General features: G+C 54.2%; 66 protein-coding genes and 2 tRNA genes (2 of these 68 running past the window's edge). 12 read left to right on the forward strand and 56 right to left on the reverse strand.

Annotation, left to right across the window (positions count from 1 at the left end):
• A protein-coding gene (surE, locus tag BN1936_RS09995; RefSeq protein WP_022442715.1) for a 5'/3'-nucleotidase SurE crosses the window boundary here: on the reverse strand, nt 1-215 show its 5' end (the start). 556 nt of this gene lie to the left of the window's left edge; only the first 215 of its 771 coding nucleotides appear in the window; its start codon is at nt 213-215; its stop codon lies off the left edge, out of view.
• Between the two features lie 204 nt (nt 216-419).
• On the opposite strand from surE, the gene BN1936_RS10000 reads away from it, so the two are divergent.
• The 3 genes from BN1936_RS10000 (at nt 420) to BN1936_RS10015 (ending at nt 5858) form a co-directional block, all read left to right on the forward strand.
• Nucleotides 420-1082 carry an IS607 family transposase gene (locus BN1936_RS10000; RefSeq protein WP_082164570.1) on the forward strand — a complete coding sequence of 221 codons (663 nt, stop codon included), beginning with the start codon at nt 420-422 and terminating at the stop codon, nt 1080-1082.
• A 321-nt stretch (nt 1083-1403) separates the two neighbouring features.
• Nucleotides 1404-4910 (forward strand): YadA-like family protein, encoded by a 3507-nt coding sequence (locus BN1936_RS10010; RefSeq protein ID WP_082164571.1) that lies wholly within the window; start codon nt 1404-1406, stop codon nt 4908-4910.
• Between the two features lie 561 nt (nt 4911-5471).
• A complete protein-coding gene (locus BN1936_RS10015; protein ID WP_022442711.1) occupies nt 5472-5858 on the forward strand; it encodes a type II toxin-antitoxin system HicB family antitoxin in 387 nt (128 codons plus the stop codon).
• Between the two features lie 67 nt (nt 5859-5925).
• On the opposite strand, the gene BN1936_RS11525 is transcribed toward BN1936_RS10015, so the two are convergent.
• The 37 genes from BN1936_RS11525 to BN1936_RS10195 form a co-directional block, all read right to left on the reverse strand.
• Nucleotides 5926-6171 (reverse strand): hypothetical protein, encoded by a 246-nt coding sequence (locus tag BN1936_RS11525; protein ID WP_148521245.1) that lies wholly within the window; start codon nt 6169-6171, stop codon nt 5926-5928.
• 478 nt (nt 6172-6649) lie between these two features.
• The gene (locus BN1936_RS10025; protein ID WP_022443431.1) at nt 6650-6823 is read right to left on the reverse strand and encodes a hypothetical protein; all 174 of its coding nucleotides are present in this window, start codon (nt 6821-6823) and stop codon (nt 6650-6652) included.
• 91 nt (nt 6824-6914) lie between these two features.
• Entirely contained in the window at nt 6915-7064 is a 150-nt protein-coding gene (locus BN1936_RS10030) for a hypothetical protein (protein ID WP_157274792.1), read from the reverse strand.
• A gap of 111 nt (nt 7065-7175) precedes the next feature.
• On the reverse strand, nt 7176-7640 hold the full coding sequence (locus tag BN1936_RS10035) for a lysozyme (RefSeq protein ID WP_022443430.1): 465 nt from the start codon (nt 7638-7640) through the stop codon (nt 7176-7178).
• Between the two features lie 9 nt (nt 7641-7649).
• Nucleotides 7650-7802 (reverse strand): hypothetical protein, encoded by a 153-nt coding sequence (locus tag BN1936_RS11530; RefSeq protein WP_022443429.1) that lies wholly within the window; start codon nt 7800-7802, stop codon nt 7650-7652.
• 148 nt (nt 7803-7950) lie between these two features.
• Nucleotides 7951-8430: a phage holin family protein gene (locus BN1936_RS10040; RefSeq protein ID WP_148521247.1), complete on the reverse strand. Its 480-nt coding sequence runs from the start codon at nt 8428-8430 to the stop codon at nt 7951-7953.
• 189 nt (nt 8431-8619) lie between these two features.
• Nucleotides 8620-9450 carry a hypothetical protein gene (locus BN1936_RS10045; RefSeq protein WP_049687309.1) on the reverse strand — a complete coding sequence of 277 codons (831 nt, stop codon included), beginning with the start codon at nt 9448-9450 and terminating at the stop codon, nt 8620-8622.
• A 51-nt stretch (nt 9451-9501) separates the two neighbouring features.
• Nucleotides 9502-10284: a hypothetical protein gene (locus BN1936_RS10050; protein WP_049687310.1), complete on the reverse strand. Its 783-nt coding sequence runs from the start codon at nt 10282-10284 to the stop codon at nt 9502-9504.
• A gap of 3 nt (nt 10285-10287) precedes the next feature.
• A complete protein-coding gene (locus BN1936_RS10055; RefSeq protein ID WP_022443425.1) occupies nt 10288-10599 on the reverse strand; it encodes a hypothetical protein in 312 nt (103 codons plus the stop codon).
• Between the two features lie 2 nt (nt 10600-10601).
• Nucleotides 10602-11108: a hypothetical protein gene (locus BN1936_RS10060; protein WP_049687311.1), complete on the reverse strand. Its 507-nt coding sequence runs from the start codon at nt 11106-11108 to the stop codon at nt 10602-10604.
• Between the two features lie 6 nt (nt 11109-11114).
• Nucleotides 11115-11723, reverse strand: coding sequence for a hypothetical protein (locus BN1936_RS10065; RefSeq protein WP_049687312.1), 609 nt, complete (start codon nt 11721-11723; stop codon nt 11115-11117).
• Between the two features lie 4 nt (nt 11724-11727).
• Nucleotides 11728-15339: a host specificity protein J gene (locus tag BN1936_RS10070; protein ID WP_082164572.1), complete on the reverse strand. Its 3612-nt coding sequence runs from the start codon at nt 15337-15339 to the stop codon at nt 11728-11730.
• A complete protein-coding gene (locus BN1936_RS10075) occupies nt 15336-16013 on the reverse strand; it encodes a tail assembly protein (RefSeq protein WP_049687313.1) in 678 nt (225 codons plus the stop codon). Before BN1936_RS10075 ends, BN1936_RS10070 begins: the two co-directional genes overlap by 4 nt.
• Nucleotides 16006-16758: a C40 family peptidase gene (locus tag BN1936_RS10080; RefSeq protein WP_049687314.1), complete on the reverse strand. Its 753-nt coding sequence runs from the start codon at nt 16756-16758 to the stop codon at nt 16006-16008. Before BN1936_RS10080 ends, BN1936_RS10075 begins: the two co-directional genes overlap by 8 nt.
• 2 nt (nt 16759-16760) lie before the next feature.
• On the reverse strand, nt 16761-17510 hold the full coding sequence (locus BN1936_RS10085; protein ID WP_049687315.1) for a phage minor tail protein L: 750 nt from the start codon (nt 17508-17510) through the stop codon (nt 16761-16763).
• Complete coding sequence (locus BN1936_RS10090; RefSeq protein ID WP_049687316.1) at nt 17511-17849, reverse strand: phage tail protein; 339 nt, start codon at nt 17847-17849, stop codon at nt 17511-17513.
• Nucleotides 17850-20705 (reverse strand): phage tail tape measure protein, encoded by a 2856-nt coding sequence (locus BN1936_RS10095; RefSeq protein WP_049687317.1) that lies wholly within the window; start codon nt 20703-20705, stop codon nt 17850-17852.
• A complete protein-coding gene (locus BN1936_RS10100) occupies nt 20705-21007 on the reverse strand; it encodes a DUF1799 domain-containing protein (RefSeq protein ID WP_053101865.1) in 303 nt (100 codons plus the stop codon). The genes BN1936_RS10095 and BN1936_RS10100 overlap by 1 nt, the downstream gene beginning before the upstream one ends.
• Nucleotides 21008-21015: 8 nt before the next feature.
• Nucleotides 21016-21339 carry a phage tail assembly chaperone gene (locus BN1936_RS10105; RefSeq protein WP_049687318.1) on the reverse strand — a complete coding sequence of 108 codons (324 nt, stop codon included), beginning with the start codon at nt 21337-21339 and terminating at the stop codon, nt 21016-21018.
• Nucleotides 21340-21358: 19 nt separating this feature from the next.
• The gene (locus BN1936_RS10110) at nt 21359-22012 is read right to left on the reverse strand and encodes a phage tail protein (RefSeq protein WP_049687319.1); all 654 of its coding nucleotides are present in this window, start codon (nt 22010-22012) and stop codon (nt 21359-21361) included.
• 43 nt (nt 22013-22055) lie between these two features.
• Nucleotides 22056-22403: a tail completion protein gp17 gene (gp17, locus tag BN1936_RS10115; RefSeq protein WP_049687320.1), complete on the reverse strand. Its 348-nt coding sequence runs from the start codon at nt 22401-22403 to the stop codon at nt 22056-22058.
• Nucleotides 22400-22909, reverse strand: coding sequence for an HK97 gp10 family phage protein (locus BN1936_RS10120; RefSeq protein ID WP_082164574.1), 510 nt, complete (start codon nt 22907-22909; stop codon nt 22400-22402). Before BN1936_RS10120 ends, gp17 begins: the two co-directional genes overlap by 4 nt.
• The gene (locus BN1936_RS10125; RefSeq protein ID WP_049687321.1) at nt 22902-23249 is read right to left on the reverse strand and encodes a phage head closure protein; all 348 of its coding nucleotides are present in this window, start codon (nt 23247-23249) and stop codon (nt 22902-22904) included. Before BN1936_RS10125 ends, BN1936_RS10120 begins: the two co-directional genes overlap by 8 nt.
• A 1-nt stretch (nt 23250) precedes the next feature.
• Nucleotides 23251-23568: a head-tail connector protein gene (locus tag BN1936_RS10130; protein ID WP_049687322.1), complete on the reverse strand. Its 318-nt coding sequence runs from the start codon at nt 23566-23568 to the stop codon at nt 23251-23253.
• Nucleotides 23569-23631: 63 nt separating this feature from the next.
• A complete protein-coding gene (locus tag BN1936_RS10135) occupies nt 23632-24762 on the reverse strand; it encodes a phage major capsid protein (RefSeq protein WP_049687323.1) in 1131 nt (376 codons plus the stop codon).
• Nucleotides 24763-24774: 12 nt separating this feature from the next.
• Complete coding sequence (locus BN1936_RS10140; protein ID WP_049687324.1) at nt 24775-25455, reverse strand: HK97 family phage prohead protease; 681 nt, start codon at nt 25453-25455, stop codon at nt 24775-24777.
• Nucleotides 25452-26612: a phage portal protein gene (locus tag BN1936_RS10145; protein ID WP_049687325.1), complete on the reverse strand. Its 1161-nt coding sequence runs from the start codon at nt 26610-26612 to the stop codon at nt 25452-25454. The genes BN1936_RS10140 and BN1936_RS10145 overlap by 4 nt, the downstream gene beginning before the upstream one ends.
• 68 nt (nt 26613-26680) lie before the next feature.
• Nucleotides 26681-28375, reverse strand: a complete 1695-nt coding sequence (locus tag BN1936_RS10150; RefSeq protein ID WP_049687326.1) for a terminase large subunit — start codon at nt 28373-28375, stop codon at nt 26681-26683.
• Nucleotides 28362-28862 (reverse strand): P27 family phage terminase small subunit, encoded by a 501-nt coding sequence (locus BN1936_RS10155; protein ID WP_049687327.1) that lies wholly within the window; start codon nt 28860-28862, stop codon nt 28362-28364. Before BN1936_RS10155 ends, BN1936_RS10150 begins: the two co-directional genes overlap by 14 nt.
• An 88-nt stretch (nt 28863-28950) precedes the next feature.
• On the reverse strand, nt 28951-29376 hold the full coding sequence (locus tag BN1936_RS11965) for an HNH endonuclease (protein ID WP_053101867.1): 426 nt from the start codon (nt 29374-29376) through the stop codon (nt 28951-28953).
• Nucleotides 29377-29538: 162 nt separating this feature from the next.
• Nucleotides 29539-29943, reverse strand: a complete 405-nt coding sequence (locus tag BN1936_RS10165; RefSeq protein ID WP_049687328.1) for a hypothetical protein — start codon at nt 29941-29943, stop codon at nt 29539-29541.
• Complete coding sequence (locus BN1936_RS10170) at nt 29940-30383, reverse strand: RusA family crossover junction endodeoxyribonuclease (protein WP_049687329.1); 444 nt, start codon at nt 30381-30383, stop codon at nt 29940-29942. Before BN1936_RS10170 ends, BN1936_RS10165 begins: the two co-directional genes overlap by 4 nt.
• Entirely contained in the window at nt 30373-31008 is a 636-nt protein-coding gene (locus tag BN1936_RS10175; RefSeq protein ID WP_022442847.1) for a hypothetical protein, read from the reverse strand. The genes BN1936_RS10170 and BN1936_RS10175 overlap by 11 nt, the downstream gene beginning before the upstream one ends.
• Before the next feature lie 183 nt (nt 31009-31191).
• Nucleotides 31192-32100, reverse strand: a complete 909-nt coding sequence (locus BN1936_RS10180) for a DnaB-like helicase C-terminal domain-containing protein (protein WP_157274793.1) — start codon at nt 32098-32100, stop codon at nt 31192-31194.
• An 88-nt stretch (nt 32101-32188) separates the two neighbouring features.
• On the reverse strand, nt 32189-32554 hold the full coding sequence (locus BN1936_RS10185; RefSeq protein ID WP_022442849.1) for a hypothetical protein: 366 nt from the start codon (nt 32552-32554) through the stop codon (nt 32189-32191).
• A gap of 14 nt (nt 32555-32568) precedes the next feature.
• Nucleotides 32569-33333, reverse strand: a complete 765-nt coding sequence (locus BN1936_RS10190) for a helix-turn-helix domain-containing protein (protein WP_325058619.1) — start codon at nt 33331-33333, stop codon at nt 32569-32571.
• 8 nt (nt 33334-33341) lie between these two features.
• Entirely contained in the window at nt 33342-33575 is a 234-nt protein-coding gene (locus BN1936_RS10195) for a helix-turn-helix domain-containing protein (RefSeq protein WP_049687331.1), read from the reverse strand.
• A 131-nt stretch (nt 33576-33706) separates the two neighbouring features.
• Here BN1936_RS10195 and BN1936_RS10200 point away from each other — a divergent pair, with 131 nt between their 5' ends.
• From BN1936_RS10200 to BN1936_RS10240, 9 genes are all read left to right on the forward strand, one after another.
• Nucleotides 33707-34402, forward strand: coding sequence for a S24 family peptidase (locus BN1936_RS10200; protein WP_049687332.1), 696 nt, complete (start codon nt 33707-33709; stop codon nt 34400-34402).
• 249 nt (nt 34403-34651) lie between these two features.
• Nucleotides 34652-34867 (forward strand): hypothetical protein, encoded by a 216-nt coding sequence (locus BN1936_RS10205; RefSeq protein WP_049687333.1) that lies wholly within the window; start codon nt 34652-34654, stop codon nt 34865-34867.
• An 8-nt stretch (nt 34868-34875) separates the two neighbouring features.
• Nucleotides 34876-35343 carry a hypothetical protein gene (locus BN1936_RS10210; protein WP_049687334.1) on the forward strand — a complete coding sequence of 156 codons (468 nt, stop codon included), beginning with the start codon at nt 34876-34878 and terminating at the stop codon, nt 35341-35343.
• Nucleotides 35344-35715: 372 nt separating this feature from the next.
• Nucleotides 35716-36396: a DEAD/DEAH box helicase family protein gene (locus tag BN1936_RS10215; protein ID WP_049687335.1), complete on the forward strand. Its 681-nt coding sequence runs from the start codon at nt 35716-35718 to the stop codon at nt 36394-36396.
• Nucleotides 36365-36871, forward strand: a complete 507-nt coding sequence (locus BN1936_RS10220; RefSeq protein ID WP_022442856.1) for a siphovirus Gp157 family protein — start codon at nt 36365-36367, stop codon at nt 36869-36871. Before BN1936_RS10215 ends, BN1936_RS10220 begins: the two co-directional genes overlap by 32 nt.
• Nucleotides 36872-36895: 24 nt before the next feature.
• On the forward strand, nt 36896-37513 hold the full coding sequence (locus BN1936_RS10225) for a hypothetical protein (RefSeq protein ID WP_022442857.1): 618 nt from the start codon (nt 36896-36898) through the stop codon (nt 37511-37513).
• 14 nt (nt 37514-37527) lie between these two features.
• Nucleotides 37528-37905, forward strand: coding sequence for a DUF3310 domain-containing protein (locus tag BN1936_RS10230; protein ID WP_049687336.1), 378 nt, complete (start codon nt 37528-37530; stop codon nt 37903-37905).
• Nucleotides 37902-38123, forward strand: coding sequence for a helix-turn-helix transcriptional regulator (locus BN1936_RS10235; protein WP_049687337.1), 222 nt, complete (start codon nt 37902-37904; stop codon nt 38121-38123). Before BN1936_RS10230 ends, BN1936_RS10235 begins: the two co-directional genes overlap by 4 nt.
• Before the next feature lie 399 nt (nt 38124-38522).
• Nucleotides 38523-38744 (forward strand): hypothetical protein, encoded by a 222-nt coding sequence (locus BN1936_RS10240; RefSeq protein ID WP_049687338.1) that lies wholly within the window; start codon nt 38523-38525, stop codon nt 38742-38744.
• 37 nt (nt 38745-38781) lie between these two features.
• Here BN1936_RS10240 and BN1936_RS10245 read toward each other — a convergent pair whose 3' ends face one another.
• The 18 genes from BN1936_RS10245 to BN1936_RS10330 form a co-directional block, all read right to left on the reverse strand.
• On the reverse strand, nt 38782-39249 hold the full coding sequence (locus BN1936_RS10245) for a hypothetical protein (protein WP_049687339.1): 468 nt from the start codon (nt 39247-39249) through the stop codon (nt 38782-38784).
• Complete coding sequence (locus tag BN1936_RS10250; RefSeq protein WP_049687340.1) at nt 39246-39707, reverse strand: ImmA/IrrE family metallo-endopeptidase; 462 nt, start codon at nt 39705-39707, stop codon at nt 39246-39248. Before BN1936_RS10250 ends, BN1936_RS10245 begins: the two co-directional genes overlap by 4 nt.
• Before the next feature lie 103 nt (nt 39708-39810).
• The gene (locus BN1936_RS10255) at nt 39811-41151 is read right to left on the reverse strand and encodes a tyrosine-type recombinase/integrase (RefSeq protein WP_232422099.1); all 1341 of its coding nucleotides are present in this window, start codon (nt 41149-41151) and stop codon (nt 39811-39813) included.
• A gap of 288 nt (nt 41152-41439) precedes the next feature.
• Nucleotides 41440-41516: transfer RNA gene (locus BN1936_RS10260), tRNA-Pro, on the reverse strand.
• A gap of 27 nt (nt 41517-41543) precedes the next feature.
• Nucleotides 41544-41909: a MerR family transcriptional regulator gene (locus BN1936_RS10265; protein ID WP_049687342.1), complete on the reverse strand. Its 366-nt coding sequence runs from the start codon at nt 41907-41909 to the stop codon at nt 41544-41546.
• 121 nt (nt 41910-42030) lie between these two features.
• Nucleotides 42031-42375 (reverse strand): integration host factor subunit alpha, encoded by a 345-nt coding sequence (locus BN1936_RS10270; protein WP_022444825.1) that lies wholly within the window; start codon nt 42373-42375, stop codon nt 42031-42033.
• A 16-nt stretch (nt 42376-42391) separates the two neighbouring features.
• Nucleotides 42392-44803 carry a phenylalanine--tRNA ligase subunit beta gene (gene pheT / locus BN1936_RS10275; protein ID WP_049687343.1) on the reverse strand — a complete coding sequence of 804 codons (2412 nt, stop codon included), beginning with the start codon at nt 44801-44803 and terminating at the stop codon, nt 42392-42394.
• Between the two features lie 12 nt (nt 44804-44815).
• Nucleotides 44816-45835: a phenylalanine--tRNA ligase subunit alpha gene (pheS, locus tag BN1936_RS10280; RefSeq protein WP_022444823.1), complete on the reverse strand. Its 1020-nt coding sequence runs from the start codon at nt 45833-45835 to the stop codon at nt 44816-44818.
• Between the two features lie 174 nt (nt 45836-46009).
• On the reverse strand, nt 46010-46366 hold the full coding sequence (rplT, locus tag BN1936_RS10285) for a 50S ribosomal protein L20 (RefSeq protein WP_022444822.1): 357 nt from the start codon (nt 46364-46366) through the stop codon (nt 46010-46012).
• A gap of 21 nt (nt 46367-46387) precedes the next feature.
• A complete protein-coding gene (rpmI, locus tag BN1936_RS10290; RefSeq protein WP_022444821.1) occupies nt 46388-46588 on the reverse strand; it encodes a 50S ribosomal protein L35 in 201 nt (66 codons plus the stop codon).
• A gap of 189 nt (nt 46589-46777) precedes the next feature.
• The gene (gene infC / locus BN1936_RS10295; protein WP_232422100.1) at nt 46778-47323 is read right to left on the reverse strand and encodes a translation initiation factor IF-3; all 546 of its coding nucleotides are present in this window, start codon (nt 47321-47323) and stop codon (nt 46778-46780) included.
• Complete coding sequence (gene thrS / locus BN1936_RS10300; RefSeq protein WP_049687344.1) at nt 47320-49245, reverse strand: threonine--tRNA ligase; 1926 nt, start codon at nt 49243-49245, stop codon at nt 47320-47322. Before thrS ends, infC begins: the two co-directional genes overlap by 4 nt.
• Nucleotides 49246-49556: 311 nt before the next feature.
• A tRNA-Val gene (locus BN1936_RS10305) sits at nt 49557-49633 on the reverse strand.
• A gap of 78 nt (nt 49634-49711) precedes the next feature.
• A complete protein-coding gene (locus BN1936_RS10310; protein WP_022444818.1) occupies nt 49712-51844 on the reverse strand; it encodes a RelA/SpoT family protein in 2133 nt (710 codons plus the stop codon).
• Between the two features lie 188 nt (nt 51845-52032).
• Complete coding sequence (locus BN1936_RS10315) at nt 52033-52656, reverse strand: response regulator transcription factor (protein WP_049687345.1); 624 nt, start codon at nt 52654-52656, stop codon at nt 52033-52035.
• A gap of 186 nt (nt 52657-52842) precedes the next feature.
• The gene (locus BN1936_RS10320) at nt 52843-54222 is read right to left on the reverse strand and encodes a PFL family protein (RefSeq protein ID WP_049687346.1); all 1380 of its coding nucleotides are present in this window, start codon (nt 54220-54222) and stop codon (nt 52843-52845) included.
• 53 nt (nt 54223-54275) lie between these two features.
• Nucleotides 54276-54851 carry a glycine cleavage system protein R gene (locus BN1936_RS10325; protein ID WP_022444815.1) on the reverse strand — a complete coding sequence of 192 codons (576 nt, stop codon included), beginning with the start codon at nt 54849-54851 and terminating at the stop codon, nt 54276-54278.
• 59 nt (nt 54852-54910) lie between these two features.
• Nucleotides 54911-55005, reverse strand: partial view of a TatD family hydrolase gene (locus BN1936_RS10330; RefSeq protein ID WP_049687347.1) — the final stretch only. The gene runs 733 nt beyond the window's last position; only the last 95 of its 828 coding nucleotides appear in the window; its start codon lies off the right edge, out of view; it ends in the stop codon at nt 54911-54913.

The raw sequence follows: 55005 nt of genomic DNA on the forward strand, positions 1-55005 counted from the left end.
TGCACGCAGTCAGACGGCGTGCCGCTCACGGCATAGACGTCCCGCGCCACCTCGGTCACCCGAAGCGGCAGCTGAAGCGTGAGGGAGTTGCTCGCTCCCGACTGGTTGTGTTCGGGCGCGCAGACCGTTACGCGGCCAAACTTCGTCATTGCTTTCGCAAGCGCCTGGATGCCGCGGGCGGAGTAGCCGTCGTCGTTTGAAATCAGAATGTGCATCAAATCCCTCGTGCGGCCCCTGCGTTCAGCGTTCTTATGCAGAAGCCGTTTTCAATCAGTAATTGGTTAATGATAATGGCATAGGAACAGCCGGTCATGCAAAAACACAATTATTCCGGGGATCTTTCTCACGCCGGGAGGCGTCTGAGTCTATACTTTCAGCCATTGACTGATTAGTTGTTCAGATTTTTTCTCTCCCTATCCATGAAGCTATCCGCCTGGGCCCATCAAAGGGGCATTTGCTATCAGACTGCCTGGAGAATGTGGAAGACCGGAAAACTCCCGGTTCCCGCCTGCCAGCTCCCGTCCGGCACCATCGTTGTGGATGATGTGCCGGCAGCCGGCGGCGTGGGGCTCTACGCCCGCGTCTCCTCGGCTGCCGAAAAGGACCGTCTGAAGCGTCAGATGAGACGGCTCGAAGTCTATGCGGCCAGCATGGGCTGGAGCGTCATCGATAAGGCTTCTGAAATCGCGACCGTAACAAACGAAAACCGCCGCGGTCTCCAGAAGCTTCTGAAGAACCGCCAGATCCGTACGATCGTGGTGGAAACTCCGGATCGGATTCTTCCGTCCGGCTTTGATTACCTCGATCTCGCACTGCAGTCTGACGGCCGGCGCATCATCGCTCTCGATGAACAGTTCTCGGGGCACGATGATGAGACAACGCTTGAGGAACTCCTCGACACGTACTGCGCGAAGATCTACGGCCGGAAAGGCGCCGCCGCGAAAGCGAAGGCTCTTATCGCGCTGCTGCACGAGGGCGACCTCGATATGCTGAAGGCGTCCGAACGGGCGTCTGAACGAGCGGCCGAACGGGCTGCCGCAGCCTCAGAAACGAAGGAAGATGAGACAGAAGTGACGTTCTGACTCCCCGCGGTCTCTTTCCCGCAAAAAAATATCCGCGTCATCGCTCACCGGCGACCGCGGATTTTTTATGTGCCTTCGGGAGGCTGATAAAGGAAAAGGGAGGTAACTTCCGTTACCTCCCTTCCTGGATTTGGTCGGTGGTGGGACTCGGATACCCCTATTACCAAAGGGTTTTAAATGGATGTTGTTGCCTGTTTGTGGCTTAGTTTGTGGTAATAAGTCCCTATGTTCCCCAACAATTAGGGGTAAACCCCAGAATTTTGAGGGGGGAGAAATGATTTATCGTATATCCATACATTTCCTTACTATTAGGAGAAAAACATGCGCACACAGAAAAAATGCACAAGGTCTTCACACTTCAGGATAACCACTATAGCTATCGCTGTTGCTTCGTCTTTTGCCATGACGCCGGCTTGGGCGGCCCCTGCTACCAACCCCCCTGGGAACGGTGTAGGAATTGCTATAGGCTCAGGAAGCACAACCGATACTTACGCCAAAAAACAAATAGCTATTGGGGTTAATTCCAAAACGATTTCTGATGGCTCTGCCCCAAATGATAGTGCCATTGCTATTGGCGCAGGGGCTCATACCTATAACGAATTGGGACGACGCGTTGCTGCCGTTTCTTTTGGAAAACAGCATGCAGATTACACTGGGGGAATTGCAATCGGTGCTAATACCTATGCGATTACAACAGGAACCAGCATTGGCCAGCGTGACTACGTAGGAGCCATGGGGGATATAACCGTTTCTAACTCGAATCGCGACATTCTCCAGTACGCTCCTGGTGCAACATCATTGGGAAGTAATGCCTATGCAGGAGGTACCCTTTCAACAGTTCTTGGCGCTTATAACATTGCGACCAGTGGATACAATGGCACAGGGGGGTTTAACTCTCTTTCCTATGCGGCACAAAATTTTGGGTCCACTATTGTCGGTACATTGAATACCAACGAATCCGCCACAGTTCGTGCACCCTTTATGAGTACCAGTTATTCCGGCATTGCAAATAGCACTGTAGGTATCGCTAATCGAACGTACAATGCAAACGGCGCCTTGATTTTCGGTGCAGGCAACGAAATTACCAATTCAGTCGTAAAGATCTCCTCCGTTAGTTCTAGCACTCAAACGGCCTCTGCCTCTGTTAATGAGCTTGCAGGGAACTTGCGCACCGCAATTCACAATGACGAAGGCGGCTCAACTCTTGCTATCGGCGGCGGCAACATTGCCGATTACACCCAGGCCTCTCAGCTGATCGGCGTTAACAATACGCTCAAAGGCTCGTCCAGCTCCGTAAGCCATTACAACGCGCTGAATGGCTACAAGAACACGGCGACCAACGTTCAGCATGTGACTGTTATTGGCTCTTCCAACACTGTTACAGACGGTGAAAGCAATATCGTTGCTGGTGACAATCATAAGCTCACAGGAGCAAGCAAATCAGTCATCATAGGCTCTTCAACCGAGAACAAAGAAGTTACAAAGAGCAATGTCGTTGTAATTGGCCAAGATGCCGATATCTTCCAGGAGGGTGATGTCGCACTTGGTAGCGGCTCTACTGCAGCACAAGTGGAGACAACCACCAATATAACCATTAGAGGCACTTCGTACAATTTCGCTGGCACTTCTCCGACTAGTACAGTTAGCGTTGGTTCTGCAGGCAAAGAACGCACAATTACAAACGTTGCCGCGGGGCGTATTAGTGCCGCTTCAACTGACGCCATCAATGGCAGCCAATTGTTTGCCGTCACTTCTGCGTTGGATACTCTCTCTACATCTGCTGGTGCCCATTACTACTCTGTAAAGAGCTCAAACACTGGAGCAGATTCTAACTATGATAATGATGGCGCCACTGGCACTGATAGTATTGTTCTGGGTATCGCCTCAAAAAATTCCGGTAACAACAGTACCGTTATCGGCAATATGAACTCTCTGACTGGAATAAAAAACGGTGCCAATAACAGCATTGTCGTTGGCCAACGCTTAGAGGTTGACGGCACACACAACGCTGTCTTTGGCACAGATTACGCAAATTATGATAATAAGCTGACCAAGGTCGTGGGCAATCAAAACACCGTTATCGGCGTTGGTAATCTTGTTGGCTATACAGCCGTTCAAAACGGAACGCAATGGACTTATACAAAGTGGGGAGATAGCGGTTCAGACCAAAACGTAGCTGTTGGATTGAACAATACCGCTAATGGTGGAAGTATCGCTGTAGGTACTTCGTCCGTAGTTGATTCTCTGGGAGTTTCCTTGGGGCACGGAAATACCGTTATCGGTCCTGACGACAATGGCGGACAATGGGGAGTTGCCATAGGCAATAAGCTCACTGTTTCTGGTGAAAACGCAGTTGCTGTAGGGACGGAGTCCACCGCCAAGGGAGATTGGACTGTTGCCGTGGGTTCTAACGCTTCAGCAGAGAAGACTTACGATATTGCTATTGGCAAAAAGGCTTCTGCCACGGGAGGGTGGTCTACTGCATTAGGGGCATCTGCTAGAGCCAGTGCCCAAACCTCTACAGCGCTTGGGTACAGAGCTGAAGCACCCGTTAATAACGGTGTTGCTTTAGGCTCCTTCAGTGTCGCCAACACTGAAGCTGGTGTTGCTGGCTACGACCTTTCGACCGGCGCGGCATCTACAGAAACTTCAGTTGCTTGGAAATCAACAGCAGCAGCCGTCTCAGTCGGTGAGGTTGATAATGGTATAACTCGGCAGATTACGGGGGTGGCGGCGGGCTTGAACGACACCGATGCTGTCAATGTGGCACAGCTTAAGAAAGCGGCATCCGCGGCAACCACCAATGTCAACACAACCGATCCGAACATGACAGTGACGGAACAGCCGGCTGATTCCCACAATTACACGATTGGGCTGAATAAGAACCTCACCGGCATGGAAAGCGCGGAGTTTGGGGCTGACGCCGCAAAGACGACTATCTCTGCTGGTGGCGTAACCATCGTCAAGGACAGCACAACGGTAAGCCTTAAATCCAATGGACTAGATAATGGCGGGCAAACCATCAAGAATATAGCTGCTGGCGAAAACGACACTGATGCGGTTAACCTCTCGCAGCTGAAGAATTCCGTTACGAAGGTGGAATCTACCAGCCAGGGCTATATCGATATCACAACACGGAAGGAAAATGCCTCAACCAATACCGGGGCAACCATCTACTCCGTGGGACTGTCTGCTGATGCCAAAACCGCGATCACGAATGCCAATCATTATCTGACGGCTGATGGGATCAATGCCCAGAACCAAAAGATAAAGAATGTTGCCCCCGGGACGATTTCCGCGGCGTCTACTGATGCTGTGAATGGCAGCCAGTTGTATCAGACAAATCAGGCGGTTCAGCACAACTCTGATGATATTTCCAAACTGTATAACCGCAGCGCGGAACTTAATCGCAAGATCTATCGTGCTGGCGCGCATGCGGCTGCTCTTGCCGCACTGCATCCGCTTGACTTCGATGAAAATCATCTGGTATCCGCCTCTCTTGGCCTTGGTCAATACCACAGCCACGGAGCGGTCGCTCTCGGTATTTTCGCCCGCCCGACGGAGAACTTTATGGTCAGCCTGGGAGGATCAATCTCCTCTGGCAGTGATGTGATGGGGAATCTCGGCGTGCATTATCGCTTTGGAGGCGACAGCGTGCGGGTGAACAAAGCGGAACTTACTCAGCAGGTAAGCACTCTCAAAGCTGAAAACCGGGATCTGTCAGCAAAATTGGCTTCTTCCAACTCAAAGCTGGAAGCCGCTACGTCAAAGATTGACTCTCTGATGGCAAGGATCCACGCTATCGAAGCCAAACTTAATATGAAGTAAGCAAAGCTCAAGGAGAGGGGGCTTGCCCCTTCTCCAACATATATAATGTATATGGTCTTGTGAAGGTCTCTGTGGTTCGCATGTGGGCACCAGCTCTCCCCTTGTAAGACTGGCACGGCCTAATAAGAGGCCAAGATGCAAGAGAACCGCGCGCGCCCCTTGAGGAAACTCAGGGGCGCCTTTTTTATTCCCGCTAATACTTATCTTTGTACCCCTGCTGAGATAACGGATTAGCCGCTCAGGCTACATCCTTTACAATGTGTATTTGATGTGTATAATAGATCTTGTTGATTAACAAGGGGTAAACCATGGATAGCTCCACGGTAATCAGCAGGATTAAAGCGGATGGCTGGAGGCTCCAGAGCGTGAAAGGTGATCATCACAATTTCAAAAAAAGCCGGTTTTCAGTTCATCGTGACGATCACTCACCCGCGCAAGGATGTGCCAATCGGGCAACTGAAAGACATATCCAAGAAGTCAGGCATAAAATTTTAAGCCAGTTGGTCGGGCGAGGGGTCTTCCCTCGTCCGTTTTCTCGCACAAGAACAACGGAGGCAGTAAATGCGTTACCCGTGCGCGATCGAAACAGGAAACGGCGTTTATGGTGTAATCTTTCCCGACCTTCCCGGATGCTACCCCTCTGGAGAAACCCTAGAGGACGCGTTCAAGGATGCTAAAGAGGCTGCCGAGTCGTGGATGGACGCCATGGCTGATGAAGGTCTTGAAATTCCAGCTCCATCTGCCATGGATGATGTCGTGAAGAATCCTGATTACAAGGGCTGGGTCTTCGGCTCGGTTGACATTGATATGTCCAAAATCTCAGACAAGGCCGAGAGAGTGAACATCACCCTCCCGAAACGCGTTCTGAGGCGGCTGGACAACCTCGCCAAGGAGTCCGGGGATTCCCGTTCTGGGTATATTGCTCACCTTGTCCTTTCGGCCTCATAACCTCAAAAGCCCGGGGCGTTGCTCCGAGCTCTTTGCTACTGATGAGAAACAGCATCCTTATCCGCGGCTACTCTTGTAAGAAGCTCTGCACCCTCCCCAGCCAGTTCTGCGCCTTCTCCGAGTAGGCTTTCGCATCGGGCGAGGCGCTCTTGAGTACGGTCTCCGGTATCTCGGGCGATTTGCAGATCACTCTTGGCTCTGGTGTCTGCGGCGTCGCGCACCCGGACAGCAGTAACCCGCACAGCGCGAGCGTCAGATAAAGCCTTGTCTCGCGCGGCAAGCGCATCAGCCAATTGTCTTGATTGTTTCTCATAGCGTTCCTGCGCCTCCTTTTCTACCGCCCTGGTCTGCTTCTGCCAATCAGATTTAAGCTCGCTGATCTGAGCTTCATACTTCTCCGCCGTCGAGGATCTCCCCCTGGAGTACCCCCAGAACGCAGACGCTATCAAAGCGCCAATGATGACGCCGGTAATGACTAGCCCCCTTTTCCCCATACTTGCCTCTATAAAAACTCAATCAGCTTCTTGAAGAGCTACCCAAAAGGGAGCCCCTGCCCTCTGCAACCTTGCTATAATGCTTCGCGTGAGGTTTATTTCCTTACCGTGGTTTTATCAAATCAGTCGATTGGCCTCCCCGGAAGAGCACACGCTTTCCCGGGGCTTTTTTATATCATCAGGCAAACCTGGGCCATTAATATAGCTATAATGGCTGGGACGAGAACTTTCTCCTTTTTGCCCTACGTCCTCGCTTCTCGTCATCCCCCGGCTTTTGCCGGGGGTTTCTGTTTTCGGTTATTTCAAAGCAAGCACGATTTGAACAATCGTATAGACAAGCCCTGTAGCACCAGCAAACGCAAGAGCTGAATACTTAACCCCAGTGGCTACGCCTCTGAAAAATGCCTCTTTAAGTTCCATATCTCTCATACGCTGCCCCAAATTTTCATTGCGCTTGATATAATTTTTCATGTAGATGTGGTCCATCTATGTGTAACGTTTCTTAAGTCTCTGTTATGATTCGTTCCATCCCCGGAAGAGTTGCCGCTCTTGCCGGGGATTTTTACAGAGATCGGATAAAACCGATGACGCCCAGCACACCCCCAATAACGGCGCAGGCGACCAGCACGAGTTCTTTCCAGAAGTGAAAACGCTCCTTTTTGTATTCGCTGATAGCCGCTTGCTGAGCCTGTTTCAACTTCTGTTCATCCATAAAAGCCTCTAGCTTATCTATTCTTTCTTTGGTATCATCTCTCACGTACAGACCTCATATGTACACATTGCTCAGTCCCCGAAAGAGCTGCAACTCTTCCGGGGATTTCTTTTAACTGAGGAAGAGCTCCTTCTCTGCCTCTCGTCTCCTTACCAACCCCGGAAGCTCCCTCCCTCCCGCTCGCGCCCAACGCTTGAATTCATACCCCGCATTAATTACCTTGCCGGCATTAAAAAGTTTGAGGAGAGTAGATCTGCGGAGTGCCCCAGCGCCACAGTTGTATGCAAAATCCAACAAAGCGATGAACTGCCCTTGCGTTACCGCGACCCTGACAGATCGGGACAGCACATCACGAAGACGGTAAAGCTCAGACTCCAGAAGCTCGTCTGCCTCCTCTTGAGTAATCTTTATGTTCCTGATGACAGGGTTCCCAGATGCCAGGCGTGTAGAGCCATAACCCACAGTCCATACCCCCGCAGGATCCCGGTAGGAAGCCAGCCGGCACCCCTCGTTCGACTTAATGAAGGGAACCGCAATCGCCGGGTCCCACACCGAAAATTCTTTCTTTTCAGCCATGATCTCTCCTTATTTTGTCAGCCAAAGGACAAGAACTGCTGTCACGACTGGGGCAATAAACGCCCTGACAATCCCGAGCAAGAACTCTCTTCTTTCCTTTTGTTTCTCTTCAAATTCGGCCCGCACACGCCTTTCAATTTCCTGCTCTTTCTGCATATCCATAAGCACACCAACCTCTTGCTTTAGTTTTTGAATTTCAGCTATACTGGCGTTGTGCAGAAGTTCCTGTGTGTAAAGTGGGATAAAAAAAGCCCTCGGGAGTTCGTTCCTCTCGAGGGTTTTCGTTTGATGGGGAGGGGCCCCTATCCTTCTATTTGTCTCTGTGCTGCCGGTGAATCTCTCCCCCGCTCACCACATCTGACGCCATCGCCTCTGACCGCTCTTCCATCGCTTTCAGCATCTTGCGGACCGGTGCCGGGATGATTGATCCATACCCCATGCGCTCAATGTTTTCCAAGATACTGCCAAAGTCGTTCAGGCAGAAAGCAAAGACCGCCGCATCCCTAACACTGACGAAGGGTATAACCGAAGTGATATCCAGCCCATGGCAAAGCGCCACGAGGCTCAGCATGACGATCTTTTTGGTGATGCCAAGGAACCCCGTACGGGAATTCCACTGCCCGGTCTTCATCGCGGCATAAGTACCGCTCAAATAGTCGGCTACGATAAAAACAAACAGCCATTCAATCGCGTCATCGATCGGGCCAAAAAGAAAGGAGCACAAGGCTCCCAGAATCCCGCCAACTGCTAAAAGTACACGGGAAGAGAAGTCGGGGATCAGATCTAGCATAGCGCCTAGCAGAAAGTATTGAACGTTTTCGGATAAAGAGATAAACTTGAAGACAAGGAACAGGGTTAGGCTCCCACTACGGCGTGGTGTAACGTTATGGTACAAACCATCCTGCTCTGGGGGGATAAACACCACGATAATTCCTGTGAATCCACGGCAGGAACTCGTAAGGATTACCCCCCATTTCTTTTATACGATCCGGATACCGACTATTTCATAAGTCCACTTCAAATTACTCTCATCTTTTGTCGGTATTAGCTTTCTTATATTTTCAAAACTTTCCCCTTTACTCTTAATCATTTCCTTTTTTGTTTCCCAGTTCTTTTGTTTTGAAGTAATCAAAGAGTAAACACTTAATCCTCCGTTATGCGTGGCTTTTATATCCACCATAATATGCAAGGGTTTTTCGCCCCTGATCGGCAATTCATAATTCGCATAGCAAAATGCGGTTTTCTCTAAAACATCTTTTCCTTTCTCCTTATGGAAGTTTTTTTGCCATCCCGAAAAATCCCCCTTTTTGAAAATTTTCGGCAATAACCCAATCACAAGAATGTAATCCCTACATTCGCTAACTGCCGCTTCTTTCCCTCTTCTAGAAGCCAACCGTATTACGCCTCTAAGTTCGTTGTACAAACTCACTCCTAGTTTTACGTTCTGTTCGCCAACCTCCGGTAATTTCGCAGGCAAGATTCCTCTCATTGATTGACAATATTTCTGTAACACTTTACCTGGATCCTTACCCAATCCAAGATCCTGATTGGCAATCCTCGCGCTGTTTTTTATTTGCTCGTTGGTTATGGGTTCAGCTGGAATCGATGCCTTCTCAATTTTTAAATTTTTATCTTCTTCTACAGATTCTGAGTTCGTTTCCACTTTAGGCCGGGTAATTGGGGAATCTCTCTTCCCACTCCCGCTCACAAATTGCCCAGTTCTCTCGGAATGGCGACACCCATTGGCGTCCTCAGTGGCGTCCGCCACAGACACAAAGCGATAGATATCCACGAAACGGAACATTTTCATTGGCGCAAGTCCCCTTCATCTGCGCTGTGATTTCTTTGCGGACATGATCAATTAACCGAGGCTGGCCATAATGGCCATTGCTTCCTTTCTTGAGGCCGCAAGGATAGCCATCGGCTCTCCTCCAGATACGTCTGCAGAAACAGGGGTACCTTTTTGCAGGGTAATAGGAATTTCCTGAATCTGACCGCCACCACTTGCGAACAACTTCAGCCCGTTGATTGCATTAAATGCATTATCTGTAACGTTGCACAGCAGCGAGGTAGTTCCTTCGACTACAGCCGTACCGGCTTCTTCGCCTCCGGAGAGTGACGGAGAGACTACCCGCAGCACATGGTCGCTTGCATTCCTCGAATACAGAACCGCATAGCTTTCAGGCATAAAGCTACTTATCAGCCGAGCGTCTTCCGCCTCAATGGTGAGGTCTTTATCAATATCCAGGGTCGCTGTTGTTGAGCCGATATTCTCTCCATTCACGATGAGATTCCCACAGACATACTTGCTGTTGTCGGTGGCGGAAACGGCTACCTCAAATTGAATAGGGGTGCCGTGCGGCAAATGCCAATCGAAATCAACATATCCATCACTAGCTATATCATTAGAACGCATGGAGCTGTTTATGCCCGACCTAATTTTGGGGGTCGCCCGGATCACCTGGTTTTCCGTCGGTTTGATCCTGACCTTTGGATACATGGCGGCACTCCCGCCCCCCACCTGGATCGCCGAGATCGCTGCCGCCATGCCTGAGGGCTTATAGATCGCCGTGCTTCCGTTCTTCGCTCGGATAGCGTTCGCAATCGCTGTGTAATACTTCGGATCTGTCAGAACTTTCGTCATGGTTTAATACCCCGCCGCATCGCCGTCAGTGATCGCGGAAATCGCTGTAGTAATCGCTGCGTCCGCTTCAGACTTGGTGTAGTAGTTAGAGAGGTCCACCGACGAGCCAGAGCCCGCGGCGGCTACTTTGCTATCAACCTCAGACTTGGTGTAGGCGTCCGTGATGCCGTAGCCCGCGAGCGTTGCCGCTTTCTTCGCGTACTCCGCAAGTGCTGAAGAGAGAGCATAGTTATCGAGCTCCGCCTCAATCGTTGACTTGCACGCAGTAAGCGCTTCTTTGACCTTTGCTTTGAGGTCTGTAAAAGTTACCGTCATAGTTACACTCCTTTGATGAATTCATCGCATGCCTCGTAAATCGAGGTCATGAATGAGTTGAAAACTTCGACTGTGGTATAGGATTCGGTGGCTATTGATGCGGCTTTCTCTGCACTCGCATTGGCTTGCGTTGCGAAGCCTTCCGCCGCTGATGCACTCACCTTGGCTTGCGTTGCGGAGCCTTCCGCCGCCGATGCACTCGCATTGGCTTGCGTTGCGGCGTCCGAAAACTGATCAATCAGAGCGGCCGCTTTGTCGGCAAGCTCTTTCGTGTAGCCTTGAAGCGGGGCAATTGCGTAACCGCCAGATGACGCTGTTGTTCCTTTATAGGCCGCCGCCAGAGTGATCTCCGTGGCTGAAACAACTTTTGAAATTTCATAGAGCAGTCCGTCCGGGCCTACAAAGCCATCGCTCCCGATTCGGACGTTGTCGACCCATGCCGTCCCAGTCCCGGTTACCGTGGTTGACCCATTCGTAACGGAACAAGTTCCCGCCTTATACCAAGCCATGTTTGTTTAACTCCAAAAAATTGCGGTAACCGCTTCAATCGTTTCTGCCGCCTGAACTTCTTCCACGAGCTTCTTCCGCTTCCCCACGGCCTCGGCTGATGCCTTTCTGTAGGCGTCCACGTGCGCCTTGACCTTGTCCATGAAGTCGTTCAGCTCAATGCCTCTGGCTGAAGCGCAGGCTGCGCACCACGGAACAAGGTCGGCGGATGGAGAGGATGAGGCAAACCATGCTTTGCATTCGTCTGCCTGCTGCTGCCAAGTGGACTGCTCATCCTCCGGGTAGCCGGATTTAAACTCGTCCAGTGCCGCGCTCATAGCTTTCGTCAGTTCCCTGACTTTGGACGCCTTAGCCGCAGAAAGTTCAGCCGCCTCATCGGCGGCCTTTTGTGCATCGGATCTGGTGTCTTCCCACGCATGCTTTGTCCAATTAAACGTGTGATACTTCGAGGGCTGAGCGGGCTTTTTCTGCCACCCCTCTCCATCCCACCAGTCACCCTGAGGATTGCCTTCCATGGCTTCGGCGCCTTCGGAGATATTCGCCTGCAGCTGTGCCGGATCGCCCCAGAAGGTCTTAAGGAGCTGTCCTGTCGCTTTATCGATAATTGCGTAGTTCATCTTTTCATCTCTTCATCTCTATTACGGCGATGGATTCGGTCTGCACTCTCGACAGGTTGTAGGGAGAAACAGATACGGAATACGTATATGTTCCCGCTGAGCCCGGGGAGTCGAAATAGGCAAACGTCAATGTGTGATCCACTCCGGTTCCGCCAGTCCACCCACCGGTGCAGTAGGTCGTGAGATACGTTCCATTCCGATAAAGCTCCGCCGATCCCCCGGCAAAGTAGGCTGAAGATGACTCATCACTGGATGTGATTCCCATCAGATAGCAGGAGAAAATGATGATCATCCTGCTGCCTGAAACGGCCGTATAAGAGATGCTTTCCCCGCTCGCCCCGGCAGTTCCCGTGACAGCTCCATCCAGAATCTTGTAGAAGTCCACGGCGTTTGAACCTATTTTCAGGTTCGTAACCGAAGCGTCCTGAATCTTCGCGTTCGTAATTGCGGCGTCACCGATTTTTACCGAAGTAATCGCCCCGTCCTGAATTTTGGCATTTGATATCGAAGCATCTGCGATTTTCGCATTCGATATCGAAGCGTCTTGGATAAGGGCGGAATCCATATAGACCTGCCCGCCGGAAACAGTGAACGGAGAGGTCACGGTTCCGCCGCTTGCCGTGCTGTTCAGGATGGCGAAAGTGTCGGCGTTCACGAGGAACTGCGACTGCACGCTTCCGGACGAGTTATCCACACCGACAGCAAAGCCTGCGGCGTAGTACTTGCCGCCGGCCGTGATGCCGGTCTTGACCGTATAGGCAGAGGACAGCGTTCCGTCAGCCTTGGCGATCGCGGTGGCGTTTGTTTCAATGTCCGCCGAGTTCTGGCTGATCTTGGCTGAAAGCTTTGTATCTAGTTCAGCCAGGGCTTCTTCATTGCTCGAGCTTGTTTTTTGGAGCTGAGTTATCGAAGCCCGGCTGCTCCATTCGTTAAGGACATCAGCCAGATCGCCTTCGGCATCCGGAGCGCGGGATATCTGGGATTCAATGCTGCTGACGATTGATTGCGCATTGTCTGCCGCGTTCTTAGCCTCGGTGGCTGTGCTTGAAGCTGTTCCAATTTCTGACATCAGATCGCCTCCCAACTGCGTGGAAGTGATTTTGTTTGTCAGATAGCCGAGAATGCCTGCGGCGTCAGTGGAGCTTGTTCCTTCCACCCCGTCCGTGGCTGATGCCGGGTAATAATCTCCCGCCAGTCCATTTTTATCAACAAGCCGAGCCCAGAAATAGAACGTCTGCCCTGATTTCAGACCCGTAAGCGTGTATTTCGCCTGCGGATACGACAGCATGGTGAGCGGTGTTGCCGCAGTGCGGTCGTTCGTTGCGCTGTACCAGATCTCCGTGTAAGAGAGGATATTCAGTCCGCTCGGGAATCCCCAGTTAAGCGTGATCCCGAAAATCTCGGGCGAAGCCGCAAGGCTCGCCGGAGAGGCGGGGGCCGCTAGCAGTCCGTCAATGGCGACCGCACCCGAAGCTTTCCAAGGGGATTTAATCCCAATGGTGTTGGTAGCCCGGATTCTGAACTGGTAGGTCCCGCTGTAGGCGTTCGTGATGTCGTACGAGCAGGAAGCCACCTGCGGAACTGTTATCCAGTCAGAGTTATCCCTCTTCCATTCAAGGATGTAATACCCGACACCACTAGCAACTTCGGGCTTCGACCACGAGAGGGTTACTGTTGTGGACGAAATGCCCTGATTGACAGTTTCATTCGATGTAATCGCAAGGTTGGAAGGGGCGGGAACAGAGCTTTCCGGGATGGATGTAATCAGCACATCCGAGAGTGGCGAACCGTAATCGACAGCTGCGTATTTCGACTGTTCATTTTGAATAGCCGCAATATCGAATGTGCAACCATCGCCTTCGGTCACGCTTACAACCCTGAAGGTCTGCGTCTGAAGATCGGAATTAACCACCGCCCAAACAGATTCCGCTTCGGGAGCCGTGGAAAATGCTGTTTTTACGGTTATCGTTGTTCCATCAACCGCAGAAACAATGCTCGATTCAGTCGTTCCCGAGGGGAGCGTGCAAATGAGCGTATCGCCCACGCTGATGCCGTCATTCTTATCCACCACCACCTGCGTGGTGGAATTGACAGCGTGCAGCCGCCCTCCAATGCGCTTGCCTGCAATCGCAGGATCAGCGATCCTGATGATCTGCCCCGGGGTCGCAATAGCCCCGTTCAATCCAACGCTGAAGGTGACGCTGCGCGTCTCACGCTGAGATGTAAGCAGCGTCCACAGGCCTAATCTGTGCGCCTGAGAACGGGAAGAGCAGGCAAAAGCGGTGATCGAGGTCGCTACAATTCCGTAGCGTGCAATCCCGTCAGCGTCCTCGACCGCTTCGACCTTGGTGTTGTACATGTCATCAGGGTCGTTATAACTAACGTAGCAGACGGTATAACGGGTCGAGCGTGCGCTGCCCTGATACTGGAATTTGCCGTCAATGACGTTCGCTGCGGTGTAGGTGTACGAAGGATCCCTGGGCATATCTGCCACAGGAATGGCACTTCCATTGCCCCAGTAGACGATCCCGCGGAATGCGGTAGCGAGGTCACTCAAAACCGCTGTGGCGTCCGCCGCCGATTGAAGGTAGCAGTTGCAGGTGAAGCGAGGCTCCGTGTTGCTTCCTACGCCGGTAGGAACGCTTTCGTCACAGTACTGCCCAATCTCGTACAACGACCACTTGTCAATGTAGCCTGCGTCCAGAACATCCCCCAGTCCATAGCGGTCGTTCGTCAGGATGTCGTAAAACACCCAAGCTGGGTTGTTGCTGTAGGCAGTTTTAAACGTTCCATCCCACGTCCCGGTATAAGTGCGTTTATCGGCGTCATAGTTTGAAGGAACGCGGATGATGCGGCCTTTCAAGTGGTAGGCGCGCGTAGGGATGGACGAAAACTGGCTGGCGTCTATCTTGATCGCGGCGAGCGCGCTCATGGGATAACGCAGTTTTGCGTCAACGATCTCGGTATAGGCCTGAACGAGGGTCGTGTCGCTGATGTAGTTTGTGCTGCTGTCCGCGGTCGAGCGGCGCACTCTGATCGTCCAGGGAGCCCCGCCGGAAGGCAGATCAATCCGGTGCGAACGGGCGTAGGCCGAGGTCGTTTTACCATCAAACGCCGAAGAAACGACCGTGGAATACGTCCCTCCATTGGAGGACAGCTCAATCGTGTAATCTACACGATATCCATTGATGTTCCCGTTCTTCTGGTTGACCTTCTGGAGTCCGGAGACCGCCAGAGTAATACGGGCAGCGTCAAGTTCCGTGTTCGTGAACGTGTGAGTCCACGGAGTGGAGGCCTTGAATTCAACACCAACAGAGGTGGTCGATTCGGACGCGGGGAATCCGGAAACGGGATCCTGATCCTGCGTCCCAGAGCGGAACTGGATGTCATAGCCCGAGAAATTCGCCGTCCCATCAGAAGACAGAACCGGAGTCTCATCAAAATAGACGGATTTCAGGCCATCCACAGGCCCGACAATCTCACCCTCAGATAGCAGATCGACAATGCGGGCGTACGAAGTGGAGTGCAGCGAGTCGCGATCTTCTTCCCCACCGGAAGATCCGCTTCCGCCCTTCTTCGCGCCTTGAATCACTCGCCAACCACCTTTGACTTTCATGCCTGATCCTCTGCGTAAATCCCTGCGGAAATAACTGCACTTCCTACCGTCATTTCGCCGTACAAGAGTGGCACTGGGCCACCCTGAGCTTGTGTATTAACAGCCCCGCTGAAGTTGTAGGACGCTCCGTTTTCGCTGCTTGAACCGCTTCCACTAACCTTCGCAACAGGGGATAAGAATTGAACCAATCCACCCATAGCAAGCGCAGCCCCCATTTGCGCCGCAACAGCGTATCCACCAGAAACTCCTAAAAAGCTTCCGGCTCCTGCCGCACCGCCTGCCGCAGCGCCGCCTCCTGCCGCACCACCTGCGGCACCTGCTGCGCCCGCAGCCGCCCCACCAGTCCACACAGCAGCGATGACAATGACGATGCCTACGAATATTTGCAGTAATCCACCACGTTTTGCACCCATGAGTACCGGGGCTATGCGGATGTCGTCATTTCCCACGGGGTAGCGGAACTGCTTTGTGTCTTTTAAGTTTTCCTTGCCTACCCAGATCCCATACCCAATGCCGCGATCCTTCGAGGTCATCAGTTCCTGCTCGAACCCCGGGCAGACAACACGCAGGGCCCGAATGGCTTCTTGAACAGATGAAACGGCGAGCCTGTGAACTCGTCCAAATTTCCGTCCAAGACTTCCATAGAGCCTGATTGTGCGAAGCTTTTCACTCATTTCTATACCTGATGATTAAGCGCGTGTGTTCCGCCCAGTAGCCGCCGTAAATCACTCTCTCGCTCAAATGCCCGTACATATGGTGAAGCATGCAGTTGTGAACCGGGTAGAGCGTTGGATCTTCCTTGAGCCCATGCTCGCCCAGAAAGATGCCGGCATGGTTGACTACCGGGGCCCGAATCTGCATGAGAATGAGATCACCGTAGTCGAGGTGTTCGTCATCCCGGAGGGCGGAAAATCCCGCGTCACGGAAATTCTCCATGTACAAGTCCTGCCCTTTATTCCACCATTCGTCCTTGCGCAGGAAGTCCGGCAGTTCAATGCCTAATTCCCTCTGGTAGAAATCCTTGACAAGGCCGTAGCAGTCAAGCGTTCCGTGGTAGAACATCCGTCCAACGAGCGGAGCCTTGTAGCCCGAGGGCTTCGTCATAGTGATCGTTCCCGCGCCCTCTTTTGACACGAAGCAGATCAGCCACGGAAGCCCTGAGGATTCAATTCCCACAAGATCGGCTTCGGAGGGCTCAGGATTGACATCCGGATGGCTGTGAACCACTGCAATGATCTTCCCTTTGTCTTCCGCCGCCGCATAGTCCTTGGGGTCGAGGACAAAATGATCAAGGTCGCCCAGATTGCGGCACGGAAAGTACTTTTCCTTACGCCCCACAGCAACCACAAGCCCGCAGCACTCGTTAGGGTAGGCCTGCTCAGCGTGCAGCCTGATCGCCGCTTCCGTGGAAGTCTTCATGGTTAATAGGTCTTCGTGTTGGCGGCCGGGAAGCCGCCGAAGTTGATGACAGCCGCGTCTTCGGAAACACCCTGCTGAGCGGCAAAACGCTTCTTGCAGTCACTCAAGCGGCCTGGGCAAACGTCCTTAGCGGCGTCCGTCACGGAGTTTCCATCAGCGTCAAAGTACGCAGATCCGGTGTATCCGCAATATGTCCCGCGGTATCCACCCTTCAACTTCCAGCAGCACAGGTTGGCGATAATCTGCCTCGAAGGAAGCTGCCTGTTAGCGAAGTCAAGGGCTGTGGAAAGGGTGAACTCGATTTCCGTTTTGGTCTCATTCGCCTTCTGCTCGACAATCCAGACCTCGTCAGGAAGATGCTCGTCTGGATCGGCGGAGGAATTGCCTTCGGTGAAGTTTTTAGCGTCAAGGTATTTGGCGAGCGTCCTGTGGCGGACGAGCTTCACGCCCACCAGGTCGTCATAAATCACGCAAAGGGCCGAAATAATGCCCGGAATCTTATTTCCATTAGCGTCCTCGCCCACGTTGCTGATCGTGAGTGATGGCTGAGGTTGTTGGCTCTCACTTGTGCGCTCGAATCCTGTGACTTGCATTGCCCAAGGCGTATATTCCTCTCCCTGCCACCAAATCGAGCCTGATTCTGTATAAGCGTGGAAACGCAGCCTTTCCCCGCCAACATCATCCAACCTCAGTTCATACAGATCGATTAATTTGCCTGGGGAAAGCTTCTGAATGTCCGCATTAATCGTCATTTACGCTCCAAAGAACTGCGTGAATTCAACGCTCAGATTCCAAATCCGACCACCCTTAGGAGTCAATGTGTAGTCGGCGACAGTCCAAATGAGATTGGAATCAGAAAATGGAGGCTTCCAATAGAATGGATCGAATCCTTCCCGGGCATCGAGGAAGTCCTTCACTTCCTTGATTTCCTCTTCATTGCCCGAGAATTGGAGGCTCCACGTTTGAGGCAGGTTGTTCAGCCCATCTCCTACCACCTGTCTGTACCCATCTCCATACTGAGCAGAGAGAGTGCGAGGCTTCACGCTGCCCGTGGAGGATTCCAACGTGGGCTTGAAAGTAAAAGTCTCCATTTAAACCCTCCCTGCTCTCCACTTCCACAGGATTCCACCTGGGCGCATCTGATTCATCATTTCGCTCTGCACGGCAGTTCCGACAAGACGGCCTAAGGCATTGCCCATCGAAGCGTCCTGCCCTTTAGAAGTGGAAGTCTTTGGACTGCCGCTTCCATCCGAAGAGACGTTAACTACAACGTTTACCGTGCCCGCACCTGCGCTCTGAGCCACCACCCCTAGTCTTCCATTAGAGGTGCGCGAGAGAGGCATGATGGCTTCTGGGCCTGCCTCGCCCATAAGGCCTACGCCCTTAGCGAATGGGAAGAACGTAGGCTTGTTCACAACTTGATTAGCGTAAGCGTGAAGCCCCGCAGAGTGAAAGACATTTCCGTTTGCACTAGCGAAGAGCGAGCTGATTCCCGAAGCGATCGACCCAAACAGCCCGGATCCCTGCACCTGCTTGAACAGCCCGGACATCGCCGCACGGATCTGAATCCGCACGATGTCTTTGATCACGCTCGTGGCGAAATCGCTGAACCCGCCTTTGCCTGTAACACAGAAATCAACCAAGGAATCTTCCATACTAGAAAACGCATTGCTGAAAGCTTCTTTGGTCTGGTCGGCTACTTTGCGATTGGATTCGATGTAATCGTCAAGGGCGGCATTTGCGCCATTCACCCAATTTTCTTCGCCTTCCCGCAGCGTCTTCCAATGGTTGTCCCATGCCTCAACGGCCTTTTTCTGATAACCCTGAAGAGCTGCGAGCCGCTGATCATAAGCTTCCTGATCGTCTTTATTCCACGCCCCCAGAGCCGTTTGCTGGTCGCGATCGCTCTGAAGCTTCCTGCGCTCAGAACTGACCTTGTCGTCAATCCCGTTTAGCCCAGAGGCGTAGGAAAGCGCACTCGCTCCCATCCACGCGGATGCTTCTTCCCTCGAATACTGAGTTCTGGTCGTGTTGAGCGCGTCTTTCAGCGTGTTCTGATACGAGAGCAGGGCGGCCTGACGCTTCCTGATAGCGGCTGTTTCATCAGCATCGATTTTCGAGAGCTTCGCAGCTGCGGACGAGCGCACTTCCTGCATCTTCGAAGTGTTGCTCGCGATCTGCTTTTGCAGATTGATCCTGTCCCGCCCGTTCGCCTTTTCCTTTGACAGGACGGCGTTCTGCTTCTCAAGAGCCTTGATCTGCGCTTCGGTATCCTGATTGACAAGATCACGCTTCTGGCTGAAATAATCAGCCGCAGTCATCGAGCCGCTTCTATAAGCGGCATCAAGAGCGGTTGTCTGCGCCTGTATCGAGCTTCTTTCAACCCGCAGCGCATCCTGAATTTCGGACACATCGGCGCGAGTTATGTAGGGCGTTAAAGAAACACTCTTGCGAGACGATGCCTTTCGACCGCCTTTAGAGATGCTCGCCTGGTAGCGGGAGTTCTCTTTTGCTATGCGGCTCTTGTAGTCGGACTCGGAAATAAGACCATTAGCAGCCTTATACTGGGCGTTGATCGAAGCAAGATTCTTAAGATGCTCCCGGTCTTTCTTCTCTCTATCCGACAAATATTTGCCAGAGTCGGCGATAAACGCCTTAGCCGCATCATCAGCAGCCTTCTGCTTCTGTTTTTCGGCGGTTACTTCGCGCTCAGAGCCAATCTGCTTCTGAAGCTTAGAGATCTGGTCTTCCAACCATTTTTTGGCTTCAGTCTGAGCGGGGCCTAAATCAGCCAAACGCTCCTGATATTTTTTGAGAAGATCTTCGGTGGTTGAAGCCTGGGTGATGCTCGACATCGCCCGCCAAGCTTTGGACGCTTCTTCTCCAACCCACGCCCAGGCTCTCCCCAGAGCGTTCAGGTTTGCCTTGACTTCCTCAGCCCGCTCCTTCATCGCCTGAGCGTAAGATTTTTGAGCGAGAGCCGCAGCCTCTTCCTGTCGTCCCTGATCTTCTAACGCTTTGATGCGCTCGAAGGTGGAAGCGTTCAGATAGTGATACTGAGCATCGAGAGCTTGAGAAGCCTTTACGGGATCGTCAGCAAGCTTATTGAACTGAGCGATTGTGTTTTCGATGGACTGCCCCGTCACATCCTTCATGTTGACGGCAGCGGAAGCGACCAACTCAAAAGCATCGCCCGCTATCTTCGAGTTTCCGGCTAACTGAACGACAGCATCCTGAGCCGAAGAGAAACTACCGGTTGCGTTGCCTATGGAATTAACCATAGAGTTCAGCTGACTAACGGTCACTCCGGCGGCATTGCCCGTCATCGTGATAGCTGAATTCAGCTGTTCATCCCGATTTATTCCGGCATAAGCGGCGTAAGCGACCGCTCCGAGAGCGGCTGCGGCAACTGTTGCGGGGCTGACAATTCCGACAAGCGTAGACCCGAGAGCCTTAGCCGCAGGAACAACGCCGCCAAACATGTCTTTTAACTGCCCGCCCTGCTGCATCAGTACAGTGAGCGGGCGCTGCCCGGACTGGAGGCCTACGATAATATCAGTGATCTGCGCCGGGACACCGCGCATGGCGGCGGCTATTTCCTTCTGCGTCTTCCCGTATTGAGAAAACGTTGTCGTAGCCGCCTTAGCCGCAGAATTCGCGCTAATAATCTGCTGCTTGAGGTATTCCTGAACCTTGCCCGTAGTGCGGGTTTCGATCCTGTACCCAAGCATGGCATCCTTCGAAAGACCGAAAGCTTCTGCCTGCTTGACAAGGCTGTCAACGCGCTTGCGCTCAGCAGATGTCAGCTTGTTGTACTCGTCCCGGACTTCTTTAGACGCTCCCTGCAGACCCTTCATGGAGCGTTTGGCGGCGGCAACGCCTGCCTGAAATTCCGCTACGTTGACCTTTATGTCTACTCTGGCTGTTCCTACGGTTTCTTCTGCCATCACTTGCTCCGTTCGTAGATTTGGTTCAACGCCTCAGATTCAATAATTCGGATCGAGTTCATAACCCTGTCGTATTCCTCTTTCTTCAGATTCATGCGGTCTAACTCGTGGAATATAACAAGATAATTTAATCCGACAGCTCCACCAGAACCCATGATCCATTGCGTGGAGTTGTCGGCAAAAACACGAAAGGGAAGAGCGTTCTCTTCCCATAATTCGAAAGGCCTCCCGTCATCGAAAAACGCTGCGGAAAGTCCTAAATCTTTTGCGGCGATGCCTGAATCAGAATAGAACTCACGCACCGCCTCGATCAGTTTCCCTTGAGATGGGTAACGAAGGCTTTCTGATAACCCTGAAGAAGCGCAATCCCAAATCCCGGATACTCATCGCAGAGCTTTTCAACGCTTTCATTGTCGAGCGGACATTCAATATCCCATGAATCAACCACAGCAAGAACTGCGTCCGCCTCCGCTCCAACAGGGTCTTTGCGATTATCGAAAACTGTTGCAAAGAGCGACTCGAAGGCCTTTCTCCCCATGTGCCTGAAAGTAACCTTGCACTTGAGATCAGCCCCCTGGGCGGTGAATGTCAGGTTTGCGTCAAACTTGGGATTGGCGGTTATTTTGAAAGCCATTGTCACACATCCTTATTAATTAGGAAGCAGAGTAGAAGGTGTACGGAGCGGCGAGAGCGAAAGAAAGCACAACCGTTTCGTTCGTGTTGATCGCAATCGTCGGATCGCCATCGAAACTCACATAACCCGGATAAAGCGCAACATCGCCCTGCGGAGAAACAACGCGGAGAATGCGAAGATCGCCCGCAGCGTTTGCGCTCAGCAGCGTTCTGTACCAGTCCAGTTTCGGATCGAAGTGCATCGTCAGGTCGATGGATTTCGCGCTGCGGTATGTCGGACGCTGACGCTGCATGCCCGTGCGATCCTCAAGGAACTGCCACTGCTCGAAGTTGGCATCGCCGCCGCTCTTGCTCACTTCGGTGATCTGATTGATCTGAACCCACGTTTTAACAGCAACAAGAGATCCAGTACCTTCGCCTGCAGGGTAAACGGTGGTGTCGGAAGTGTCGATATTCTCAAGCGTGGCGGCGTTTGTCGCAAAAGCGGAAACGCGGGCGGCACGCTGATTAATTCCGCTCCAATCGCTCGAGAGCAGGACGATATCGCCCATCAAGACCGTGGAAGCAACGGTGGCGACAGCGGAAGAGGCGTTCGTGATGGCGGAAATCGCCATCGAATCGCCAAAAGCCGAAGAAATGGAAACTACAGTTCCGTTAGCAAAATTCGAAGCCATGCGGCTCTCCTCTACGAAAAAAGCCGCTTAACGCGGCGAGAAACTAAAACCAAAATCCAAAATCCTGGCGAGTTCCGTAAATTCTCACGACCGAATCGTAAACAGCCGTCAACCCGCCGTATATCTCGCAATTAATGCCCGCACCCACAAGCATTTCTTCTACCTTGTGGGCGATAGTGTTCGCTTCATTCCTCGTATCAGCCCACACGCTGATCTGAATGCGTGAATGCCGTTTGTCAGGAAGCGTGTTGTCCACATACTGAACAGCGTTTCCTCCCACTTGTTGATAAACGATGAAAGGAAGATCAAAAACCTCCGGCGAAGTGTCGGGATAAACACGCTTATTCACAAGAGGCGAAAGGAGCGAATAAATTTCCTGCTCAATCGTCATTTCTTAACCTCATTCAACAGTTCCGGCAGCCTTTCCCGTCCACGCTCAATCATGGCCTTCACAGCCCTTGCGGCTGACGCTTCATAAGCCGGGCGAAGAAACGGATAAGCGGGAACATACTTAATCTTTTTCTTTGTCTTTCCGTGGCTAACAAGCCAATGTCCAAATTCAACCAGATGCCCGTGCGGGGCTTTTGTTGAGTTCCACGAGACGGAATACTGGATGTGGTTGGAATCAGAATCCTCATCCTTATAGGCGATATAAATCGCATCCCGCAGCGCACCAGACTTGGCAGCTGATTTCTTGTTTATCCCCTGCCAATTCCCGTTTCTTCCAACGCCTGGAACGTAGACTGGGGCGCGTATTTTTGCCTCTTTGCTGATAATCTTTCCGCCAGCCACAGCCATTGAGCGAGCCAAGTGAACCTTCATGTCGGGATCAGAACAGGCATCCAACAGCTTATTGACATCCGAAAAATCAGCCGTCATGTCGAAGCGATCAGCCATTGTTCATTCCCACGGCAACAACAAGGTCGGTGTATTCATGTCCCGCCATGTCCTGTATTACAGAGCGGATGTCGTAGATCGTTCCCTCGCAGACGGCCCGCATCTTCGCTGTCACGTCCGAGCGATAGCGGATGCGAATCGAGTACTGGCTGCGAGAAATGTCGCCGGACTCTGACTGATACTCGGAAGTGATCGTGCCCATGCCGGTCGGCGCCTTAATCCATGCCCAGACCGTGCAAAGATCCAACCACTCTTTCTTAGGCTGACCCCAGTCGTCTGCCTCGGAAGAGAGGTACTGGATCGTTACCCTGCGGTTGAAGTTTCCGATGGCCAAGGGCATCTCAGGCGCTCCAGTCGATGTACTTGTCGAGCCCGGCATTGGTAAGAAGCCTATCGGAGACATCGTCCGCGGTGGCATCCCTCTTCTCATATTTCAGGGCCATCACGGAAAGCGCGGCTATTTTCAGGCTCACCGGGACATCGTCAATCGTCTTGCAGACGGCGTTTTCATCGGCCGTTCCGATAACGGGACGCTTCAAATAGGTTTCAACGAGCTCGGTAGCGTCAGCGATAAGCGCCGTGATGAGTGAGTCCTCTTCAGAGGTCTCGACTCGAAGCCAAAGCTTTGTCTCCGACAGCGTAAGAATGGGTTCACTCATAACGAAACTCCATATAGAAAAGAGGGAGAGCCTCGCAGCCCTCCCTCCAGACTCAGCCGCTAATTAAGAAGCGGAAAGAACAAGCGCACCGCCAACGAAGGCGGCGGTGTTCTCGATAGCGAACGCCAGACGCTTCTCGGCGCGGATCGTGATCAGGTTGGAAGTCACGTTGTCGGCGTCCTGCTCGAACATCGCAACCTCGGTGGACATGCGGTCGTAAATGGTCGCGCCCTGGGCGGCATCGGCGGCGATGAACTGGCCCGAGGTGATCTGCGAGGACAGGATCGGGCGAAGACCCCAGAGGTTCTGCGTGTTCTCGGCGGTCGGATTGGCGAGCATATACCGGCCCTGCTTGTCCTTCTCGCCGATCAGAGCGTCGTAGTCGAGCGGGTTGAGGAAGACAACGGACGGTGTGAAGTTGGCCATGCGGAGAAGCGTGGCGGCGCGGCGCACCACATCAAGCTCGCTCGCGTTGGCGAAGTTGGCCGTGGTAAGGCCGTGGGCGGTGAAATTGCCGGTCGTGAAAATGCCGGACAGATTCTGGCCCGTGCCATCACCGGCGATCAGCTGCTTCTCAACGGCGACGTTCAGGCCGTAGGCGAGACGGTTGTTGATGTACGCGGTCACGGCGGCGGCATCGTCAGCGAGCTGGCGGGAAACGCGGACGTAGTGAGCGATCGTGCGGACCGGGGCCGTGGCGACGGAGAACGTGAAAGCGGACTCGGGCTTAGCCGCGCCTTCGGCGACTGCCGCGGCGGCGTTAGTCTCGGAGGACACCTTCAGATACTCAATGGCGTTGGAAGCGGTCGGAACGTGGGAGAACGCGCGCTCGACATCAAACGTCTGCTCGGGCGAGCCGGCAACGCCGGGGACGCGGTAGGCCGGAACGCCGTTGCCCGGGGTCGTGATGGCGGCGAGCGAAGCAGAAACGCTGCGGGTGCGGCCGGAAACAAAGTCGGCGTACAGCTTGCTGTCGGTCAAAACCGAGCCAAGAGTGGCGGCCTTCTTCTGGACCTGAGCGGGCGCTTTAGCGAGCTTCTGCTCGACTTCGAGCATGGACTTCGCCAGCTCGACCTGCTTGTCGGACAGAGCCTTGAGCTGCTCGTCACGGGCTTTGTCAGAGGCCTTGCGGTCTTCGGCGACAGCGGCCAGCTTAGCCTCGAGTTTCTCGGCGATTTCATTAAATTCGGTCATATAAGTTTCCTTTTAAAGATTGGAAATAGCGTCATTAAGACGCTTAAATGCAGCGGCATTTCTCTGATCCCGGGCGTCTCGCTCGATCTCAGCCGTCAACGCTGTCTTGACGGAAGCCACCAGACGCTTGGCCTGACGGCGGGACAGTCCCGCCGCATCCCGCAGGAAACCGTCAAAATCTCTAACAGACTGAATGCGGTCAATAGCCTCATCAATCTCATCGGCGGAAAGAACCTCGGCCACTCTCGCTTCAGGATCGGACGGGAAGGTCACGAGGCTGATCTCGGGGAGCTCGGCAACTCTATGAAGCGAGTACTTTCCATCGGTCTCTTTCATGTCCTCGGGGTCGTAGACGATACCGATGCTCATCCCGGTGATCAGCCCGTCAAGGAGAGCCCCGTGGATGTCCGAAGACTGACTGACTCTCTTGCTCAGCTCGCCCTCGACCTTCAGGCCCTTGTCGTCCTCGGCAAGGCTCAGCCACCGGCCAACAGGCACGCCCAGACGATCGTGGTTAAAGAACATGGAGGGAATGGCCCCGGACTGGATCACATCGCTGAAAGCGCCGGGGGCGATGGAGAAGCCGCGGTCGTTTCCGCTTCCGAAAACGGAGGCATAGCCCTTAAAAATCCACCTGTCTTCAGCGGTGGATGCCTGAAGATCAGCCGACAAGTTGATAAACTGCTTTTTCATGACTTGATAACCCTCCCGGAGTCGGGCGAACCGTTGTTTGCGACTTTCCCCAGGGAAGAAAGCGGAGCAAGCGCCGTCTGCGCCGTAAGCTCATCGGCCCCATCTTGCGGATCCATGTTCTCAAGGGAGCGCACTTCGTTGCGGCTCATGATTCCGTTCTGGACTGCGGTCGAATAAACGGCGAAGCGATCGGCCATCGAAGCCCGCAAAAGATTCGTCATGGAAAACTCAACTGCGTAGCGCCTTCTCTGCTGCTGAGTAAGAACCCGCTTTGAAATGGCCTGCTCGATGGAAACGACCATCGGGCGAACGACATACTTTTCGAATCCCTGAGTGATCTGGTCGATGCCATTACCCCAGGAGGCCGTAGTCCCTCCGCCGATGAGCTGCGGCGGCACGCCAAACCAGCGGCAAATCTCTTCCGTAGTGAACTGCCTTGTCTGGAGGATCTGGGACTCCTGCGGGCTCATGGCGACCTGCTTGAAGTCCATGTCGCCCTCGATGAACATGAACCGCTTGTCCCCATACTTGAACTCCCCGAGCGCGGCCATCAGGGCGGCCCGATCCTCTTTCGTGAGCTTGTGCTTGACCGCGACAATGCCGGACGGCTTGCTGGCCGTGTTGGCGAGTATTCCGCTGAACTTCTGAATGTCGAGCGACTCGTTGATCGAGTCCGTCATGAACTCGAGCTTGCTGAACCCGTGAAATCCGGTCCCGATTCCCTTAAGGTGGAGAACGGCCTCGGCCGGATAAACTATCTGCTTTCCGTCCTTGCTGTAAACGTAGATCTGAACGCCGTCTTCCGTGATCTGATCGGACATCTGATCGGCCGAAAGAGGATAAAGCGCAACGGCCTCTTTGGTCAGTTCATCCCGGTCGATAACGGCGTACGCGTTGCCGCGAAGCATCAGCTGGACGATCATCGCCCGCCAGAAATCGACGGGTGTCATATCAGCGTTCGGCGAGTCGTGCAGTAGGTTCCAAAGCCTCGTGTCGTTCGCCGCTGTCTTCTTTCCCCGGCTCTGGCGGTACACCATCAGCGGGAAAGCCGAAATGGTCGACGCCATCATGTCTACGCACGCATAGACGGTAGCGAGCTGCAGCGCCCTGTCGGGGGAAACCACGCCTGTAGACGGCGACACGACCGGAACGCCCATCTGCTCTCCCGAGTGGTCGCTTAACGCCCCGCCCCAGAAGCGCAGATTCCTAACAAATCTCCGAATGTTCATATAACCGCCATCTCAGCGAAATTAGAAAAATCCTCTGACTGTTCTTCGCTCTCGACATATCTGCTGAGAGCGATGATTAGCGCGACCGCGCCGTCTATCTTGTTTTCCGGCCTTTCTTTCCTCGGGTAAATGTTGTCTTTGGCGTCAAGGTGAGCCACAACGTTGCAAAGCATCCAGTCGAGGCACGGGTTGGCGTCGTGGTGAATGCGCCCCTCAAGCACGAGGGATTCAAGCAGCTTCATGGGCTCCGAGAGGTTCTGAACCGTCTGCCGCACCTCGACCATCGGGGCGCCGCCGTCCGACAATTCGTTTGCGAGCTGAGTCGCCTGCCACGGGTCGTAAGACACGGCTGAAACCGCAAACCTAGAACAGTCTTCCCTTATGGAGTCTTCAACCGCTCCAAAGGAAGTGGTGAATCCCGGCGTGGCGGTGAGGAACCCCAGTTCGCTCCACCCCGCGTACTGCGAATTGGCGGAGCTCTTGATCGCCTCTTCCGGCAGGAAGTAATCCCCGAAAACGAAATAATGGGGGACAGAGTCAACGTACCGCCTGAAGACCTTGACCTTGGCGCATATATCCTTGCGAGTGGCCAGATCAAGCCCCACCACACATTCGTCATCCTCGAAGTCCGAGGGGTCGAGCGAGGAGCCGCCCAGGGCTCTCCACTTCTCCATATCCATCCAGGCGGTGTCGGCGCTCACCCAGACGTTCAGGTGCTTCGTTTTGAAGTTGTTAGACGCCGAGAGAACGGCGACAGCCTTCTTCTGCAGCGACTTCAGAACCTCCGGCCTGACGCTTATTCCCCAGTTGGGATTGGCCTTGATAAGGGCCGCCTCGCTCTTCCAGTCGTCGTCCTTGTCTATCGAGTAAATGATTCCGAACTGGGAGGGATCATTCGCCGAGCGGTCGAGAATTTTCGTCACCACCGAACGGACTTCGTAGCAGATTCCGGAAGTGTCGCTGCCCGCCGTGGTGATCACCCACATCAGGCTGTTTCTTCTTTTTCCGAGGGACGTCTCGACCACGTCGTAGACGTCGCGCCGCTTGTGGGCGTGCAGCTCGTCGACCACGGCCAGATGCGTGTTCAAGCCGTCAAGGGTCGAACCCTCAGCCGATTTCGCCTGAAAGGTGGAATTTGTCTTCGGGACATAGAGGGCGTGGGCCAAAACCTCAAGCCCGAAATGCGAACGCAGATCCCGGTTGTCCTGCGCCATGCGCTTGGCGTCGCCGAAAACAATTCCGGCCTGGTCTCTAGTCGTGGCGAAAGAATAAACCTCGGCGCCCGGCTCTCCGTCCGCCAGGAGGCAGTAAAGAGCGACGCCCGAACTCAGCAGACTCTTTCCGTTTCCTCTGGGGACCTCGATATAGACCCGCCTAAACCTTCGGCCGCCGTCCGATGTCCTTCTCCAACCGAAAACCGTGGTCAAAATCCAGCACTGCCACGGCTCAAGGCGTATGCGCTGACCGGCGAGTTCGCCCTTCGTATGCTGCAGGTACTCGATAAACCTGCAGATCCGGGCGGCCATGCGCTCATCAAAGTAGTAGGGGCTGTTTTCCCCCGAATACAGCTCCAAATCGTCATTTTGGCGGGAAATGGCCTTTTTCACCCATTCACAGGCCGCAATTTCACCGGAAATCACCTTTTTTCCGTAGTTTTCGGCTATTTTGAGGTAATTTCTATTCGAAGGCATTAAAAACGTTCGGCTTTTCCGGCTCCTCCCGCGCGGGCGCACGCATACGCGCGAGGGGCGTAAAGCCCAACTCCTTTTCCAGTTTCAGCATCGCCGAGTCGATCTGCATCATGATCGTGAACTCCGGGGAAACTTTCCTGTTTCCCTTATCGTCGATCTCTATCAGATGGTCTTCCCGGGAGTCTTCGACCTTGCGGGCCACCTTTCTATAAAGGGCGTAGTACCGGCACCACCGCTCAAGCGTCTTCAAATCGCTTTTCTGAAGCCCCAGAGGAGCTATTTCGCTCAGCGCGTCCGTCCAGGCCTTCTTCGCGTCCGCCGTGAGCCCCGAGGGGGGATTGATGGCGACGACATCGCCCTGCTTTTTGCTATCGTCGACAACGGTCAGCGAATTTGTCGCGTCATAAACCCTGTCCGAAACGCTTCTGGCGCTCGAATGGACGCCTTTCGCGCGTTTCTCGGCATCAGATAGTCTTCGTGCGGGCATAAAAGTGCAGGTATTGATGTTCGTGCGCAAAAATTCGACTGGTCTGCCCGGTCTTCAAACCCGATCAGACCCTTGGCGGAAAAGACCCCTACCCGTGCCGCTTGCGGATACTGTTTCCAAACCCGCCGTCCTCGCTGGCAGTCTTACGGCTGTGGCATTCGTGGCAAAGCGACTGGAGGTTGTCGACGCTCCAAAACAGGGCCTGGTCTCCTTTGTGCGGCCGGATGTGGTCTACGTCCGTGGCGGGCGTTATCTTGTGCTGCTTCAGGCATTCCTCGCACAGCGGATGCGCCGCGATGTACCAGTCACGAAGCTTCTTCCACCGATAGCCGTAGCCTCTGGCGCTCGAGTTACCCTTGTACCGAAGTCGACGCCGCTCGGATATGGCTTTGCGTCCAGCACGGATTTTCTCGTCCCTTGCCGCACCTTTCTCTTTGTGCTGCTCACAGTACTTGTCCGCCAGAGGTATGGCTTCCTGACAGCCTGGGTAAGCGCAAATATGGAGAAGAGGCATAAGAGAATCCAAGCAAACTCAAGGGAAAACCAGCCCGGCATAAAAAATAACCCGGTGATCTTGGAATCATCGGGCTTACGTTTCTCACGGGTGCAAAAAGGATGGCCATCGGCCACCCCTAAATATGAAACTGGCGTCTTTCGCTTACTGATATTTCATAGTTTACGCCTTATCCTCTTTGAAATCAACAGTTGTTTTATCTCTGGAGTAAAAATCGAGGATGTTCTTGAGCATCACGCTCGCGCGTCGAGTCTCCTCACAAAAACTATGCCTGTTTAATCCCAAAGCCCTTCCCAGCCTTTTTACGCGGATTCCCGGTCTAAGGTAAAGCACGCACATCATGAGGCGGTATTTTTCTGGATAAAGCGGCGAACAGAGAGCTTTTTCTACCAGTGCAGCGTCGGCAGGGTCTATCGGTTCATAGCTTTTTGAATCATCCTGATAAAAATCCTCCGGTACTCCTAAGAGAGCAATCAGTTTCGCCAGCATAGGGACATGGACCTTAGGCCTGTCTCTGTAGTATCTGGCCCAGTTAGTGAGCCGGAAATCGAGTTCCTGATCGATCACGCTTCTCTCCTGTCTGTCGGTTCTGCCTCCACCCATACCCGGATACCCTCATAGGCGTCGCTGTACTGCTTCCTGACGGTAAGGATCGACACCTTGCTGTCATCCTCCCAAGCCAGCCGATTAAGACTGTCCAGAATGATTTTGGCGACATTATCGGCGTCTGGTTTCCCGGGAGAAATCTCTTGCCGGAGCGCCGCGGCTTTCTTTGCCTTGGTCCATGAGACGGGTACCTTACAGCAGACAAGGATATCGACCGCAAAAGAGAGCGCATCTTTCCCTGTGTACTGCGTCCCGGCAATCGCCTTTCTCGCCATTGACTGGACGAAAGCGCGGTACCGTCGGTCTTCATCCGGGATATAGGTGTGACCGTTCCTCATGAACCGAGGCCGGGCGGCTCCTCTCGCTTTACCCGGCACCTGGAAGCCAAACTCAAAACTCACTTTTCTCCTCCTGCTTTTCCTTGAATTCCCTCCGGACCTCGCCCACATAGCAGGTGGAGATCCCAAATCGGTCTGCCACTACCGGGATTGGCAGCTTCATCGATGCTCGAGCGATATGCTCCCGAATCACTGCCGGGAAGCGCTTTCTGCTACCGTCAGGCAACGCCCTGAGCTGCTTGATGTACTTTCGGACATCGCTGTCAGTCTTCACCCATGAAGCATCCGGCACCAGGCGATGATCGTGGACAGAAGGACGGACTATCCCCTTTCGCTTATACGCGTCCGCGATGACGCCTATGGTGACCTTTAGCCGGGCTTCAAGGTACATAGCCGGTGCAGTCCGGCAGAGGATATCCAGAGACTTCCAGACATCTTCAGGGATGACGTCAGGGAAGATCCTCGCGCCCTTGGCGTGGGAGATGATTTCTCGTCTTGCCTCGACATAAGCCGATACCTTTTGGAAGTGCTCCTCGCACTTTTGCAGGTCTTCCAGCGGGGACATCCGCTCATCAGTCAGGACTCTGACGGCCCTATCTTTGGCTGCCTTTTCCTTGGCGTCGGCTATCTCGGCGACTCTGGCGACTGGCTGCGTGAGCGTGTGATTAATAAAACTGGCTGAGATCATGTTTACCGCCTCATCTTTTCTTCATTTCCTGATTTCGCGTTTAAACGGCCTACAAGCGTTCTCCTGAGCTTCCTCGGTTCCCCATTTATCGTTTTTCCTCGGGAAGACGCTCTGAGAGGCTCCTAGGTGCCTTTACGGGCATTTTGTGAATAACAGGGCCCCTGAGCTGGATAAAAAGCATGGTTAAATCCACCCCGGGCCTTCGGGACTCAGTGCTTCTGCCTGATGGCTCTTTGAAAGATCGATCCCCGAGAGTGACTGCGGCATCAGTTCCATCAGCCGACGTTCAGGGGAAAGGCAGAACTGCCCGGATTTCTTCTCGTACCAAAGCCTCTGCCAGACCACTTCACCGGTCTTACGCTGCTTATCAAGCTTGATAAGCGTGTCGGCTTCCTTGTCCCACCCGGCGTTCTTTGTCTGAAGGCGTGTGGCCTCGTTCTCCTTATCCCGGTTTCGGGTAACCACAGCGACGTTATCGGCCAGATTCGAGATGTCGCTTGAGCCTGAGATCTCGTATCGCCCAGGCGGTGACTTCAAGCCTTGAGAAGAGGAAGAGGGTTTCCGAAGATGAGCGACCACATGAATGTGGGTCTGGCAGTCAACCGCGATTCGCTTCAGCTGCTCCACGATATGGCGCTGAGTCTGGTACAGCTGGTCGGAGTTGTTCCCACCTGTCAGCATCATGAGGTTGTCCACAAAGACGTGAGAGCACTTCCTGCGTTCTGCTGCGAAAGCGACAGCGTCCAAAGCGTAAGCCGGGTCAATCGCTCCACGATTCCGGTAGATCCAGAATTTCCTCTCGCACCAGTCGAAGAACTTGGAGACTTTGTCAGATTCGTTCGAGTACAGGCCACGTCCGTAAGCCATGCGGATCATCTGCATGATCGTTTCTTTCGGATCCATTTCGAAAGAGAGCATACAAATCGAGTCTCCACGCATCATCATCGAAAGCGCGATCTGGCTCATCATGGCGGACTTGCCGTCACCATTCCCGCCTGCCCAGATCGTCAGCTCTCCCTTCCGGAATCGGAATTTCGGGATGATGGGACAAGGCTCTCCGACATCAAGTTCCGGATGTTCAACTTGCTCCATGATGTCGGACTGAAGACTTGCCGCCAGGATGACGTCTGGAAAGGGATTGCGCCCTGACCAAAAGCCCTGCACCTCTTCAGGTTTAATCTCAAAGTTCTGTGTAGCTGCTCCCATCGTCGTTCCTCCTAAAACGCCTCATGAACCCTTTAACCGTCCCTTCGTGCCCTTCGCTTGAGAAGATCGCCATAGCGGGACTTACTGCCAGGATGTCTTCAATGCACTCCCGCATGCGTTTGTCACCAAGCGAACCAACCGAGTAATTCTTCGAATCCTCGCCTACCGCCAGGACATGAACTTTTCGGTCACGAAGAAAAGACCAATCGATAATCTCGGCTCTGTCCGACGGAAGGACGTTCACCGTGTCCTTGGTGTAGTTCTGCCCTTCACGTTCGGTTTGGAAGAGAACAACCACGGACTCTCCAAGCTTTCGGCAATTCGCTTCGATCACCCTCATTCGTCTTGTCCCCCTCACCTGAACAGGTTCCTAAAGCCGGTTGTGTCTTCCTCACCTGGTCGGAACTCTTCTCCTCTTCTTTGACCTCCTTCCCTTCTTTGTGCTTCTTTCTCTCTCCTTACCCATGTCTGCCAGCTTTGCGTCCAGCCTTTATCTGACCTTCTGGTGGAGGAACCTCTGCCGTTCTCCCAGTAGAACCTGAAGTCAGTAAAGACTTTCTTAGGATCCAAATCAGGACGTACGGCTTCGATGTAGTCCTTCCAAGCATCCGGGATCTCGGATAGCGAGAAGCGGTGTGTCTGTGCCTCCCGCTTCGCCGCAGGCGAGGGGGGGGGTAGGGGCTCTTCTTTATTCCTTTCTTTATTACTTATTTGTTTGGGTGCATCTCCTGCACTACCCTCGTGCGCCTCTTGCACTACCCCTAGTGAATCTCCTGCACCAGTCTGATGAATATCTTTCACTAGTGAATCTCCTGCACCAGTGGGAGTACATTCACTAGTAGCCACTCCCTCTAGGTTGATTGCATATCCGCTTGGTGTTGTGAACGTCCCTTTTATGACGATTTTCAAAACGCCTTGTGCCGTCAAAAGCGCAATCCGGCTTTTAACTGAGCGGGTAGACATTCCAGTTTCAGAGGCAATGCGAGTTGTCCCCGGGTTGCACAAGCCGGAGCAACTGTTTCTATGGTTTATCAGGACTTGCAAAACAGCTTTCGAAAGAGTGTCTAAATCACACCTTTCCCAAAGTGTTCTGGTGTCTTGGAGGTTGTTAAATGCCATGGCATTAGTTAAGAACGAGGCATATTGCAGTCGTTCTTATTCCCTACAGGAACGAAGGGATTGAGAATATGCGCCGGGAGCCCTGTTACCTCACTTGCTTTTTTTAGGTATTTTTGCGTGATGTAGCCCCTTTTCTTCCACATTGAAACCTGGCCAGAGCTAACGCCAATCTTTTTAGCGAGTTCACTCTGAGTACAGCCACATGCCTGCACAGCAACGTCAATGCAGTTGACGCTATCCATATCCTTCTCCACCGTCAAATAAAACCATGGCAATAGAATAGCATTTTTAGCTTTTGTTGTCTATAAAAACCGCAGAAGACTAGTTGATGTTTTTAGTTTTTGTTGATAGCTTTAAGAGCTAGGGAGGAAAAATGGAATTCAAAGACAAACTCAATCTTCTGCTTTCCAGAGAAAAGCTAAATCAGGCGGATTTGGCTCAAAAAATTGGGGTTTCACGCCAAGCTGTGCAAGTGTGGGCTTCTGGGAGGTCTGTCCCGAAAGGAACAAACTTAGCCAAGATTTGCGAGTTCTTCGGCGTATCTCCTGAATGGTTCTCTAACCAAAGCTCCGTATCCAAAGAAGAAGTGCAAGTTAAATCCTTTATCCCGGGAGAAGACACTCCACCAGAAGGGTACGTTTCAATCCCCGAGTATCAATTAACATTTTCTGCCGGGAACGGTTCTGAACCAGAATGGGAACAGACGAAGAAATCATCCGCCGCGTGGTATAAGGTCGACTACTTACGGAGTAAAGGCGTTAACCCAGCAAGATGTCGCAGAGCAAAAGTTGTCGGTGACAGTATGGAACCCCTGCTCTTTTCAGGAGACACTATCCTTTGGGAAGAAAACGTCGACCCTCATATTGGGTGCAACCGGATAGTTGATGGAAGTATCTACGTTTTGGCTGTAGACGGGGCACTTCGTATCAAAAAACTCGCCCATATAAAAAACGGCATTCGGATCATTTCCATTAACCCCGCCTATCCGCCTGAGGATTATTTCGGGGATGAAGCAGATGGAATTCGGCTTTTCGGTCGAGTCATAGAATCAAGCCATACTTTCAAATAAATTAGTCCTCTTCTTTTAAAAACCGCCTTCGGGCGGTTTTTTTGTGTCTGTTGCTCATTGTCAAAAAAAAACATCTACTTTCTTTTTCTATTTTAGTTTTTGTTGACAACAAAAGCTAAATAGGCTATAGTCATGTCATCGAACAAAGCAACAAAGGCAACTAATCAAGGAGCCCTCATGTACACCTATCGAATCAGCGTCAAATCCAACTTCGCCGAGTGCGAGCTGATCGATTAACAGGAGACAGACATGGAAAAAGACATGGCTTACAGAACCGCCGATTACGACCAGTACGAGTCTGATCTCCGTGAACGCGAAGTGACTCAGAACCTGACGGTGCATGAAGACTCCGCCCGGGAAATCTTTCTCTGGATCGCTGAAGCAGCTATTTCGCTCGCTTCCCTCTTCCTGATCACGGCCGTGCTCCTGTCCTTCTTTGGGATTCTCGAGTTCTCGATCAATTGAGGTCTGCGATGGATAAAAACGAAAAACCGCTCCGCATTACTGAAGAAGCCGCCCGGGATATGTGGGCGGCTGCATGTGGAATCGCCAAACAAGAAGTGGACTTTGATGTCGCACCGCAAGTGAACGGCTACCTTCTCAATCGGCTTAAAGAGTTACACGAACTCGCTGGTGGCGGCGTCGATGATCCTCTCGGTTTCTTTATCCGTAAGCCCGGTGAGGAGAGCCTCTTTGAGGCAAAGCAAGTAGATGGCGCCCATACGGGCAAGACCGCCAAGCTGGTAGGCGAGTCGTTTGGAAGTGAACTCCTCGTATTTCTCCTCCAGCGTGCCCCCATTACCGACCCCCGGATTCTTCAGGTGGTCGCCAAGTTTCTGATTGAACTTTTCAACGTTGAATTTTCTGCTGAAGGGAAGAACGATCGCCCCAGACTGCAGGCCGGCAACGATGATCTGGGTCACCTCGGCGGAGGTGAATGAATTTTAGTCAGACATAGCTTTTCTCCTTGTGGATGAAAGAAAGAGCGTTTTGGTGGAACCGCTCAATTCAATCTTCCTACAAGGAGATCCTCAGAACCGAGTTCTTATGCATGGCTCAAAGCCATACACAAGATCTTGCAATGAAGGTAAGTGACAGGGGTGCAATGCCCCGGACAGCATTGATCCGTAAACGGCATTACGGGGACGCTCGAGCAGACAGCCGTACGACCTGACGCGGCTAACTCCCAGAAGCTCTTCTGAGCCATATGCCAGGGGCAGTTGACCTGAGCTGGGAGGAAAAAGCCTACCGTTGTCGCTTTTCTTAAGGACACAACGGTCGGTTTTTTCAAGTTGGATCTTTATGGAGAAGCAATGAGTTACGCAACACTAATTCTTGGCGAATCCGGCACCGGCAAAACAGCGAGTCTGAGGAATCTGGATCCGTCCAGAACGCTTCTGATTCAGCCGACTAGGAAACCACTCCCATTCAAGCCCACTGGCTGGTTCGAGAGGAAATTCACCAAAAGCGGGAACAATGGCGGGAACATCTACGTCACAGATGATCCCAAGATCATTGTGGCGGCTATGAAAAAGTCTCAGGCCGACATCATCGTGGTTGATGACTGGCAGTACATCCTCGCCAACATGTATATGGCTCGGCGGGATGAGAAGTCATTCGACAAGTTCAACGCGATCGGCGGTGCCGGCTTTGATATCTGCCAGGCCGCCTCTCAGCTCGATGGAGACAAGCGCGTCTACATCCTCGCTCACACCACTACCGACGAATTCGGCAACACCAAGATCAAAACACTGGGAAAGCTCCTCGACGACAAGATCGTGGTCGAGGGCATGTTCACAACTGTTCTTCGGACTCACGTTGTGAACGGCCAGTACTACTTCAGCACCCAGAACTCAGGTTCAGACACCGTCAAGTCTCCTATGGGGATGTTCGAAACGGCAGAAATCGAGAACGACCTGGCTGCTGTCGACAAAGCTATCTGCACTTACTACGGAGTCACCAATGGCGACAAAACTAACGCTGTATCAGCTTGATGAAAGTATCCGGGAACTCTTCGAAAACCTTCCGGTTGATGAAGATACCGGTGAAATCCTCCCCGAAGCGGCCGCCCAGATCGACGCTCTTCACGAACAGTTCGAAGAGAAGATCTGCGGTATCGGTCTCTACGTCAAGGAACTCAAGGCTAACGCGGAGGCATGCAAGGAAGCGTCTGCTCAGCTTTCCGCCCGAGCCAAATCCCTCAATTCCCGCGCTGATTGGCTGAAGTCCTATGCCCTTCAGCACATGCAGCAGAACGGACTCGTCAAAGCCGAGAACCCGCTTTGCAAGGTATCGGTTGCCAAGGGTATGCCGACCGTCTCTATCTACGACGAGAAGCAGATCCCTGAGAAGTTCTACATCGTCAAGAAAGAACTCAGCAAAGCCGCAATGAAGATTGCGCTGAAGGATGGCGTTGATATCCCGGGTGCCAAGCTGGTGACCGGTCCGGCGTCTCTTCGAATCAAGTAATCCCCATTTTTAAAAGGAAAACAAATGGACTTCACTCTTAACGCGGATAGCGCCAAGGAATCTTGCCGGGCCCCCAGTGCCATCACGGAATCCGGCGCTTATATCGGTCAGTTCCATGACGCGTACTACTACACCACGAGGTCGGGTGCCGGCTTCATGGTGTTCAACTTCTTCGCGAACGACGGACGTTCCGCTCGTCTGAATATGTGCATTACGAAGCGGGATGGATCTGACTCTTTCGCTCGAGGGATTGTGGACGCGGTGATGACGGTTCTTCGTAAGCGTTCGATCTCTTCCACGCTGGGCGTCATTAAGTACTCGAACGGTAACTCTCAGGACGTTGAGCGCTTCCATGATCTCGAAGGAAAGAAGATCGGCGTGATCCTTCAGCGAGTGAATGATCCGTCTGATGAGAAGTACCCGTTCCACATGGAGCTCCTCACGCCGTTCGACGCCGACACCCGCATGAACGCCCGGGAAATTCTCGAGAAGGCTCCGGAAGCAAAGGCAGTGGACGCCCGGCTGAAGACTCTGTCGGACCGCACGCTTAAGAAGAAGTCCGCAGCCGAATCGTTCGAGTCTCCCAAGCGAGATGAAGCGCCGGCACACGATACGTTCGTGAACGAAGACATCCCCTTCTAAGAAAAGATTCACCCATGACTGAAGAAAAAATCAATCACCCGGCGCACTATAACCAGCTGCCGCACGAAGTCATCGAGATCGTTGCTGATCGGGATTTCTGTTCTGGGAACGTTGTGAAGTACCTGATGCGCGCCCCATATAAGGGAAATGCAGTTGATGACCTGAAAAAGGCGCGCTGGTATCTGATATGGCTCCTGGAGCATAACTACCCGATAGGCTCGCGCGATCTTTACCATAAGGAATACAGAATGACTTGTGAAAACGCTAATGCGATCAGCGGTCCTGGAGCCAAAGAAATCTCAAAAGCAATCAAGCTTTTTGTGTCCGGATATGGGGAGGAAGCTTTGGCCGCTATAGATAAAGCAATAGATGAACAGGAGAGCGAGAAATGAGGAAGCGTTACAGAACAATCCCCCCGCTGGGGCTACTGATGGTGGATGTGAAAGAAGCCGCGGCCATGCTCTCGATTGGGGAAAGCACCGTGTGGAAAAAGGTGAAGGAAGATCCCTCGTTCCCTCGGCCCGTGCGCCTCAGCCCAAAGTGCACGAGGTTCAAGGTAGACGATATCAGGAAGTGGGTGAAATCCGTCGGTACGGGAGTCTCAGCGTGAGTTTGGGGGAGCCGCGTAAAGCTCAACAGCAATATCTTCAATATGGTATATTTTCCCTGTCCGGATTCCGGACGCGGGATTGGCGTCCCGAGCTATACGGCGAGCAATAGCAAGCCGCCGACTGTTGAAAGCGGCTTTTTTGTTGTCTCGTGCATGGGGTCGTGAAACTCGACCCCATCCGCAAGACCGGGAGCTACTCAGCAGCCACCCTCGCCCCCGCGGAGCAACTGCAGATCCGCAAGGCCATCTCGGCGCGCGCCCTACGCCCGCTTTCAGGTCGCAAAGTATGACCAGATCCGAAGCGAGGATCTTCAGACCGCTCTCGACTTCATCGCAACCTGCGAGGTAAAGCTCCCCGCGCTCGTAGATAAAAACTGCATCACGCTCTCAAGAGACGAGATGGAACGTATCAGAACCCTCGTCTACTACAAAAAATATCTCTTCCGCAGGCAGCTTGACCTTGTCTATCAGCTCCTCGTTGCTGTCCAGTCTCCAGAGGCGCCGCGCTTCTACGAAATGATGAACGAGGCAAACATGAATGAGGTCGAAAAGATCCTCGCCCACCACGACATGGCCGTAAAGGATTTGCCGTGCTATAGGTACCTGGTGGGGCTTTCGTAAGCAAATCCGCCGAGTCTCTTATTATCAAGGGACTCGGCTATTCAATAGCAGAGCGAATAGTTTCTGCAGCTTTTGAAAAGGGGATCACATCTGATAACTTCGCCTTATCTTCCTCCTCCTGCGGGGCTGGAGAAAAAATCACCTTTACCAGAGCAATTAGCAAAAGAGTGGGAACAGCAGCCGTCAAAAATAGTGTCGTAATGAAGATATGGGGCTCAACCTTAGGGAAAGTGTAAATAACCTCCGCCGCGCCAATAGCAAACCCCAAAAATAAAACAATAACAACGGCCAATCCTGCCCTAAAAAGCCAAGGTCTGCGCCCAGAATTCTCTTTTGTTCGAGTTAAACGCTCTTTCTCCAGTTCCAGGCGGCATTGGCGCAATTGGAGCTCGAGTTTTGTGTTTTCAATCTGGACTTTAGTCTGAGGGTCTGCGGTTGACGCATCGTTGGCAAGCTCAGACACCGGGGCAGACAAATCAATTCCTTTAGACTCGCCGGGCGTCATAGAAAGTATCCCAGAGTAGATAACCTCAGATTCAACGCCTGGGACGAAACTCCCAGCGCCTGCCGAAGTTTAACGGGATCCTTTATGTTCAGCTTGTCAACCAAAGCGCGGACGGCAATAGCGGGCATAATCAAATCAGCCGCGAATCTGTTTGCCGCTGCTTCTTTTGCCGGGTCGTAGCTCTTTGCACCACTGGGTAGTACCGTATTACGCTCGGCACTGCCGTGCCCCAAGCAATGATGCCCCAGTTCGTGGGCAATGGTAAACCTTTGTCTCTCAGGGATCTCTTTGGCGTTGACGTAAATCGTCCCAGTCTCTTCATTCAGATACCCAGAACGATAGCCTAGCTCTTCCCTAACCACGGTCAGACCTAATTTATTGGCAAAGAACTCTGGATTTATAGGCACTTTCATATCCCAGAACTCTTCTAAGAGAGCTTGTGGCGTATACATAATCATTTGCCCTCCCGGTAAAACCAACAAACAAATCCCAGATGTGATACTCACTATATTTTATGGCATGGCCAATCTATAAATACAGGAATCTTCTGTCAAGGTAAGGTTACTCAAGATAAGCTGAGAAACAAAACTTCCCCCAGGCCTCGTAGACCTCACGCATATCCCCCAAAGCCTGCTCCCGATCGTACGCGCACTGGTAGGACTCGTTGCGGTGATCCAAGCAGCTTTCTCTCAGATCGCGCGAGAACGGCTTGTGGGAGTATCCCTTGGCATCCTTGGCCCAAGTATTGAAAGTTGCCCGCGCGAGCCCGTGAAGGGTCACTATACGGGGTTTGCCAGTCTTCGCATGGAACTGATCGGGGTCTACCCAGCCAATCCCGTCAATTCTTTTCTGTTTATCGTGCATGCGCTTAATCAGCGCTCGGACAGAATCACGGGAAAAAGGAGAATTTCTCCCTTTGTTCACATTGGGGAAAATATAGGAATCTGGAGATCCCCCTACCCGTGGGGCTGATTCCAGTAGCTGAACGGCTTCTGGGCAAAGCGGTGTTTTGCGGTCAAAGGGAATCTTTTCGCTCTTCACCTTCATGCGGGCACGAGGGATAACGTGCAGCCACCTCCCATCATCATCCTGCTGGATTTCCCCCCATGTTGCTTCACGCGCTGTTGTGTTGCGCGCTGAAGTAAGGATCGCGAATGCAAGACAGCGGGCCGTCTGACTAACCGGGACAAGCTGCATAAGTGCCTTAAAGAAAGCCGGCATACGTTTCGGCGGCAGTGCCGGCTCGTGCCCGCCTTCCGGTCGATTTAGTGGCAGCAAATCCCCTAAACGCCCGTCCACCACCTGGCACGGGTTAACCATCGGCGGGATCATCTCCGAGCGTATTGCCCAATCAATCGCTCTTTTAGCGTCGCTAAGGATCCTTTCTGGCGTGTCAATCATGGTTCCCCACTTTTCCCCCAGGGCATCACAGAACATCTGAGGTTTCAGGTCTACAACCGGGCAGTCTCTGATTTCTTTAGGGATGTGATTCCTGAAAAAGCCATCCCAAACCAGATCGCGGGATTTTTCAGCGTTTTTCCACCTCCCCCTCTTTGTGTTGAACTCAATCCACTTCCAGATAAGTTTTTCAAAGGTTAGTGCGTCCTCCTCTTTTTGAGGTGCCGGGGATGGGCGTAGCGCGTCTCTGGCCGCTTTCTCCTGCTCAGATGGGTCAATCCCTTCCGCTATCAGTTTCCTCCATCTGAGCCCCTTCTCGAAGGCCTCAGCGAGTGACATTTCGGGATACTTCCCGAGAGTAAAGACCCGCTTCAAACCACGATCCCGAAGCAGGAAATAACGGGCATATGTCCCGTCCTTGAGCTTCCGGACTCCAACATAAAGCCCGGGGACAATCCCGCATGAAGCGTCAGCCGTCAGGGCTTTCAAACGCTTGTCAGTCATCCTGTTTGCCACGCGCATAACGCTCAATCTCCGTAATCAAATGTTTTTAAATAAAAAATACGGTTATTACCACAAAAAATTCCGTTATGTTTGGGGAGAAATTGAGGTTTCCCCGCTCATTTGTGGTAATGATTGTGGCATAGATTCTTAGATAATGACACGCCTTACGGAGAGGATTAGAGACAAAGACAACACGCGTATTGTGTCTTAAGCTCTTGTTTTTATTGAGTTGTCGTAGACGAATACAAAGAAAAAGGAGGCAACTTTCGTTGTCTCCTTTCCTGGAATTGGTCGGGGTGGTGGGACTCGAACTCACGACCCCTTGCACCCCATGCAAGTGCGCTACCAGGCTGCGCCACACCCCGAGAGAGATGAACTATAGCACAAAATCTTTATAAAAGAAAATTTTTGATGGAATCCCTGATATTCCGGAGTTCCTCGACCACATTCGGGCTCACGGAGGTCTTTCCTTCAGTCGCTTGAGCGACAGCCGTCTTCCGGTGCTTCAGATGCTTCTTAGCGCCGGCAAGCGTATAGCCCTGGTCATAGAGGAGCGAGCGAATCTCACGCGCCGTGAGAATATCTTTCTTCTCATAGCGGCGGCGCGAGCCGTGACGGCCCGGCGAAAGCTGCTTGAACTCATCCTCCCAGAACCGGAGGACCGAAGTTGCGACTCCCACCAGCTCAGCCGCTTCGCCGATCGTGAAAAAGCGTTTCTCCGGAATCGGCGGAAAAGCTCCGATTTCTTTCTCTGACATGCCCTTTTCCTTCTCTAGCAGACCCCTCGATTCTAACCGCTAAAAGGACGGGCTTAAAGAAAAGCGGCAGAACCGTTTTATCGGTTCTGCCGCTCTCAAACACTCGGATTACAAAGCGATTTTAATTCGCAGACTTCGCCGGGAAGCCGGCAAGGACTGCATCGCGGAGCTTAGCCGATGCGTGGAACGTAACGACACGGCGGGCCGTGATCGCGATTTCCTCACCCGTCTTCGGGTTGCGTCCGGGGCGCTGGGGCTTGTCGCGCAGCTGGAAGTTACCGAAACCGGAAAGCTTCACGGGGCTGCCATGCTCCAGGCGGGAGCGAATCTCGTCGAAAAACACATCGACAAGCAGCTTCGCTTCGCGCTTCGAAAGACCCATCCGGTCAAACAGAATATCGACCAGATCGGCTTTCGTCATCGTCGTCCCGACGGTGGGGGAAAAATCATTCTCTTCAATAGCCATTTCAAAGGTTACCTAATTAAGCACGAAGTTTAATGCCAAGGGGTTCAAGTCCAGCGATCACCGCTTCAGTCGCGCCTTCGATCTGGGCTTCAGTCACAGCCTCTTCACCGAAGGACTCCAGCACGAGGCGGAAGGCCATCGACTTATCGGCGGCAGGCTGATTTTCCGGATGGTACACGTCGAAGAGACGGAAGTCGGTGAGACAGGCAAGCCTCACATCCGTTCTCCGGGCAGCGCGCACCGCGTCGAAGATCTGCTTCGAAGTCACAGAGGCCGGCACTGCGAGCGAAATATCGCGCAGCGACTTCTGGAACTTGGAAACGGGCTTATGCTCGGTAACCGGCACGCTGAGCAGCGGCTCTACATCGATCTCGAACACCACAGGGCAGAGGGGGAGATCATACGCCTGCTGAAGCCTCGGGTGCAATTCGCCGATGAGACCGATCCGTTTTCCGTCAAGATACACCCCGGCGCTGCGGCCCGGGTGAAGCGACGGGAAGACTTCCGGAACAAAATCAAGCGTGAGCGGGAAGGCGAGGCGTTCGAGGTCGCCCTTCACATCGAAGAAGTCCACGCGGCGGGACTTGATGCCCCACTGCGGAGCGTCCGCGGTGCCGTAGGCGAGACCAGCGAGGTGCTCAGGCTGACGGACGCCCTTCACGGAGGTGTCAGAGGGCTCAATCGTCGGATCCTGGAAGAACACGCGGCCAAGCTCAAACACGCGCACACGGTCTTCCTTGCGGTTCAGGTTGTAGCGCAGGATATCGACGAGACCGCCGATCAGCTGCGTACGCATCACGGAGAGCTGTGAGGCGATCGGGTTCAGCAGACGGATCGGGGCAGCTTCGCCTCCGAAATCCTTCTCCCACTTCTCTTCCACGAACGAGAAGTTCACGAGTTCCTGATAGCCGCGGCCCGCGAGCTTCAGACGCAGGTCATGCTGCGTGCGGCGGTCCTCGCGGGACGGCCGCATCACAGCGCGCTCAAGCGGCGGATTTTCCGGCAGCTTGTCGTATCCCCAGAGACGGGCCACTTCTTCCACGAGGTCCTCTTCGATTTCGATATCGAAGCGGTACGTGGGGGAGGTCACCGTGAAGAGGTCGCCGTCACGCGTGTACTCGAAACCAAGACGCTTGAAGGCCTCCTCCATGAAGTCGGTCGGAATATCCACACCGACGAGCTTGCGGCAGCGCTCGGCACGGAACTTCACAACGCGGCGCTCCGGGAGATCGGACTCAATGTCGCTCACCGGGCCGACACGCGTGGCGTCGGTGCCGCAGATCGAGAGAACGAGCGCCGTGATGTACTCGAGGTGCTCACGGGTCGTGCCATAGTCGACACCGCGCTCGAAACGGAACGAGGAGTCGGACGAGAAGTTGAGCTTACGGGCACGGCCCTGGATCGCTGACGGACGGAAGAACGCGGACTCAATGAAGAGGTTCACCGTGTCATCCGACACAGAGTCAGCCGTGCCGCCCATAATGCCGGCGATCGCCTGCGGGCCGTTATCGTCCGCGATCACGCCGTAGTAAGGCGTGAGGTCAACGGTCTTGCCGTTCAGGAGCTCGATCTTCTCGCCTTCCTTCGCCCAGCGCGCCGTCACGGTGCCGGAGAGCTTGTCGAGGTCAAAGAAGTGAGTCGGACGGCCGAGCTCGAGGAGCACGTAGTTCGAAATATCGACGAGAGCCGAAATCGGGCGCTGGCCGCAGCGTTCAAGCCGCTCCGCCATCCATTCAGGCGTCTTCGCCTTGGCGTTCAGCCCCGTGATCACGCGGCTCGTATAACGGGCGCAGAGGTCAGAGGCCTCAATCTTCACGTCGTGCGACGCGTCAGTCGTCACAGCGGCTTCGTGAATCTCCGGGAGCTTCAGCTCAGCGCCCGTCACGGCATGGACTTCACGCGCGATACCGGCGAGAGACAGCGCGTCACCGCGGTTCGGCGTGACGTTCAGATCCACCACGACGTCGTCGAGGTGAGCGTACTTGCGGATATCTTCGCCAATCGGGGCGTCCGCCGGCAGAAGCCAGAGACCGTCATGATCCTCGGACACGCCGAGCTCACGGGCGGAGCAGAGCATGCCGTTCGAGGGCACGCCGCGCAGCTTCGCCTTCTTGATCTTGAAGCCGCCGGGGAGCTCAGCGCCCACCATCGCGCAGGGCACACGCACGCCCGCGCGGACGTTCGGCGCGCCGCAGACGATCTGGATCAGTTCGCCGGTACCGGCGTTCACCTGGCAGACATGCAGGTGATCGGAATTCTCATGGTCGCGGCATTCAACGACTTCAGCAATCACGACACCCGTGAAATCGGGGGCCGCCTTACGGGCTTCGTCCACTTCGAGACCGTGCATCGTGAGCGCGTCCTGGAGCTCCTCGCTCGAAATCGCGGGATTCACATACGTACGAAGCCAGCTTTCAGAAAACAGCATTTTTCTTCCCCATTACTCGTTGAACTGGCGAAGGAACCGGAGGTCGCCTTCAAAGAAGAGCCGCAGGTCGTCGATGCCGTAACGCAGCATCGTGAGACGCTCAAGACCCGAGCCGAAAGCGAAGCCGCAGTACTGCTCGGGATCGAGCCCGTAATTGCGGACCACGGTCGGATGCACTTCGCCGGCGCCGGAAATCTCAAGCCACTTGCCCTTTCGGGAGCCGGTAGTGAACATCATGTCCACTTCGACAGACGGCTCGGTGAACGGGAAGTAGCTCGGACGAAAGCGCACGATGAGGTCGTCGGTTTCAAAGAACCGGCGCAGGAACATGGAGTACACGCCCTTCAGATCCGCGAAGCTGATGTTTTCGCCGAGCCACAGCCCTTCAACCTGATGGAACATCGGGGAGTGCGTGGCGTCGGAGTCAACGCGGTAGGTACGTCCCGGAGCAATCACCTTGATCGGCGGCTTGTGGGTGCGGGAGTAGCGGACCTGCATCGGGGAAGTGTGCGGACGCAGCGGCAGCAGCAGCCCCTTCTCATCCTTCATGTCGACGTAGAACGTGTCCTGCATCGAGCGGGCCGGATGGTTGAGCGGGTTATTGAGCGCCGTGAACGTGTACCAGTCGTTCTCGATTTCGGGGCCGGAGGCCACGTCGAAACCGATCGAACGGAAAATCTCTTCAATCCGCATCCAGGTGCGGATCACGGGGTGGATGCCGCCGGCGGGCGACGTACGTCCCGGCAGCGTCACATCGATCGCTTCCTCGGCAAGCTTCTTCTCGAGGGCGGCCTGCGCGAGCGCTTCGCGGCGGGCGTTCAGCGCCTCTTCCACAGCACGCTTCGCGGCATTGATCTCAGCACCGGCCGCCTTCCGCTGGTCGGCTGCGAGATCCCGCAGACCCTTCATCATCGTCGTGAGGGTGCCGGACTTCCCAAGGAATTTCGCCTTGGCATCTTCCAGCGCTGCAGGCTGTGTCGCTTCAGCGAAAGCCTGCCGGGCGGATTCAATCAGTTTGGATAAATCTTCCATTTTTTGATTCCGATACGGAAAACGTGGGCAGCAGCGGTCTGCTTTCTTGCCCGCAATACAGAAGAAGATAACGAAAAAAGGGGCGGCCCGGTACTGCTGGCCCGCCCCTTTTAAAGCTGGAGCACCTCAGCCGAGGCTTCAGCGCTCCTGTGCTTTGACAAGTGGATTCACCAATTAAGCACGAGCTGCCTTGGCCTTTTCGACCAGAGCAACAAAGCCTTCCTTGTCAAACACAGCCATATCAGCGAGCACCTTGCGATCAAGGAGGATGTTCGCCTTGTGAAGGCCGTTGATGAAGGCGCTGTAGTTCATTCCGTTCTGACGGGTAGCCGCATTGATACGGGCAATCCACAGACGGCGGAAGACGCGCTTCTTCGCACGGCGGTCACGATAGGCGTACTGGGCGCCGCGCATGACGGCTTCCTTGGCCACACGGAACACATTGTTGGCACGAAGGCTGTAGCCCTTCGACAGGGCGAGCAGCTTCTTATGACGGGCACGAGCGGTTACACCACGCTTAACTCGAGGCATCTTTTTATTCTCCTATCCAGATCAGGAAGCGATGGCAAGCATGCGCTTGACGTTGAGCTCATTGCACTTAGCAACCGTCACCATGCCGCGCAGGTGACGCTTGTTCTTGGTCGTGCGATGGGACAGGATGTGACGCTTGGTCGAGTGGCCAAACTTGATGGAACCGCCGGAGCGCACTTTAAAGCGCTTGGCAGCAGCCCGCTTGGTTTTCATCTTCGGCATTTGCCGTTTCCTCTTTATTGATGACTCAAAGGCGCCTTCCGGAAAAAGTTTGGATGGTCTTGAACTGCCCTTGAATCACTTCTTCTAACTCCGACACTTCCCGGGTTGGGAGAAGTTTCGGAGGTACTGCAAAACTGGTCAGAAATGCCGGAGGAGAGAAACGCATCTCCCCCGGACGATTTCGTCTGATTACTTCTTGCGCTTCGGCCCGAGCACCATGATCATCTGGCGCCCTTCGAGCTTCGGATTCTGCTCAACCTGAGCGATATCACCCAGCTCGGTCTTCACGCGGTCCATAAGATCCACGCCGAATTCCTGATGGGCCATTTCGCGGCCGCGATAGCGGAGCGTAATTTTAGCCTTATCTCCGCCTTCAAGGAAGCGGCGGACAGCACGGATCTTCGTCTGAAAATCGTTTTCATCGGTCGCGGGGCGGAACTTCACTTCCTTCACCTGCGTGACCTTCTGCTTGGCCTTGGCTTCCTGAGCGCGCTTCTGTTCCTGGTACTTGAACTTGCCGTAGTCAATCAGCTTGCAAACCGGCGGACGCGCCTTCGGCGCGACTTCGACCAGATCCACGCCGAGCTCTTCAGCCTTGTGAAGAGCGTCGTACGTGTTCATGATGACGCTGGTTCCGTCCGGCATCGTGACTCGGACCTCGGGGACCCGGATTTCACGATTCAGACGATGACGATTTTCTTCTTTTGCAGGGTTATCCCTACTATTTGTTATCACTTATTAACCTCAATGTTGGTGTGATCGGCGACCTGAGCCGCGAGCATCGCAGCAAAGTCGTCAAAACTCATAGCACCGATATTCCGGCCGCCGCGCTCACGGACAGCCACTGTACCTGCCTGCTTTTCCTTCTCACCCACAACCAGGATGTAAGGAACTTTCGTCAGACTAAGTTCGCGAATTTTATAGTTGATTTTCTCACTGCGCAAATCCTCTTCTACTCGATAACCCGCATTGAAGAGTTTCTGATAAACCTCGTGAGCGTAGTCTGCCTGGGAATCCGTAATGGAGGCAACCGCTACCTGAGTCGGTGCGAGCCACGGCGGAAGGGCTCCGGCGTAGTTCTCAAGCAGCATGCCAATCCAGCGTTCCAGAGAACCGAGGATAGCACGATGGAGCATAACCGGGACCTTTCTCTGGTCATCGGCATCCACATATTCCGCTCCGAGACGGCCCGGCATCTGGAAGTCAACCTGAACCGTACCGCACTGCCAGCTGCGGCCGAGGCAGTCGCGGAGGTGATATTCAACCTTCGGGCCGTAGAAAGCGCCTTCACCCGGCAGCACCTTGTACTTCACGCCGGCACGGTCGAGAGCGATCATCAGATCCTTCTCAGCCTTGTCCCAGGTCGCGTCGTCACCGATACGCATTTCAGGACGCGTCGCGACGAAGTACTCAATGTCGTCAAATCCGAAGTCCTTATAGACCTTCTTCACGATCGCCGTGAAATTCACGCATTCGTCGAGAATCTGATCTTCCGTGCAGAAGATGTGGCCGTCGTCCTGCGTAAAGCCGCGGACGCGCATCAGGCCGTGCAGCGAGCCGGACGGCTCGTTGCGGTGGCACTGACCGAATTCACCGTAGCGGATCGGCAGATCGCGGTAAGAGCGGAGCGCGCTCTTGAAGATCTGGATGTGACCCGGGCAGTTCATCGGCTTCAGAGCGTAGATGCGGTTCTCAGACTCCGTCGTAAACATGTTGGAGCGGTACTTCGCCCAGTGGCCGGACTTCTCCCAGAGGGAGCGGTCGAGGAGCTGCGGTGCCTTCACTTCCTGGTAGCCGTTGTCGCGGTAGATGCTGCGCATGTACTGCTCGATCACCTGCCAGAGGGCCCAGCCCTTCGCGTGCCAGAAAATCATGCCCGGGGCTTCTTCCTGAATGTGGAAGAGGTCCATGTCCTTGCCAAGCTTGCGGTGGTCGCGGCGGGCGGCCTCCTCCAGCATATGCAGATAAGCCTTCAGCTCATCCTTCGTCGCGAACGCGGTGCCGTAGATACGCTGCAGCATCTCGTTCTTCGAGTCACCGCGCCAGTACGCGCCGGCTACCTTCATCAGCTTATGAACCTTCAGCACGCCCGTGCTCGGCACGTGAGGCCCGCGGCACAGATCCGTGAAATCGCCCTGCGTGTAAAGCGTGATCTTCTGGTCTTCCGGAATCGCCTTCACGAGCTCGACCTTGTAGTGCTCGCCGAGCTTATCGAAGAAGGAGATTGCCTCGTCGCGCGTCACTTCGCGGTGCGTGATCGGGAGGTTCTCCGCCACGATCTCGTCCATGCGCTTTTCAATCTTCGAGAGATCTTCTTCCGTGAAAGGCTTCTTGCAGGAGAAGTCATAGTAGAAACCGTTTTCGATCGACGGTCCGATCGTCACTTCGGCTTCCGGATAGAGCTGCTTCACAGCCTGAGCCATCAGGTGAGCGGTGGAGTGGCGAATGATGTCAAGACCTTCCTCATCCTTACCGGTGATGATCGCGACAGAGGCGTCGTGATCCACAGTCTCGGAGAGATCCACAAGCTTTCCGTCCACGCGGCCGGCAAGCGCCGCACGGGCGAGTCCGGCACCGATCGAAGCGGCAATCTGCGCCACTGTCACGGGGCCTTCAAACTCGCGCTTTGAACCATCCGGCAAAGTAATTTCCAACATTTGACACTCCCTTTTCAACCCCTTCAGACAGGGACTTCTCTTTCAAAAGATTTCTTGCCCAGACTGTTTGCCGCCTGAAGAGCGGCAACTCTGACCGCCCGTCAGACGGTTCTGCCGGCCGGTCCGTCCAGGTAAAGGATATCGGCCGCCGGCTCGGGCTGCAAAGAATAAAAAAAAAGTGCGGCCCGAGCCGCACTTTCTTTTTTAAAGCAACAGAACTGCTGTGTGACTCACCATCGGTTTTAGATGATGGTCAGTGTAGTTCGATTCATCAGAGAAAAATCTAACAACACAGCACTCCCAGAAAAATTTGGTAGGCACGATTGGACTCGAACCAACGACCCCCACCATGTCAAGGTGATGCTCTAACCAGCTGAGCTACGTGCCTGAGAGAATTAGAATTCTACGGATCCAAAATAAAAAAGCAAGAGTTCCCCCTAAAAATATTTTATTTTAGGGGTTTTCACTAGCTTCTATGGGCCGAAATGACCCCTTTCACCTCAAGAATCTCCTTCAGGGCCTGCCGCATCAGCGCGGCACCGGCCACCTCCACCCCGAATTTCAGGCGCGCGACGTTCTTCACGGTCTGTGTGTTGACGTTCGTGATGTTGATCTTCAGGCGGATGAAGACATCGGTCACGTCTTTCAAAAGACCGATACGGTCGCGGGCGAGAACGAGGATCTCCATCGGGTAGAGAGTGTCCTCGGGCGCGTCACCCCAGGAGACCTCAATCAGGCGTTCCTTTGACTGCTCCATCAGGTTCTTCACGTTCGGGCAGTCAGCGCGGTGCACGACGACACCGCGGCCGCGGGACACAAAGCCCACGATCTCGTCAGGCGGCACCGGGTGGCAGCACTTCGCGAGCTGCGTGAGAAGCGAACCGACTCCGGCAACAAGAATCTGTCCGTTATCGTGATGGGCACGCGGCTGCGCGGGTTTCACCGGGATCACCGGCTCATCGGCCGCCTTCTTCTGTGTCTGAGGCAGCACGACCGCTTCGATCGCGCGGTTCGAAATCTCGTCCTTCGCGATTGTGAGGCAGAGGTCATCCACGGACTCAAAGCCAAGCGTCTTCGCGAGCGACTCAAGGTTATAAGTCGACTTCCCGAGGCGCGCGAGTTCGGTATCGAGCTCATCACGCCCGCGCGCGATCTGCTCCTGGAGGTGCAGCTGGTTGAACCACGTTCTCACCTTGCCGCGGGTCCGGGCCATGGCGGCGAACCCAAGCTCCGGATTCATCCAGTCCTGCGACGGGCCGCCGGACTTCGCCGCGATGATTTCCACCGTGTCGCCGGTCTTCAGCTTATGCGTGAGCGGCACGATCGCGCCGTTCACCTTCGCGCCGCGGCAGCGGTGGCCGAGCTGCGTGTGAACCATATAGGCGAAGTCCACCGGCGTGCTGTTCGCGGCAAGCTCCACGACACGCCCCATCGGGGTAAGCGCGTAGATCAGGTCATCCTCGACACCCGGCGCGCGCGGCGGCTCAACGTCCGAGTGCCACGCGAGCAGCTGACGGAGCCAGACGACTTTCTGCTCCTCAGCGGAATTCACGCCAAGCGAATTGCCGGCTTCCTTATAGCGCCAGTGCGCCGCGAAACCGAGTTCCGCGAACTCATGCATCTCGCGCGTACGGATCTGGATCTCGACCGGAAGCCCATTTGAAGCCTTCACCACCGTGTGCAGCGACCGATAGCCGTTCGGCTTCGGGTGCGCGATGTAGTCGTCGTACTCCGACTGAATAGCGGTAAAGTTTTCATTCAAGATCGAGAGCACCTCATAGCACTGTTCGACCGTATCCACGATGACGCGAAGCGCCCGGAGGTCGAAAAGCCGTTCAAACGGCAGGTGCTTACGCTCCATCTTGAGCCAGATCGAGTAGATATGCTTCGAGCGGCCGGAGACCTCGCCCCGGATATGATGCGCGGCAAGCAGCGACCGGATCTTCGTCACGGCCTGCTGCACGAAAGCGAGACGCTCGGCGCGGCTCGCGTCGAGGTGCCGCACGATCTCCTGATAGACCTCAGGGCGCGTAAAGCGGAGCGACAGGTCCTCGAGCTCCCACTTCATCTGCCAGATACCGAGGCGGTTCGCAAGCGGTGAGTAAAGCTGCAGCGTTTCCGCGGCGTAAATCTTCGCGTCATCCGACGGGTGCATCACAAACCAGCGAAGCGTCTGCAGACGGCTCGCGAGGCGCAGGAGCACGACCCGGAGGTCGCCGCACATCGCGAGCAGCATCTTTCTCAGCTTCTCGGGCTGCGACGCCGCGTTCGCTTCCTTGTTGCTCGAGCGGGCCTGTTCGGAAAGCTTCATCAGGCGCTGCAGATCGGTGCAGAGTTCGAGCACCTTGCTGCCGAAACTCTTCTCAATCCACTCCTCAGGATTCTTCAGGTAATCCTGCACGGAGGAGAGATAAGCTGCGGCAATCAGTTCATCATCATCCCGGATGCCCCGCAGAATGCTGGCCATGCCGTCTACGTGCGACATGCGGGGTTCACCTGTCTCAAGGCATTGACCCGCGTAGAGCGGCTCCACCATCGAACGGGCAAGCTGCCAGTTCACTTTGACCGGCGCTTCGGTTTTCTTGTTATCTGGTGCCATCGGACAAATCTTCTCTGCGGTTAATGAGGAATAAACGCCTTCAGACAGGCCTCGCGCGGGAATCCCCTTGCGACAGCCCATTCTATGGCGGCGTACTGATATCAGTAGAAATCCCGAATCTGGTTTTGCAAATTAATACAAATTCAGATTCTAGGCGAGACTGCGGGCGGATTACGCCGCAGCGATGTTCATTCCATGACGCCGATACGGCGTAGCAGCGTGGCAATATCGACGCCATTCCGGACGTTCAGTTTCCGGGTGGCGGAGCCGCGGTGCACCTTGACGGTCTTCTCAGCGATGTTCAGTTTCTCGGCGATTTCTTTGTTCTGGAGCCCCTCGGCGACAAGCTTCACGACTTCTTTTTCGCGCGCCGTGAGCGTCTCAAAGGCCGCCCGATCCGCGTTATCGCGCTCGTCCGTCTCAACCCGCTCGAGGTCGCGCTTCACGGCGGCCGCCACTACGGCGATCAGCCGATCGCCGTCTACCGGCTTCTGGAGGAAATCCGCGGCACCCTGCTTCAGCACGTGCACCGCCATATCGACGTCGCCATGCCCGGTGACAAAGATCACCGGAATTCTGAACCCCTTGGAATCGAGCAGATCCTGAAGCTCAAGCCCCGTCATGCCCGGCATTCGGGCGTCAAGCAGGAGGCACCCCGGGCGGGCCGGATCATCATGCTTCAGAAAGTCGTCAGCGCTTTCGTAGCATGCGGTCTCGTAGCCTGCGGCCCCGAGCAGGAAGGCGCTCGACTGTCTCACGCCTTCGTCGTCATCCACGATTCTCACCAGCGGCGATTTACTTTCCGACCCCATTTTTCTCTCCAACCCGAAGTCAACCAAAACCCGCCCCCGCTTCTCCAGGCAGAGGCAACCCCACTTTTGTATTGTGAACCTATGCGGGGATGAATTTCAAAAAATTAAGAAAAAAGGCCAGGGACTGAGTCCCCGGCCTTCTTCCGGAACACGGATAAAACCGGGAGAATCCCGGTCTCTTATCCGTTAGTTCTTCAGGCTGTGAATCGGAGCCGGGATACGGCCGCCGAGGTTCACGAAGCCCGCGGAGTCACCGCCAGGAACGCGGATCACGGCCGCTTCACCGAGCAGGCCACCGAAGACCGCCACGTCGCCCACCGTCTTGCCGGGGACCGGAATCACGCGGACAGCGGCTGCCTTGTTGTTGATCATGCCGATCGCGGCTTCGTCAGCGATGATGCCGCCGATCGTCGAGGCCGGGGTGTCACCCGGGATCGCGATCATGTCGAGGCCGACCGAGCAGACCGAGGTCATCGCTTCGAGCTTCTCGAACGTGAGCGCGCCGCTGCGGGCAGCGGCTTCGATCGCCGCGTCTTCGGACACCGGGATGAAGGCGCCGGAGAGGCCGCCGACGTGAGAGGAAGCGAAAACGCCGCCCTTCTTCACCGCGTCATTCAGCATCGCGAGAATCGCGGTCGTGCCGGGAGCGCCGATCGAGGAGAGGCCGAGAGCCTGGAAGATTTCACCGACGGAGTCGCCGATCGCCGGGGTCGGCGCGAGCGACAGATCCGCCACACCGAACGGGATGCCGAGTTCCTTCGCCACATCGCGGCCGATGATTTCACCGACGCGCGTCACCTTGAAGGCCGTGAACTTGATCGTTTCGGCAACATCGTCCACCGTGATATGGCGGCCGTTGTTCTTCTCTTCGATCAGACGGTCCAGAGCCTTCTTCACAACGCCCGGGCCGGAAACGCCGACGTCGATCACCACGTCAGGCTCACCGACACCGAGGTAGGCGCCGGCCATGAAGGGCACGTCCTGAGGAATGTTGCAGAAGACAACGAGCTTCGCCGCACCGATACCGTCGCGGTCCGAGGTCGCCTGGGCGACGTCAAGCACGCGCTGACCCATCAGGGCAACCGCGTCCATGTTGATACCGGCCTTCGTGCTGCCCACGTTGATCGAAGAGCAGACACGGTCCGTGGTCGCGAGGGCCTCAGGCAGCGAGTCGATCAGGTTACGCTCACCAGGGGTGATGCCCTTCTCAACGAGAGCGCCGAAACCGCCCACGAAGTCAACGCCGACTTCCTTCGCTGCGGCGTCAAGCTCGCGGCAGACCGCGGCGAGCTGATCACGCGTGAAGGAGGAGCAGACCGTACCGATCGGAGAAACCGAAATACGCTTGTTCACGACCGGAATGCCGTAGCGGTCGCCGACCATGTTGCAGGTCTCAACGAGGCGCTTCGCATACTTGCTGATCTTCGCGCGGAGACGATAGGCAAACGTGTCGTAGTCGGTGCTTGCGCAGTCGAACAGGCTGACACCGAGCGTCACCGTACGCACGTCAAGGTGCTCGGCCCGGGTCATGTTGATGGTGGAAAGGATCTCGTTTTCAGAAATCATTGTTGTTTTTCACCCTAAAAGAGTCTTCTGCCGCTCTTGCAGCCGAAATGGAATTAATGAATTTCGATGTGATGCATCGCATCAAAGATGAGGTGATGCTGCATCGTGAGCGAGAGGCCCATCGCCTTGGCGCGTTCCGACATCACGCGGTGCAGCGCGCGGGCGTCAACCGCCTTCGGCACGCTCACTTCAAAAATCTGAACGGACTCGCCTTCACCGAGCGGCTTCGCGCGCAGATCGTGAATGTTCACGCGCTGCTCGCTCATGATGCGGGAGAAGGTCGACACGATGTCGTTGCCGTCTTTGCCCCAGATCGTCACCACGTAGGATTCGGACTCCGGCACGGAATCCTTCGGCAGTTCTTCAAAGTCGCGGATCACAAGGGAGAGGTGGAATTTGCGGGCTTCGAGCGCCTTGCTGATTTCCTCGTTGAGCGTCTCGTTGGACAGGCCTTCAGGCTTATTCAGCAGATAAATGCCCGAAAACTGGTCGTGCAGCGTGGACTGGGTCATTTCTTCAATATTGCAGCCCAGGCGGGTAAGGGCAGAAGAAACGGTGGCAACAATACCGGGCTGATCAAGACCGATGACGGCGACAAGCGCGCTGTTATTTTTCGTATACTGGGTCATTTTCCTTAAGGCTTTGCAGGTCAAAGTATTAGAACGTGAGTGTAACTCTATATGGCGTTTCAGTTCTTCTGAGCCTCCGGGAGAAACTCACGCATTCCCGGGAATGCCGCGAGGGAATTCTCCTGGAGGATGGAAAGAAGCTCATCGCGCGGCA

The sequence above is a fragment of the Dakarella massiliensis genome (assembly GCF_001182045.1).
In the GTDB taxonomy this organism is placed as follows: Bacteria; Pseudomonadota; Gammaproteobacteria; order Burkholderiales; family Burkholderiaceae_F; genus Mesosutterella; species Mesosutterella massiliensis.

Excerpts from the sequence above, each read along its gene's own strand:
- BN1936_RS10000 (WP_082164570.1), top strand. The coding sequence starts at position 420 with ATGAAGCTATCCGCCTGGGCCCATCAAAGGGGCATTTGCTATCAGACT.
- BN1936_RS10010 (WP_082164571.1), top strand. The coding sequence starts at position 1,404 with ATGCGCACACAGAAAAAATGCACAAGGTCTTCACACTTCAGGATAACC.
- BN1936_RS10015 (WP_022442711.1), top strand. The coding sequence starts at position 5,472 with ATGCGTTACCCGTGCGCGATCGAAACAGGAAACGGCGTTTATGGTGTA.
- BN1936_RS11525 (WP_148521245.1), bottom strand. The coding sequence starts at position 6,171 with ATGAGAAACAATCAAGACAATTGGCTGATGCGCTTGCCGCGCGAGACA.
- BN1936_RS10025 (WP_022443431.1), bottom strand. The coding sequence starts at position 6,823 with ATGAAAAATTATATCAAGCGCAATGAAAATTTGGGGCAGCGTATGAGA.
- BN1936_RS10030 (WP_157274792.1), bottom strand. The coding sequence starts at position 7,064 with ATGGATGAACAGAAGTTGAAACAGGCTCAGCAAGCGGCTATCAGCGAA.
- BN1936_RS10035 (WP_022443430.1), bottom strand. The coding sequence starts at position 7,640 with ATGGCTGAAAAGAAAGAATTTTCGGTGTGGGACCCGGCGATTGCGGTT.
- BN1936_RS11530 (WP_022443429.1), bottom strand. The coding sequence starts at position 7,802 with ATGGATATGCAGAAAGAGCAGGAAATTGAAAGGCGTGTGCGGGCCGAA.
- BN1936_RS10040 (WP_148521247.1), bottom strand. The coding sequence starts at position 8,430 with ATGCTAGATCTGATCCCCGACTTCTCTTCCCGTGTACTTTTAGCAGTT.
- BN1936_RS10045 (WP_049687309.1), bottom strand. The coding sequence starts at position 9,450 with ATGAAAATGTTCCGTTTCGTGGATATCTATCGCTTTGTGTCTGTGGCG.
- BN1936_RS10050 (WP_049687310.1), bottom strand. The coding sequence starts at position 10,284 with ATGACGAAAGTTCTGACAGATCCGAAGTATTACACAGCGATTGCGAAC.
- BN1936_RS10055 (WP_022443425.1), bottom strand. The coding sequence starts at position 10,599 with ATGACGGTAACTTTTACAGACCTCAAAGCAAAGGTCAAAGAAGCGCTT.
- BN1936_RS10060 (WP_049687311.1), bottom strand. The coding sequence starts at position 11,108 with ATGGCTTGGTATAAGGCGGGAACTTGTTCCGTTACGAATGGGTCAACC.
- BN1936_RS10065 (WP_049687312.1), bottom strand. The coding sequence starts at position 11,723 with ATGAACTACGCAATTATCGATAAAGCGACAGGACAGCTCCTTAAGACC.
- BN1936_RS10070 (WP_082164572.1), bottom strand. The coding sequence starts at position 15,339 with ATGAAAGTCAAAGGTGGTTGGCGAGTGATTCAAGGCGCGAAGAAGGGC.
- BN1936_RS10075 (WP_049687313.1), bottom strand. The coding sequence starts at position 16,013 with ATGAGTGAAAAGCTTCGCACAATCAGGCTCTATGGAAGTCTTGGACGG.
- BN1936_RS10080 (WP_049687314.1), bottom strand. The coding sequence starts at position 16,758 with ATGAAGACTTCCACGGAAGCGGCGATCAGGCTGCACGCTGAGCAGGCC.
- BN1936_RS10085 (WP_049687315.1), bottom strand. The coding sequence starts at position 17,510 with ATGACGATTAATGCGGACATTCAGAAGCTTTCCCCAGGCAAATTAATC.
- BN1936_RS10090 (WP_049687316.1), bottom strand. The coding sequence starts at position 17,849 with ATGGAGACTTTTACTTTCAAGCCCACGTTGGAATCCTCCACGGGCAGC.
- BN1936_RS10095 (WP_049687317.1), bottom strand. The coding sequence starts at position 20,705 with ATGGCAGAAGAAACCGTAGGAACAGCCAGAGTAGACATAAAGGTCAAC.
- BN1936_RS10105 (WP_049687318.1), bottom strand. The coding sequence starts at position 21,339 with ATGGCTTTCAAAATAACCGCCAATCCCAAGTTTGACGCAAACCTGACA.
- BN1936_RS10110 (WP_049687319.1), bottom strand. The coding sequence starts at position 22,012 with ATGGCTTCGAATTTTGCTAACGGAACTGTAGTTTCCATTTCTTCGGCT.
- gp17 (WP_049687320.1), bottom strand. The coding sequence starts at position 22,403 with ATGACGATTGAGCAGGAAATTTATTCGCTCCTTTCGCCTCTTGTGAAT.
- BN1936_RS10120 (WP_082164574.1), bottom strand. The coding sequence starts at position 22,909 with ATGGCTGATCGCTTCGACATGACGGCTGATTTTTCGGATGTCAATAAG.
- BN1936_RS10125 (WP_049687321.1), bottom strand. The coding sequence starts at position 23,249 with ATGCCCTTGGCCATCGGAAACTTCAACCGCAGGGTAACGATCCAGTAC.
- BN1936_RS10130 (WP_049687322.1), bottom strand. The coding sequence starts at position 23,568 with ATGAGTGAACCCATTCTTACGCTGTCGGAGACAAAGCTTTGGCTTCGA.
- BN1936_RS10135 (WP_049687323.1), bottom strand. The coding sequence starts at position 24,762 with ATGACCGAATTTAATGAAATCGCCGAGAAACTCGAGGCTAAGCTGGCC.
- BN1936_RS10140 (WP_049687324.1), bottom strand. The coding sequence starts at position 25,455 with ATGAAAAAGCAGTTTATCAACTTGTCGGCTGATCTTCAGGCATCCACC.
- BN1936_RS10145 (WP_049687325.1), bottom strand. The coding sequence starts at position 26,612 with ATGGGCGTTCCGGTCGTGTCGCCGTCTACAGGCGTGGTTTCCCCCGAC.
- BN1936_RS10150 (WP_049687326.1), bottom strand. The coding sequence starts at position 28,375 with ATGCCTTCGAATAGAAATTACCTCAAAATAGCCGAAAACTACGGAAAA.
- BN1936_RS10155 (WP_049687327.1), bottom strand. The coding sequence starts at position 28,862 with ATGCCCGCACGAAGACTATCTGATGCCGAGAAACGCGCGAAAGGCGTC.
- BN1936_RS11965 (WP_053101867.1), bottom strand. The coding sequence starts at position 29,376 with ATGCCTCTTCTCCATATTTGCGCTTACCCAGGCTGTCAGGAAGCCATA.
- BN1936_RS10175 (WP_022442847.1), bottom strand. The coding sequence starts at position 31,008 with ATGATCTCAGCCAGTTTTATTAATCACACGCTCACGCAGCCAGTCGCC.
- BN1936_RS10180 (WP_157274793.1), bottom strand. The coding sequence starts at position 32,100 with ATGGAGCAAGTTGAACATCCGGAACTTGATGTCGGAGAGCCTTGTCCC.
- BN1936_RS10185 (WP_022442849.1), bottom strand. The coding sequence starts at position 32,554 with ATGAGGGTGATCGAAGCGAATTGCCGAAAGCTTGGAGAGTCCGTGGTT.
- BN1936_RS10190 (WP_325058619.1), bottom strand. The coding sequence starts at position 33,333 with ATGGCATTTAACAACCTCCAAGACACCAGAACACTTTGGGAAAGGTGT.
- BN1936_RS10195 (WP_049687331.1), bottom strand. The coding sequence starts at position 33,575 with ATGGATAGCGTCAACTGCATTGACGTTGCTGTGCAGGCATGTGGCTGT.
- BN1936_RS10200 (WP_049687332.1), top strand. The coding sequence starts at position 33,707 with ATGGAATTCAAAGACAAACTCAATCTTCTGCTTTCCAGAGAAAAGCTA.
- BN1936_RS10205 (WP_049687333.1), top strand. The coding sequence starts at position 34,652 with ATGGAAAAAGACATGGCTTACAGAACCGCCGATTACGACCAGTACGAG.
- BN1936_RS10210 (WP_049687334.1), top strand. The coding sequence starts at position 34,876 with ATGGATAAAAACGAAAAACCGCTCCGCATTACTGAAGAAGCCGCCCGG.
- BN1936_RS10215 (WP_049687335.1), top strand. The coding sequence starts at position 35,716 with ATGAGTTACGCAACACTAATTCTTGGCGAATCCGGCACCGGCAAAACA.
- BN1936_RS10220 (WP_022442856.1), top strand. The coding sequence starts at position 36,365 with ATGGCGACAAAACTAACGCTGTATCAGCTTGATGAAAGTATCCGGGAA.
- BN1936_RS10225 (WP_022442857.1), top strand. The coding sequence starts at position 36,896 with ATGGACTTCACTCTTAACGCGGATAGCGCCAAGGAATCTTGCCGGGCC.
- BN1936_RS10230 (WP_049687336.1), top strand. The coding sequence starts at position 37,528 with ATGACTGAAGAAAAAATCAATCACCCGGCGCACTATAACCAGCTGCCG.
- BN1936_RS10235 (WP_049687337.1), top strand. The coding sequence starts at position 37,902 with ATGAGGAAGCGTTACAGAACAATCCCCCCGCTGGGGCTACTGATGGTG.
- BN1936_RS10240 (WP_049687338.1), top strand. The coding sequence starts at position 38,523 with ATGGAACGTATCAGAACCCTCGTCTACTACAAAAAATATCTCTTCCGC.
- BN1936_RS10245 (WP_049687339.1), bottom strand. The coding sequence starts at position 39,249 with ATGACGCCCGGCGAGTCTAAAGGAATTGATTTGTCTGCCCCGGTGTCT.
- BN1936_RS10250 (WP_049687340.1), bottom strand. The coding sequence starts at position 39,707 with ATGATTATGTATACGCCACAAGCTCTCTTAGAAGAGTTCTGGGATATG.
- BN1936_RS10255 (WP_232422099.1), bottom strand. The coding sequence starts at position 41,151 with ATGACTGACAAGCGTTTGAAAGCCCTGACGGCTGACGCTTCATGCGGG.
- BN1936_RS10265 (WP_049687342.1), bottom strand. The coding sequence starts at position 41,909 with ATGTCAGAGAAAGAAATCGGAGCTTTTCCGCCGATTCCGGAGAAACGC.
- BN1936_RS10270 (WP_022444825.1), bottom strand. The coding sequence starts at position 42,375 with ATGGCTATTGAAGAGAATGATTTTTCCCCCACCGTCGGGACGACGATG.
- pheT (WP_049687343.1), bottom strand. The coding sequence starts at position 44,803 with ATGCTGTTTTCTGAAAGCTGGCTTCGTACGTATGTGAATCCCGCGATT.
- pheS (WP_022444823.1), bottom strand. The coding sequence starts at position 45,835 with ATGGAAGATTTATCCAAACTGATTGAATCCGCCCGGCAGGCTTTCGCT.
- rplT (WP_022444822.1), bottom strand. The coding sequence starts at position 46,366 with ATGCCTCGAGTTAAGCGTGGTGTAACCGCTCGTGCCCGTCATAAGAAG.
- rpmI (WP_022444821.1), bottom strand. The coding sequence starts at position 46,588 with ATGCCGAAGATGAAAACCAAGCGGGCTGCTGCCAAGCGCTTTAAAGTG.
- thrS (WP_049687344.1), bottom strand. The coding sequence starts at position 49,245 with ATGTTGGAAATTACTTTGCCGGATGGTTCAAAGCGCGAGTTTGAAGGC.
- BN1936_RS10310 (WP_022444818.1), bottom strand. The coding sequence starts at position 51,844 with ATGGCACCAGATAACAAGAAAACCGAAGCGCCGGTCAAAGTGAACTGG.
- BN1936_RS10315 (WP_049687345.1), bottom strand. The coding sequence starts at position 52,656 with ATGGGGTCGGAAAGTAAATCGCCGCTGGTGAGAATCGTGGATGACGAC.
- BN1936_RS10320 (WP_049687346.1), bottom strand. The coding sequence starts at position 54,222 with ATGATTTCTGAAAACGAGATCCTTTCCACCATCAACATGACCCGGGCC.
- BN1936_RS10325 (WP_022444815.1), bottom strand. The coding sequence starts at position 54,851 with ATGACCCAGTATACGAAAAATAACAGCGCGCTTGTCGCCGTCATCGGT.